Consider the following 57671-nt stretch of genomic DNA (forward strand, 5'->3'; position numbering starts at 1 on the left):
TGGTCCCGCCCTCACCCCCGCCCAGGGCGGGGCCACATTTTCTCCCACGGATAACGACACTGGAATGAACATGGAAATCGGCATCGACAGTTTTGCAGCAACCATTCCCAATCCGGCCACCGGTCATACCGTCCCGGCTGCCGACCGCATGGAGACGTTGCTGGCGGAAGTTGAAACCGCCGATCGCGTCGGTCTCGACGTGTTCGGCATCGGCGAGCATCACCGCAAGGAGTTTCTCGATTCCGCGCCCGCCATCATTCTGGCAGCCGCCGCGGCCCGCACGAGCCGGATCCGTCTGACCAGTGCCGTGACCGTACTGAGCGCCGCGGACCCCGTCCGCGTGTTTCAGGATTTCGCGACCGTCGACCTCATTTCGAAAGGGCGCGCCGAACTCGTCGTTGGACGCGGCTCCTTTGGTGAAGCCTATCCCCTCTATGGCTTTGCCATGAACGACTACGACGCGCTCTTTGTCGAGAAGCTCGGTCTGCTCCTCAAATTGCGCGAAGAGACACACGTGGAGTGGCAGGGCCGCTTCCGGCCGGCGCTTACCGGCCAGGGCGTCTATCCGCGGCCGGTTCAGGCCAGACTTCCGATCTGGCTCGGCGTCGGCGGCACGCCGCAATCCTTCGCCCGCGCAGGAGCCCTTGGCCTTCCCCTCATGGTGGCTATCATCGGAGGCAGTTTTGACCGGTTCCGGCCGCTCGTGGACCTGTACCGCGAAGCGGGCCGGTATGCTGGCCATACGCCGGACACGCTGAAAGTCGGCATTCATGCGATGGGCTTTGTCGGTGACACGGACGAGGCCGCCGCAAACGCCTTCTTTCCCGGATGGGCCTATATGGCGACTGAAATCGGCCGCGAGCGCGGCTGGTCGACTGCGACGCGCGCCCAGTTCGATGCGATGCGCGGTCCGCACGGCGCCTTCCTGATCGGGAACCCGCAGACGGTGCGCGACAAGATCCTCGCCGCCAACGAAGCGCTTGGCGGCATTTCGCGCCTGACCTTCCAGATGAGTTCCGCCATGCTGGAAACCGCGGCTATGCAGCGATCGATCGAACTGCTCGGCACCGAGGTCGCGCCCGCGGTCAAGGCGGCGCTCGGCAAGGCGCCCCATCATGGGTGAGCTGATCGCCGGAACCTGGCATCGCAGCGGCCTCGAGAGCGTGATAGCCGAAGGTGAATTGCGCCGTCCGCCCTCGGTGTTTCGCGAGTGGATCACCGCCGAGGGCGACGGCCCGTTCAAGGCCGAGCCGGGCCGCTATCACCTCTATGTCTCGCTCGCCTGTCCCTGGGCGCACCGCACGCTGATCATGCGCGACCTTAAGGGCCTTACCGATCTAATCGACGTCTCGGTTGTTCACTGGCTGATGGGCGAGGATGGCTGGACATTCGATCCCGGTCCGGGTGTCATTCCCGACACAGTGAACGGCGCGAAATTCCTGCATGAGATCTATACGATGTCCGATCCGGCGGCGACGTCGCGCGTCACTGTGCCCGTTCTTTGGGACAAGCGTCATCGTCGCATCGTCTCAAACGAGTCCTCCGAGATCCTGCGCATGTTCAACACCGCCTTCGACGGCTGCGGTGCGGCTGCCGGCGACTATTATCCCTTCGACCATCGCGACGAGATCGACGCTGTCAACGCGCGCATTTACGCCACCCTAAACAATGGTGTCTATCGGTCCGGGTTCGCCACCACACAAGCCGCCTACGAGGCGGCCGTCAGCGAGGTCTTCGAGACGCTCGACTGGCTCGAGCAACGCCTGGGGCGGCAACGCTATCTTGTCGGTGGCAGGTTGACGGAGGCAGACATTCGACTGTTCACCACGCTCGTGCGTTTCGATTCCGTCTATCACGGGCACTTCAAATGCAATCTGCGGGCACTCGTGGATTATCCGGCGCTTTGGGCCTACACGCGCGATCTCTTCCGGCATCCGGCGATCCGGCCGAGCGTGGATTTCAGCCATATCAAGGGGCACTACTACGGCAGCCATCCCGGCCTCAACCCGAGCGGCATCGTTCCCATCGGCCCCGATTTGGATTTCGAGTTTCCGTCCGGACGCGAGGGGCTCGTATAAAGCCTGATATTCGGTACGGCGACGCGCTCCTGCGATTTGAAACGTTGCTGTTGACCATGGGTCAACTCGGCCCCGCCGGCTGTGATTCCAGACGGGACAAACGTAACCTTCTGCGCAATACACTGTAACAATCTAGAATGGATTGCCCATGAAACCCTTGCTCGTCCCGCTCTTCTGCCTGATCGTCTTCCAGCCGGCACTTGCCGCGGACAGCGCGATCTCACCCCAGGCCCTGGCTGAGCAGGGCCTGAAAGCCGGAGCCCGTTTTCCTGGTCTTGCCGATATCTGCGACCTGTCGCGACCCTTGGCATTGCCCGCCACTCCCCCTGCGTCAGCCACCGAAAGTACCCAGGGGCGACCTGCGCGCCCGGAAACTTCGGCAGACTTGGAACCGCAGAAAGTCTTCGACAATCTGTATTTTCTGGGCACGGGTGGGGTGGCGAGCTGGGCGATTAAGACGTCCGAGGGCATCATTCTCATTGATGCCTTGGACAACAACGAGGAAGCCAAGCAGAACATCGAGGGAGGACTCGAAAAACTGGGGCTCAATCCGCACGACATTCGCTATCTGATCATCACCCATGCGCACGGCGATCACTATGGCGGCCAGGAATTTCTGGTGAACACCTACAAGCCCAAGGTGCTGATGAGCGAAGCGGACTGGAAGGAACTCGAAAAACCGGAACTGGAATTTTCCAACCCGGACTGGGGGATTCCACCAAAGCGTGACGTTTCGGTCAAAGATGGCGAGACGATCACGCTCGGCGATACGGTCGTCCAGCTCTACGTGACGCCGGGCCATACGCCCGGCACCCTTTCCCTCATCTTTCCCGTCTCCGACGGCGCTGAAGGGCATGTCGTCGGCCTGTGGGGCGGCACGGGTATGAGGTTTGGCCCGGACGAGCAGCGTATCCGCACATACTCCGCCTCGGCGGGCCGTTTCCGCGATATCGCGGAGCAGCAATCAGTCGATGTCTTCATGTCCAACCATCCCGCGCGCGACGGCGCCCTGGAGGCAATCGCCAAGTTCAAAATTCGTTCTCCCGGAGAGCCGAATCCCTTCGTTGCGGGACACGCGGCATTGGGGGCATTCGAATTGCTGCGCGACTGCAGCCTGGCTCAAGCGGAACGGATCCAGCAGGGGAACTGATGCCGAGCATCGAAACGCTCCGGAGGCTAGTCGCACGAGCTCATTGCTCGTGTTTGATAGATTTGCAAGTTTCAGACGGTGAACCGGTGGGCCGCGCCATCCTGGGGGCTGGCCCAAACTATGTCGCCGGATGTCAGCTGCGTATCCCCGGATAACCGCACCATCATAGAGCCGGCCTCCTCGACATCGAGATGAAGAATGGCATCGGCGCCGAGGCGCTCGACATGACGCACACGCCCGCGCCAATCGCCGTCGTCTGATGTGATGCTGATATGTTCGGGCCGAATGCCATAAGTCTTGCTGCCGAGGCGTTCGGCAAAGAGACCGGTATAGAGGTTCATATTCGGACTGCCGATGAAGCCGGCGACAAACGGTGTGGCTGGATGATTGTAGAGCTCCATCGGCGTGCCGACCTGTTCGATCCTGCCGCCGTTGAGCACAACAATCCTGTCGGCCATCGTCATGGCCTCCACCTGATCGTGCGTGACATAGATCATTGTGGTCTTGAGGCGCTTGTGCAGGTCTGAAAGCTCCAACCGCATCTGCGCGCGCAGCGAGGCGTCGAGATTGGACAACGGCTCGTCGAATAGGAACACCTTCGGGTCGCGCACGATTGCCCGGCCGATCGCCACCCGCTGACGTTGGCCTCCCGACAGTGCCTTGGGCTTGCGGTCGAGAAGGTGCGTAAGTTGTAACGCCTCGGCAGCGCCCTTTACCTTTTGCTCGATCTCCGCCTTTGGGCGTTTCGCCAGCGACAGGCCGAAGCCAATGTTTTCCGCCACCGTCATGTGGGGATAAAGGGCATAGCTTTGAAACACCATCGCAATACCCCGTTCGGAAGGCTCGGCATGGGTGACATCCTTACTGCCGATGGTCAGCGCTCCCGAGGAGACGTCTTCCAAACCGGCAATAATGCGCAGCAGCGTAGACTTGCCACATCCCGATGGCCCGACGAAGACGATGAATTCGCCGGATTGGATATCGAGATCAATACCCTTGATAATCTCCAGTGCCCCGAAACTCTTATGGACTTGGTGGAGGTTCAGACCAGCCATGGCTTTAGCCTTTCACCGCGCCGGCAGTCATGCCGGTCACGATCTGACGATTGAAGAAGATGAACACGATGAGCGGCGGAATGGTCACCAGCAGGATGTTCATGAACAGGAGATTGTACTGGCTCGTATACATGCTCTGGAAATTATAGAGCGTCAGCTGGACGGTGATGTTCTCGCGTCCGGGCAGGTAATAGAGCGGATTGGTGAAGTCGTTGAAAACGAAGATCGACTGCACGACGATGTTGGTGACAGTCACGGGTTTGAGCAAAGGAAGAATAACCCGGATGAAGATCTGCCAAGGTTTTGCGCCGTCGATTCGCGCCGCCTCGTCGAGATCGCGCGGAATGGTGGCGATGAACGAGCGATAGAGCAGCGTCGAAAACGAGATATTGTAGGCGACCTGGATCAGGATCATGCCGCTTATAGTCTTAAACAGGCCGATTGATTGCAAAAGCCCGATTGTCGGCACCACTGCCGGCGGCATCATCAGCCCCATCAGCAAGGCCACCTGCGCCACGCCGTTCCAGCGCGACTGGCGCCGTTGCATGACATAACCGACCATGGCCGACAGGATAACCAGAATCGACACAGAGAAGACGGTGATGACAGTTGAATTGAAATAGGCAAGCAGCAACTGGTAATTGCGTGCCTCCACGACCGCGACGAGGTTTTCCCAGAACAGCCATTCCTTTGGCAAGGCGAAGTTCAGGCGCGAGGCTTCGGACTTCGATTTCACGGCCTGGAGAGCCACGAACAGGAACGGCAGGATGAAGATCACACTGGCAAAAAACAGCGAAACGACACCGGCGATCAAGGGGCGATACTGTCTCATTGCTCGACCTCGCGACGGTTGAACCAGAACGTCAGCGGCAGGATGATGGCGCCGACAAGGATGAAGAGGATCACGTTACCGGCGGTCGACAGGCCGTAGAAACCCGCCTGGTATTGTTTGTAGATGACCGAGGCGACGACGTCGGAGGAGAAGCCCGGCCCGCCTTGGGTCATCGACCATATCAGGTCGAAGGAGCGAAGACCGCCGATCAGCGACAGCGTGATGACGGTAACGGTCGCCGGGCGCACCAAGGGAAGCGTGATGCGCCAGAACTGCTGCCACCGCGTGGCGCCATCGATGCGAGAGGCTTCGTAGTAATCAGGGCTTATGGTCGCTAGACCGGCAATGAAGATCAACGTGGCGAGACCGACCCCTTTCCACAGATCGACCAGCGCCACGGAGAAAAGCGCAAGCGAGGGATTGGTGAGCCATCCGGGTCCTGGAATACCGACAACGCCCAGCGCTTCGTTGATGATGCCGCGTGTCGGATGCATCATGACGGTGAAGGTGATGCCGATGCCGATCGCCGAGACGAGGACCGGGAAGAACACCACCGTGCGCAGAAAGCCACGTGCAAAGATCGGCCCGGACAAAAGCACGGCAAGCAATAGGCCGAACACAGTCTTGAGGCCAGACGTCACGACCGCGTAGATCAACGTGTTGATGAGGCCGCGCACGAGAAATGGCTCGGAAAAGAACTGCCGAAAATTCTCTAGCCCGATGAACTGAGCGGTCACCAGGTCCCATCGCGTCAGGCTGTACCAAAGCGAGGTAAGGGTCGGGACGAGAAAAAACACGCCATAGATCACCGCCGCCGGCAGAAAAAACCAGAACGGATAGGGCGACTTGCGTGAATGGACATGTGACTGGATCATGGCTCTCCTCCCTGTTCCAACTCTGCTCCGCCCGACTGCCGGGCAGAGCCGTTCGGACGTCTTGTTCACCAGTTGGGAAGCCCGAGCTGTTGCGCCTGTTTGCGCACGTCATCATCATACAAGGCGGCCGCGTCCGCCGGCTGGCGCATGCCGGAGCCGACTTCGACGGTGATCTGCTGCAGGTTCGGACCCTTGATCGGCGACAGATATTCAAGCGCAGGCACGGTCTTGCCAGCGTCGAAATAGGGAAGCATGTCAGTGACCGCAGCCGGCACGTCGGCGGGCAGGTCGCAGCCCTTGATCAGCGACGGCCCCTGCACGGTGTTGACGCTCATCAGCACCTTGCAACCCTCGACGCTGGCGACAAAATCCAAAAACTTTTTGGCTTCCTCAATATGCTTGCTGCTGGCTGGAATATAGAGTCCAGGCGGCATCCAGACCGTCAGACCGTTGGTCGCCGCATCATCGCTCGGCTGGGCGAAGAAGCCGATATCGGCAAGGCTTTCGGGACGGTTCTGCTTGAGGGCGCCGATGGCCAGAGACAGCATTGGATAGTGGGCCGCCTCCCCATCGGCGAGCATATTCAACCCGTCGTCGTAGCTCGCGGCCCCGAAATCTTCGTTGAGCACCCCGGCGTCATGAATGTCCTTTAGTCGCTCGAAACCCTTAAGAGCCGCAGGGGTTGTTGCGTATTTCGCTTTGTTGGCCGTGTACTCCACTGCGAAATTCGGAACGCTCGCTTGGAGGTTATAAAAGTCTGAAAGTAGCAGGATCTGCGACGACCAGCTGTCCTTGTAGGTTTGGACCACGGCCACTTTTCCGGCGGCCTTGATCTTCTCGTTGTTTGCCATGAACTCAGCCCATGTCTTGGGCACCGAGAGGCCGAGCTCCTGGTAGATTTTCTTGTTGTAGAAGATGCCGCCGACCATCGTCGTACCGAACGGAACGCCGTACGGTTTTCCGTCGGCACTGGAAACCGATTTAAATGTCTCGGAAACATTCGCCAATGACGGCAACCCGGTGATCGCGGTAAGCGTTTGGGTCGGTTTCAGAACCTGGAACAGGGATCCGGCATTGTAGAGGAAAATATCGGCCATCTCGCCTGTCGCCAGACGGGTTTTGATGGTGTTGTCGCCTTCCCCTCCACCCGGCCGCTGGTCGATCTCGATCGTGACGTCAGGTTGCTTTTTGGCATAGGCCGCGACCAGCGCTTCAGCGGAGACCAGCGTGTCCGGACCATTGTCGATCAGGAACGAGACTGTCGTTTCGGCGTGCGATGGGCCTGCAGCGAGCAGGGCAATCAAGGCGCAGGCGGATGCAAGGCGGTATTTCAGATGTCGTGTCATGATGTTCCTCCCGAACAATGAGACTATAAACGTGGCGTCACCTTCCCGACGCCGGTGGAAGATCGAATGTCAGAACATGCGTGCCCGATGCCAATGGCATCTCGCCGGTCACCGTGGCGCCGTTCAATGCGGGATTGATGTGGCGGTGCGTGGGTCGGAATAGTCCGGAGCACCCTTCAGGCAGTGTCAGTCGATAGGTCACGCGTCCGTTTTCGACCCTCCACTTTGCCTCGATGCGACCATATCCGGTATCGTGGAACGCGGAGACGGGGCTGAGTGAAGCGATCGGCGCGGGTGCGAGGAGAACACGGGCAAAGCCGGGCAGCTCCGGATCGGGTGCTATTCCCGCCACGCTCTCGAACAACCACTGGCACACGGCGCCATAAGAGTAGTGGTTGTAGCTGTTCATGTCGGGCTGGTAGATCGAGCCGTCAGGTGCCATCGCGTCCCATCGTTCCCAGATTGTCGTCGCGCCGTGTTTCACCTGATACAGCCAACCCGGCACGTCTTCTTGCAGGAAAACTTTCTCCGCGAGATCATCCATTCCAAGCTTCGTCAGCGCCGGCAGCAGTGCCGGCGTTCCGATGAAGCCTGTGCCGATCTTGTAGTCGGCATCGACGATGATCTTGCGAAAATGAAACTTTGCCGTCTCCATATGCTGCGCCGGGATCAGGTCGTGGAGAAACGCCAGCGCGTAGGACGTCTGGTCATTGTGTGCCAGACGGCCGGATGGTGCGATAAATTCGAAGGCGAAAGCTCGGCGGATCTCATCGGCGCGTGCTATCATTCGCGCCTTCAGCTCGTCCTCTCCGAGAACACCTGCGATCCGCGCAAGAAGATCGGTCGAAATGAAGTGATAGAGCGTGGCCGCACAATCGTCTGAGATTGTTGGGCGCGGTTTGACGCTGTCTCCGGTCGGTTGCAGCCAATCCCCGAAGGTGAAACCGCGCTCGCCCCATTTTGCCGGGGGACGAACGATGGGACCGTCCGAGATCGACCATACGAAATCGACCCAGCCTACCATGGATCCCAGACATTCGCGCAGAACGTCGCGATCGGCATAATGCGTGTAAAGAACCCAGGGGATGATGACGATGGCATCGCCCCAGCCCGTCGAACCGGCAAAGCCTGGAAAATGCTCCGGATGAAGGCGCGTCGGATCCGGGGAAACATGTGCTATCGCGCCATCGGCGCGCTGATCGGCCATCACATCCCGCAGATACTTTCGAAGGAACATCTGGCTGTCGGCCAGCCAGCAGGCCGTCGCGGCAAAGACCTGAGCATCACCGGTCCAGCCCAGGCGCTCGTCGCGTTGCGGGCAGTCGGTTGGGATTTCGACGAAATTCCCGCGCTGCGACCAGATCGTGTTTTGCACCAGGCGGTTGACCTGCCCATTGGCGCACTCGAAACCGCCCTTGAGCTCCGGGACTGACGAAATCGGCACCGACTCGATTGAGAGGATTTCCGCTTTTCCGCTGATGGTCAAACGCGCGTAACGAAAGCCGTGAAAGGAGAAATGTGGTGCATACGTTTCCTCACCGTCGCCATTGAGTGTGTAGACGTTGTGCGAGACGGCCGTGCGATAATTGCGATTGTCGAAGAAGCGGCCAAGTCCAAGAACCTCGGAATATTCCGTACGCACCTCGGTGCCCGGCTCACCGCGAATCCTATAACGGACATAGCCTGCAACATTTTGCCCAAAATCGAAGACGCTGCGTCCTTCATCATCGATCCAACGATCGATCGGCTCGAGCGGCGTCATTTCCCTGACCGGCGTTGTTTCCTGAGCGAGCAGGAGATTCTTGTCGAAAGAGAGTTCTTCAGATCCGGCGGTCGGGGCCATCGCAGTTTCGCGCGCATCGTAGATTTCGCCGAAATAGATTCCAGATTTTCGGACAGGCAGCGTCCCGCTGCTCCAATTTGCATCGGTCGCAATTAAAGTACCCGATCCTCCGACGATCTCAGCGATGGCGGCAATACGGTCACCCCAGCAGTTGAAGATCGGGTTCTTTCCCCACATCAGTTGGGAGCGATACCAGCCATCGGCCAGCCAGATCTCGATCCTGTTTTCACCCGCATGGAGAAGCGGAGCGACATCGTAAGACTGGTAGGCAAGTCTTTTGTCGTAGTTGGTAAAGCCCGGCGTAAGCAGGTCGCGGCCGACACGCTGTCCGTTGATGAAGCAGCGATAGAGGCCGAATGCCGAGATGAAGAGGTCGGCTTTGGCGGGAACGTCCTCCAGGGCGAATTCCGTCGCGACGAAGCTGGCGGCTTGGCCCTCCCCTTCGTCGGCAAGCGGAGCGATCATCTGCGCGTTCCAGTCGCGCGATGCCGTCGTTGGAGCCTTGGCGCTCGCCTGCATATCCATTGCCGTCCTCCCGGTCGTTTCTGGGTAACGTTATTCGTATAACGTTACCCATATAACGTTTTACATTTTTCGGTGAAATGCAATAGAAATCTTTTTACCCCTCTGGCATGGTGCTTAACGGCACCGCGACAGGAGTTATTCGGTTCGACATGGAGAGGCTGGCGTGACAAACAGAAGAGCTGAGGAGCCCGAGCGCGAACGGGTCACCATCCGCACCGTCGCAGCGCATGCGGGCGTCTCCGTTACCGCGGTGTCCAAGGTCACCCGCAATGCTTATGGAGTAAGCGAAGCCCTGCGCAAAAAGGTCGAGGATTCAATCGCTATTCTTGGCTATCGTCCGTCGCGCGCCGCACAAGGATTGCGCGGCAAGACCCATACGATCGGCGTGCTGCTGATCGATATTCGCAACCCCTTCCTGCCCGATGTCATCGGCGGCATCAACGACGTCATGGCGCCTGCCAACTATCGTGCCATGATCGGTGTCGGCGAATCACGCTCGCAACTCGAGACATCCCTGATCGAGTCGATGATCGACTATAAGATGGATGGCCTCGTTCTTGTCGCGCCCAGTCTTCCCGCGGACGTCATCTCCGACTATGCCCGGCAGATCCCGATCGTCGCCGTCGGCTATCACGACAGTGGCGTGAAGACATTCGACACGGTCAACTGCAATGACCAGAAGGGTGCCGCACTGGCCGTGGAGGCATTTCAGGCGCAGGGATATCTCGACATTGGCATGCTGAGCCTCGTTGCGGGTCATGCTCACAAAGTCTCGGTCGTCCGGCAGCGTGAGGTGGGCTTTCGAAAAGCGATCAAGCGTGCCGGGCTGGAAGAGCGGCCGATTGCGAAGATCGCCCTTGAAGCTCCCGATCGCGAAAACATCATGCGCGACTACATCAACAACCCGTCCAGACCACGAGCCTTGTTTTGTTGGAGCGATCTGGATGCGATCAAACTCTACGACATGGCAACCGACATGGGCGTGAAAGTGCCGGATGAGCTTGCCATCATCGGCTATGATAATTCGCCGACGACGGCGCTTCGCCGCATCGATCTTGCAAGCATCGATCAGGGCGGTGCACGGCTAGGCGAACTTGCCGCGCAAACACTGTTATCTCGCATTTCCGGCCGGAAGGATGCAGTCAAGCTGCTGATCGAGCCCACGCTCGTTCCCCGTAACAGCCTGGGGCGTGTCGACGCTGCGTCGCAAATCTGCAGAATGTGGGAAAGTCATGAGGTAGCGTATGAGCGGTGAGCCTGGCCCGATCGCGAATGCGAACGCTAACATCGCCGCACCTGCCGCACAAGCCACTCCACCGCCCATGCCCGGCTGGAAGATGCTGCTCTATATCGCGGCATCCGTCATGTTCTTCCTCACGCAGGGCCTCGGTCTCAATCTCGCTCTGGCCAACCTCACGCAGATCCAGGGTACGATCGCCGCCACCACCACCGAATCGGCATGGTTGTCGGCAGCCTACATGGCGCCGAACGTCAGTCTCGCCATCGCGCTGGTGAAGATCCGCATGCAGTATGGCGTGCGCAATTTCGCCGAGGTCAGCATTATCGGCTTTGTCGTCGCCTCGCTGCTCAATCTCTTCGTTTCCGACCTGCAATCGGCCGTCGTCGTCCGCTTCTTGAGCGGTATTGCCGCGGCACCTCTCTCGACGCTCGGCTTCCTCTATATGCTCGAGGCTTTCGAGCCGGCCAGGAAGATGACGATCGGCGTCAGCCTGGCGATGATGAATACGCTGCTGGCCGCGCCCATTACCCGTCTCGTCTCACCGTCACTGCTCGATTACGGCGAATGGCGCGGGCTCTATACGCTGGAGATGGCCTTGGCGCTGCTGGTGATGCCGATTATCTATCTGCTGCCGCTGACGCCGCCGCCGCGCGTGAAGGTCATCGTCTTCGGGGATATCATCAGCTATCTGTTGATCGCCATCGGCTTCGGCTGTCTGGCCATCGTTCTCTCAGTCGGGCGGCTTTACTGGTGGCTGGAAGTGCCCTGGCTTGGCGTACTGCTGGCACTCAGCATCGCCAGCCTGACGCTCGCCGCTGTCATCGAACTGCGCCGGGCGACGCCGCTGATCGACGTCCGCTGGCTGCTCAGTCCAGCAATCCTGCATCTGACCGGCATTCTTCTGCTGTTTCGCATCATCTTCGGTGAGCAAAGTGCGATCATCATGACGTTCTATCAGAACGCCGTCGGCCTGCTCTATGATCAGCTCTCAATGCTCTATTGGATCATCCTGGTTTTTTCGATTGTCGGCGGCCTCGTCTGCACGGTGCTGATGCGCTATGGGTTGAGCTGGCAGATCCAGTTTGCAGGGCTTGTCATGATGGCGGCGGGCGCCTTCATGGATGCGCAGGTCACAACCCTGACACGGCCCGAGCAGATGTATCTCAGCCAGGCGCTAGTGGCGGCGGGAGCGGCTCTTTTCCTGCCGCCATCCATGTCCGAGGGCTTCAAGGCCGCCTTTTCGAAAGGTCCGCCTTACCTGGTGACCTTCTTCGTGGTCTTCACCTTCACGCAGAGTATCGGCGGCCTGATCGCCTCGGCTTTCTACGGGACGTTGATCGTCATCCGCGAAAAGTTCCATTCTGCCGTGCTGACCGAGCGCGTGCTGCTGACCGATCCGCATGTCGCCCAGCGTGTCAGTCAGCTTTCATCGTCCTACGGCAAGGTGATCGGCGACAGCGCGCTGTTGAAAGGCGAGGGATTGGCGCTGCTTGGTGCGCAGGTCACCCGCGAGGCCAACACGCTCGCCTATGCCGATGCTTTCCTGGTTGCCGGCGTAATCGCCGTCGTATCGCTCGCCGGACTTTCGCTGCATGTATTCTATCGCTTCATCAAGGCACGGCTTGCCGACGATCGGCCGCAGACCGTGGCATCCAACCCCTGAGGATATGAAATAGCTCCATGTCGAGGCTCGTTCGCTCCCCCATCGAAGTCATTGCTGTTCTCGCCGGCGTCGGCGGTGTCATGCTGGTGCTTTATGCCTGGCACCTGCCGCCCTTCAAAAGTTCCGTCGAGACGACCGACGATGCTTATGTCAAGGGTTATGTCACCACCATCAGCCCGCAGGTCAGCGGCTATATCACCGAGGTGCCGATCAAGGACTACAAGCTCGTCAAGCAGGGCGAAGTGCTGACCAAGATCGACGACCGCATCTATCAGCAGAAGGTGGCACAGGCGCGCGCGACGCTGGACGGCCAGAAGGCGGCGCTTGCCAATTCGCAGCAGCAGGAGCAGGCCGCCAAGGCAGGCATCGCCTCCAGCCAGGCGCAGATCGACAGCGCCAATGCCGCGCTGAAGCGTGCGCAGCTCTCCTGGGAGCGCGTAACGACGCTGGTTGCCAAGGGCGTGTCCACCACCAGCGATTCCGAGCAAGCGCAGGCGACGCTGCAACAGGCGCAGGCCGCCGTGAACCAGGCGAAGGCAGCTCTGGACGTATCGCAGCAGAACCTGACGACGATCATCGTCAACCGCGCCTCGCTGGAGGCTGGTGTCAGCGGCGCGGAAGCGGCCGTGCAGCTCGCCAATATCGATCTTCAGAACGCGACCATTGTCGCGCCGCAGGATGGCCGCGTCGGAGAAGTCGGCGTTCGCCTCGGCCAGTACGTGACCGCTGGAACGCAGCTCATGGGTCTTGTACCCAGGGATATCTGGGTGATTGCCAATTTCAAGGAAACCCAGCTCGACGGCATGAAGATCGATCAGCCGGCAACGATTTCCGTCGACGCGCTCGGTCATCGCAGGCTTAAGGGCCATATCCAGCGCTTCTCGCCGGCGGCGGGCTCGGAATTCGCCGTCATCAAGCCGGACAACGCCACGGGCAATTTCACCAAGGTCGCGCAGCGCATCGGTGTCAGGATCAAGATCGATAAGGATCAGCCGCTGGCGGATGAGCTGGCCCCAGGCATGTCGGTTGTCGTCTCGATTGACAAGGACTCGCAGCCGGAAGTGGGCGTCAACGACGACTGAAGCAGGTCCGGGAAACGTATGTTTGCATTCACGGGGTGGCTTTCCCGAAGGACCAATCCAAACGAGCATCGGTTAACCCGCGATGCTGCCCTTCAGGACACGGAACCAGTTCAAGGCCAGCCGATCGACAGCAAGCTCGAACAATCAAAAGAGTTTTATCAACATACCCCGGATAGCCGCTGCCTATGATGAATTGACCGACTGCTTCGGCCAGACACACCTATGATGTGGACTTCGGCTGTGGGGACGATGCAGGCGCCGCAGGCAAGTGCACGAACCGATAAACCAGCAAGGCAGCACCCCCATAGGCCAGCGCGATCGCACCAAAGGCTGCGGGAAGACGGCCGCTCCACTGGGGCAGGACATGCAGAATGGTGCCGACGACCGCCACGCCCACGAGTGCGCCGATCTGCCTGTTCGCATTGAGTGCGGCGGCGGCGCTGTTGGCGTAGCTTTTGCCCGATAGTTGCATGACGGTCGTCGTCATCGCCGGTATCGCCACGCCGGCCGCGAAGTTCATGAGGCCGGCCACCAGCACCAGCATGAGGTAGGGCGAAGACTCTCTGAAATTCAGCATAACCAGCCCTGCCAACGCCGCAACGGTCAGTCCGCACACCATCGTCGCACGCGTACCCCGTCGGGAAGACAGCCGACCCGACAGGAGGTTGCCCACCGTGATCGCCGCCATCATCGGCAGCAACTGCACGCCCGCCTCGAATGCGTCGGAGGCGCGGGCCTGCTGGAGGTAGAGCCCTATGAGGAAAAACTGGCCGAACGCGGCGAAATTGATCAGAAAGCCGGTCAGGTTGACGGCGACGAAGCCTCCGATTTCGAACAGCGCGTGCGGCACCAATGGATGCGCACCCGAGCGCTCGCGCCAGACCAAGGCCGTGACGCTGGCAATTCCAATGAGCAACGCCGAGACAACCGCAGCCGAGAACCAGCCGCGGGCCGGTCCCTCGATGAGGAAGAACGTCAACGCGCTCAGCATGAGCACGCCAAGCGCGTGACTGGTAAGCGATAGCGCGCGCGGCTGCTTGGGCGGTGGGGCAAGCAGCGCCTGCGCGAGCATGATGCCCGCAATGCCGATTGGTACGTTGATCCAGAACACGCTTCGCCACCCGAACTCATGAATCAGGAAGCCGCCGATCAGCGGACCGATCGCGGAGGAGGCGCCGACCAACGCCGACCAGATGCCCAGCATCCTCACGCGGGTGCCGGCATCCTGATAGGCGAACGCCAGCAGGCTCAGAGAACTGGGCATGAACAGCGCTGCACCCGCCCCTTGCAGAAACCGGGCGGCGATCAGGCTGTCACCGTCCCAGGCGATGCCGCACAGGACCGAGGCGCCGATGAAGACGGCGAGACCTGCCTGATAGATCGGCTTTGGACCGAAGCGGTCGGCGAGAGCACCTCCCGCGAGCAGCAGCGCCGCGAAGGTCAATGTGTAGCCGTCGACGACCCACACCAAGCCGGTCAGGGGAACCGACAGGCTGGCGGAGATGTCTGGCAATGCGACATTGACCGCTGTGAGATCGATCATCGCCATGACGAAACCGATCGCCAGTGCCATCAGCACCAGCAGATTGCCTCGGACCGGGGCCTTCATGGCGTCCTTCGAGCTCCCGCGACATGGCGGTTCGCGGGCGCCTTGAGTTCGGGGATGCCGCCAGAGGCAATCCAGCCGGAGGCGTAGCTGACGAGACGTTGCATGATGACGCTTTCGATGGCATTGAGTGACATCACTATAGCGCAGTGATGTCACTCTGTGTCAACACCGACGGAGAAATCTTATGAGCCGCTGGAAGCCCAATGCCGAGGGCCGCTTTCGTGCCGCTGCGATGGAATTGTTCATCGAGCGCAGCTACGAGCAGACGACTGTCGCGGACATCGCGGAGCGTGCGGGGCTCACCCCCCGGACATTCTTTCGTCACTTCGCGGACAAGCGTGAGGTGCTCTTCAACGGGTCCGCTCGTCTCCAGGAGGCGATGCTCAACGCGGTCAGGATCGCCCCGGCGCACGCGGTGGCCATCGATGCGATAGTTGCGGCATTGGAAGCGATGGTCGCCTTCTTCGGCGACGACCGCGCGTCGGCGCGCCTGCGGCGCTCAATCGTCGCCTCCACCCCGGAACTGCGCGAGCGCGAGCTGATAAAGCTCGCGACCCTATCCGCTACGCTCGCCGAGGCATTGCACGCGCGTGGGATCAACGAACCGGATGCCAGTCTTGCGGCCGAGGCTGCCATCGCCGTGTTCCGCGTCGCCTTCGCGCAGTGGCTTGACGAATCCGAGATGCGGAGCTTGGACGAGATCGTCAGCGCGTCGTTGGACCGGCTAAGGGCTATCGTTGGCAACAACCGTTGGGACACCCATAGACGCATAAAACCTGACGATAAATGATAGTGTTGCGATCAATTGTCACGATGAGCACTCATAAGTTCAGCCTCGTCCTTCTTGGGTGCACATTGTGACCGGCGGGGGTGTCCGAAACGTTTGACTGGATTTGCCAGTCTGCAAAGCAGGCACGACCTGAAAGGCAGTTGCGAGCTGTGATTTCCATATCTGTCACGCAATCCCTTCTCGGGATCTGGATGAGCTCAGCCTTGCTCATCACCGCGCAGATTTACGCCTAGTGGCGCGGCTCGCCTTTGTCCACCCATTCGGGAGGTGCTCCCAGTGCGCCAGCGACAAAGTTTGCGACACCCGCCTTTCCAAACTTCTCGCAGGCGGCGTATTTTGGGTTACCGCCGAGAGAGGATTTCAATTTCTGAGTGGTCGGGAGCGATATCCCGGCACTGTACGGATTCTTTCCGGTGACGAGGAATTTGCTGAAGTCGTTGCCATACATGCTCGCAAGATCATATGCATCACCTGCCGCCGAAACTCGTGCTTTACCAGTCAGAACGTCAGTCCCACGCGCCCACAGCAAGGCGGCCTTCTGCTGACCTTCCCGGTTCAGTGCTTCGGCCTCGATGGAAAGGGTTCCCATCCCGATGGGGATGCGCGGCACCGGCACAGGTGCGCCGAAGCTCAGAAACGTCGGTACCGCCGATGCCACCTTCGATGCCGCTGCTATCTTGGCATTTGTAACTGTTACATGTGTGATCGTAGTGTGGATCGTCAGATCGGCGGACTGCTCCGGCGCGACAATCTGAAACCGGTCACTCAGGCCAATGCAAACCGATCGGTCGACGGCGTTGGCGATGACACGCCGCTGTTGTTCACTCAGTTTTTCACCGGACGCCGTGGCAGAAAAGGTGGTGGGGACGATTACAACCGTCCGGGCCGCCATCACGTCGGCCCTCTCCATGCGCTGCTTGGATTTCGCGACGACGCCATTTTCCGGCGTCATGCCCTGATAAGCCGTTAATGTGCCGCCTGTTTCCAACTTCGCCGATACACAACCCGAGAGGCCTACCGCCAACGCTATGCATTGCAGCGCCTGGGTGCCATTAGGAACGATGAACATTTGTGGCATAGGCGCTCCTAGGTTGGCCTCGACGCTGAGAACCTGATGATCCGAAAGTTTCGATGATAAACGTGGCACTTGCCACGTCTCCGAATTTAAGTAAACTATACGGGATAGTTTTATTTAGGGCATCGCGGGTTGTCAACCGACGCTCCAGTAGGCAGTTCAACTGATGGGCAAAAATGAAAAGCGGATTATCTCAGGGCAAGGCGGACGCCCCACCCGCGTGGTTTCAGAGCAGATCGCGCGGCGCATCCTCGATGCCGCTGGTCTTTTGTTGCTTCGGGACGGTTACGAGGTGACGAGTATGGATGCGGTCGCCATGCAAGCCGGCGTCTCAAAGCGAACCCTCTATACTCGGTTCCCCGCCAAATCGCAGCTCTTTGAGGCGGTTGTAAGCGATGTGCTCGACCACAAACTCCAGCTACTGGAGGCAAACCAGGAGGTGCACGGTGATCTCTATGATCAGTTGCTCACCTTCGCTGACCAACTGCATCGGATAGTGCTAGCTCCCGAAATTATCGGTCTTGAACGCGTCGTCATTTCGGAAGCAAAACAGTTCCCCGAGCTTGCTGACCGCGTGCTACGTCGCCTTGGAGAGATAGCAGTTCGACGTCTCTACGAGCTGATCTACCCATTCCTACCCAGTGACGGACGCGGCGAGCGGCTTATGTACAAGGATGCCGAGATTTTCCTTGTCATGGTCGTTCTCCCTCCGCTTAGAAACGCTCTCTTGGGACGATCCGAGGCAGGATTAGGTGGCGTGAACCGTGATTTCATCGAGCGAGCGATTGACCTGTTCGTGAGAGGCGTTCAATCGGATTACTCGCTATCACCTTCTACCAAGAAGGAGCGCGTTGGGTCTCATAGCCGAAGCGAGAATGAAGAGTGACTGGGCTCGCCAAGCCGCACCCGTTCTCCCGTTCGCGCCCTTGGTGAAGCATATTCGCCATCGGCCATAGGGTTGTTCGCCTCCAGTTCGAACTCGAAAGGACTCATTTTCAAGGCACATATCGGAACGTGAGCGCCGCTTGCCAGTGCCGCGGCGGACTGCCACTGCTTGCGACGGCGGCGTGAATTTTCCTATCGCTCACACGCAATCTCGCTCATACTTTGGCTCTGGGTTGAAATTTCCCCGAGCTACGACCGACATCTGATCGAGCCCAATTGACACTCTTATTGCAATGAAACCCTTCATGCGTCCCTCCGGCGCTTCAACTGCCCCGTATTACTAAGCGAGGTTGAAGAACGATGTTGCATGGTGCCTGAACGCGGCCCTTTACCTGATCGAGTGCCAGTTGCATGGCTGTCGCACCCACCGTCTCACTTAGGAGATCGACGGAAGTGAGGGTAACATCTCCTCTCCATGCGAAGGCATTGTAGTCGCAACCGACAACTGCAACGTCCTCCGGCACTTTCAGGCCGATCTCCTTCAGCCCGAAGATGACGCCCATTCCAATTATATCGGTTGCGGCAATCACCCCGTCGATGAGACCATCGCGCGCTAAGCTGGCGATCTCCCTGCCTTGCGCGGTTGCAGCTTCTCTTGAGAGGCCCTGTACGGTAGAAACGCTCATCCCGGCGAAGCCGACCGCTTCAGTCACTCCCCTGCAGCGGTCCCGGATGACCACACGGTCGCCATCCGGCCCCACAAAATGCAGGCGCGATTTTCCACTTTCAAGAAGATATGTTGCTGCCAGGCGGCCGGTAGCGATATTGTCGATGCGTACGCTTGAACAGTTCAGGGGTTCGCCATCATAATCGATCAGGATTAGTCGCGTACCACGGCCGATGGCCCGACTGATAGAGGCATCGGAATTGGGCATCGGTACGAGAATGACGGCTGCGACGCCCTCGCCGTGCAGGTAGCGCAGGTGGTCATCCTGTAAGGCGATATCATGGTTGCTACAGGTAATGACCACGTGCATTCCAGCCTCTATGGCCTTGTCTTGCGCGCTGACAATTATCTCTGATGAATAGGAATGGTCGAACCCGGAGACAATGATACCGATATTGTTGGCATGTCCGGCGGCTAGCGTTCTTGCCAGTCCGTTGCGGACAAACTTCAATTGGTGAATCGCAGCATTTACCGCCGCAACGGTATCGGGATGAACGCGATCAGGATGATTGAGAACGTTCGATACTGTGGCACGCGACACCCCTGCAACTCGCGCGACCATAGCCATATTGGCAGTTGGTACCCGTTCACCGCTCATCGATCTCCTCTCTGACACAATCGTCCCTGCCGAAGCCCACGACAGATCTAGTCGACTTGCATGTCAAATACAGAAAATGGTTAAATCCACAAAGTAGGCGAGCCATGGGTATCTCTCAATTCACGAGCAGAGCTCCTGAATTTCCTCAAGCATCCGCCGCAATGCAGTTTCCTCCGCGGTGGGAATAGACAGGCCGACACAACGGGACAAATCGGCAAGCGGCAGATCAAGATAAGGCCACGCGGAACGCGCAAGTACTTTGGCGCTCCAGTCGGGGCGGAACCGGCCGACCGCATTGCCAACTCGCCTCCACACATCCTCACGGTCGATTGCCTGCCGCGTCGTGACAGGCAAGGTTCCACCGGCTTCCTCAACGGGTGGCGCCATAATGCGCGAAAAGCTATGCCTGCCTGCAGATAAGTTAATCGTTTCGCCCGGCAGACATATGTCGGCGGTGGCACCATCGGGGACCCCGACGCTAACATCAAGACGATTGTCGTGATATTTCCATCGCGTAACGATTGAACCGGCAGGACTCTCGAACCTTGCTTCCGCAAAGCTTAGCCCGCTCCAAAGGGCAGGCGTAACCGAAAAGCTGTACCAGCCTGGGGATTCCATCCGTAATCCGGCGAGATAGCGATGCATCCAGTCGGCGACGGCGCCGAACGCATAGTGATTGAAACTGGTCATCTCCCCCGGATTGACGCTGCCATCAGGGAGCATGCTATCCCACCGCTCCCACATGGTCGTCGCACCCATCGTAACGGGAAAAAGCCATGAAGGGCATTCGGTCTGGTTTAGAAGCCGCATGGCAACATTCTGATGGCCCGTGACCGCCAATGCGTCGAGAATGACGGGTGTGCCGAGGAAACCCGTACCGATCGTGAAAGCCGCTCTTCTGACCAGGTCTGCGAGGCGATTGCCCGCGGTTTGCAACTGGTGTTCGCGTAAAAGCCCATAGGAGATCGCTATGGCGTATGACGCCTGGCTTTCCGATGTAAGGCGACCGTCGGGCGTGACGAAAGTCGCCTGGAAGCGTTCAAACACATCATTGCCCAACCTGGCAAGCCGGCCGGCCTCGTCACGCAGCGTCAACACGGCAGCAACATCTGCGGCGATGCTGATCGACCTGTAGAGGCAGGCGGTGGCGACTAGATCGCGGTCGGTCATTGCAGCTGCGGGATCGTCCGGCGGAGCCGTCGGATCGAGCCAGTCTCCATACTGATGCCCACCGCTCCAGATCAGCTTTGGCCCGGCGGCTTTCAATGCCCGGTCTATCCAGCGTTTCATGCTGTTAAACTGGCGAAGCAGAATGTCAGGTCGCCCGGAATGCCGGTAAAGAACCCACGGAACGATGGTCGCCGCATCTCCCCATCCTGCTGTCGCAACGGACGTGCGCCGGTAGATATCCGGGATGACGACCGGTACGGAGCCATCAGGCAACTGGCTTGCCATCAGGTCGCAAAGCCATGAATCGAGCAGCTCCGTGCAATCGAACAGAAAAGATGCCGTGGGCGCAAAAACCTGGATATCGGCCGTCCAGCCAAGCCGTTCATCACGCTGCGGGCAATCGGTCGGTATGCCCAGAAAATTACCCCGCATGCTCCACACCACGTTCTCATGAAGCCTGTTGAGCATCGGGTCGGAACATGAAAACCACCCGGTCCGGCGCATCGCCGAGCCGACGACAATTGCCTGAACCTCTTCCAGCTCGTCCTCTTGCAATCCCTCCACGCCGATGTATCGAAATCCATGAAATGTAAAAGCAGGTTCGAGTGTCGTGTTTTCTGGGCCGGACAAGTAGTAGCTATCCGTGGCCTTTGCCGCCCTGAGAGGCCGCGTGGAAAGGGCCCCATGTTCGAGCACTTCGGCATGCCGGACGGTGATATTCCGGTCGCGGCTAGGGTTTCTGATTTGCAGCTTGACCCACCCGACAATGTTTTGGCCAAAATCAATGATGATCGAACCATCCTGCTGCCGGATGATCTCAACCGGAGCCAGCGTCTCAGTAACCGCAATACCCGCAAAGGACTGCATTTTGAGAATGGTCCTGTCTATGTCGATGGTGTCCGTGCCGAGCAGACGTTCATGTCGCCTATAGTCGATCACGCAGCCATCGTAGAGATCATCGGCTGCAATCGCGGTACTTGATGCCTGCCACGTGTCATCGCTGCCGATTGCGATGGTTTGCCCGTCTGCGAATGTGACCTCCAGGGCGGCAAGGAGACCGAGACGCGGCCCGTAAAGATCACGGCGCGCTGGTCGGCCCAGTTGCCCCCGGTACCAGCCATTACCAAGCAAAACGTCGATATAGTTGCGCCCCTGCTTCAGCAATGACGCGACGTCATATTGCGAATATAGCAGCCGATAACGATAGTCAGTCCATCCCGGCGCGATCACATCCTCGCTGACAGGTGTGCCATTGATGTTTGCCCTGAAAAGGCCAAGCGCTGTAATCGACAGAACTGCCGACCGGACTTCCCTGTCGAGCGTGAATTCTTTGCGAAACCGCGGGGCGCCTGACGAAAGATCGTGCTCCAGACGGGGAGATATGACGTGACAGCCGTCGAAGGGATCTGGTTTTGCAGCCGTCGCGGTATCTGCTTGACGACAGGCATCATGCTTGTCGGCTACCGCGGCCTGTCCGTTGCTGGGATCAGGATTGCCCGCGAAAATTGGCATGTCATGATCGCTTGTATTCTTCATTCCGGTCGCATTCCCTCGCCGCCTGGGTGACTAAACGGCTTTCCAGAGAGTGAGGTGCACGGACGTTGCAACGTCCGTGCACCTCATATCGCTATCTGCCAATCCGCAAATTCTGCTCATGCCGGCTGTTGCTTACCCATCGGCGTCAGCGAAGCGGTGATGCCCGCATTGGCACGAATGAGCAGAGAACCGATGACGGCGGACACGATTGCGAGGCCCACGAGCATCCAGAAAAGACCCGAAGGACTCCATGCAATGATGGCCGGTGTCACAAGCGCAAAGCCAGCAAACACGAAGCGGGCGATTGCATAGGTGATGCCCTGTGCCGTTGCCCGCGCGTTGACAGGAAAAATCTCCTGGGTCCAGACCTTGTAGATTGCCTCTCCGGCAAACGGGTTGCTCAGGTTATACATGATCAGCACGATGAGCATGATCCACAGGATCTTTCCTCCCGAGAGTGCCGCGACAGAAAGACCGAGGACCAGTAAAATAGCCCCAAAATAGAATAACCGGTTGCGCCATTTGGTATCCGCAGCTCTGGTAAAGAGGGAAGCACAAGCAAGGCCGACCAACGTCGCGCAGAATGAAAAGCCGGTCGCGGTGGCTTGGCTGGCATCTCCTACGGTTACAAGGAAGTACGTCTTGAACTGCCCAAAAGTGTTGGCCACAAGCCCATAGAAAATATAGAACGCCGCTGTCATGACAATTCCGTTGAGATATTTCCGGGTCGTCAGAATCGTCTTCAAAGGAACGGCAATATCGGTGTCGTCCGCACTGTTCCGGTCTTTGGCCTCTTCCTCCATCTCACGGAATGACCGGCTGAAAATACGGATCAGCAGAGTTGGCACTGCCACGACGATCAGATGCAGAAACAGGATTTTCACGCCCAACATGCCGAGATGCGCTACCATAAAGCCGATCAACGTCGCGACGACGATGCCGATCGTCCACATGACCTGCGTGAACGCGACCATTCGGCCCTGACCGCCTTTCGGGGCACGTTCGGAAATGACAGCAATCGATGTCGGCAAGTCTGCGCCTGCCGCCAGACCGGTGATAATGACGCCGGCAATCAGCATGTTCTGGCTTGAGGCCATCAAGATCGTCGCGACACCGATGACATAAAGTGCAAGATCGGTGTTGAAAACCGGCCTACGCCCGAGAACGTCAGCTATACGTCCACCGACAAGCGCTCCGATAGCGATACTGAAGGTGAGGGACGCGCTCAGGAAGCCGACCGCCCAAGGATCCATACCGAACGCCTTCTGCCAGATGGCAAGGCTGATACCGACCGAAATGATGGCGGCGGAGTCTAGATATGATGCCATTCCACCAGCGATCGCCAATTTCCAGTAGCGTCCATCAAGCTTTGTCGAAATTGCATTTGCTGACATGTGCCGTACCTCCTCTTACGAATTTCTTCCGCCTACTCCCTTAGGCTCCCCACCTTCATGGCTAAATTGACGCGCGTCAATCGTTATTTTCTCCAGATTGACGCGCGTCAATTCACAAAATCTGGGTTGCGAGGGTGTTTTGATGGGCCAAGTTGCGGCCGCAAAACAGGCGGTAGCGCCGGTCGTCGCGTCGATGCTTGCGCCCATCGCCGCTAGTATCCGAAGAGTGGTTAGGGAACGCCGCCGACTGGCGAAGGTTCGTCAGTCGGCTGGCTCGCTGGGAGTGCAGTCTTTAACGGATGAGCGCGAATCGCCGAAAGGCGATCGACCGTGTTCCTGCAGATGGTTGCGATCTTGATGTCAAGAATAGCATGTTGAAATGATAGCTGCCGGAGCTGAAGGCAATCGATGACAAAGTGCCGATCCGGGCAGCCGTTGGCGTCAGAAGGAACGTGATCTTGGCAAAGCCTGACTACGGCTACGCGACAATCCATAAAATTCAGGGGACGATTATCGAACGCCTTCGCGCCGCGCTCACCTCGAGCGTCTCACGTTCATCAATGCGCTACCGTTTTCGGAATGACAACGTCTGACCCGACCACTTCTGCGAAGTCAATTCCCATGTCCTGCATCATTTTGGCGGCCGTGGCGCGTCCCGCGCCCGTCAACCCGGAGCCGGGATGCATGAACGGACCGACCAGATAGAATCCTTCGATCCCCGGCACCGTGTATTGGGCCAGATCAGGTGTCGGCCGATGACCGTTCATCTGATAGAAGAACGGTGCGGCGCCGTGGATATCGCCGCGCACAAAGCTCGGGGACGACCGTTCGAGATCAAGCGGCGAGTAGTCGAGGCTGGCAATGATGTTGTCACGGTCGAGGTTCAACAGCCATTTCTGGGAATCGTTGAGGGCCTTCTTGGGCCAGACGTCCCGCAGGTCATCCCAGTTGTCCTTGCCCGCGTGACGAATATCGTAGGGCGCGAACGTCATCATCGAGAAGATCGCACCGCCGGCAGGCGCGCGGCTCGGATCATGGTCGCTGTGCTGCGTCAGGCTGTAATGCGGGATCGGATCAGGGAGACGATCGTATCGATATTCGTCAAAGGCCCTTTGAAGCGTTTCCAGGCTGGACGGAAGCAGTTCGATGATCAACCCCCGGCCCTCGTCACCACTGTCGCCGCGAATCTTGATGGGCTCCCGGAGCGCGAAGTGCGAGTACATCGCGGAATAGGTCGCCATCTGCACCCGTTCAGCCCGGTGCAGCACGCCTTCATCGATGTCGCCGAAGTAGCGGCGCAAATGGTGCGGGTGAATCGCCCCGATAACGCCGTCATTCGCCCCATAGGTTTCACCGCTATCCGTCTCGACGCCGGTCACACGATCGCCTGAACGGACGAGCCGGGTGACGGTCTTGCCGGTGAGCACGACGCCGCCGTGATGCTCGACACATTTGACCAGAGCCTCCGTCAACTTGCCCGAACCGCCCTTGGGTAGGGCGAGGCCGGTGACGTGCGCGGCGCCCAACATCGCCAGGGCGCCGATGCCGGTGCCTTTTTCGTAAGGCGCCTGCAGATTCTCGGACATCAGTTTCACGAAATGCATCCGCACCTTCTCGTGCGTGAACCATTCGCTGACGATGTCGAGGCCGCTCTTGAGCATCATCATCAGCAGTTCATTTCCGTCCGGGCTCTGGCTCAAACCGGCCACCACACCGGCCATCGGGGCCGCGGGCATGAACATGCCTTCGCCAAGCATCGGGAACAGCTTGAACGCCATCTCCGAGAACCGGCGATAGGATTCCGCGTCGGTCTTGGAAAACTGGGCGATCGACTCGACCGACTTGTCGACGCTGCGGTACGACGTGAGCACCGAACCGTCGTCGAAGTACGAGGAGAAGACAGCCTCGGGGAAGATATATTCGAGACCGAACTGGGAGAGCAGGCCAAGCTCATCGTTCTTGATCATCGGGTTCGACAGGATCACCTGATGGATTGTCGAGTGTTCGTCGTAGCGATATCCCGGTGCGAGTTCTTTCGTGACGCAACCGCCTCCGGGGTGGTCATTGCGCTCCAGGACCAGCACACTTTTCCCGGCCTTCGCCAAATAGGCGGCGGCGATCAGGCCATGATGACCAGCCCCGACTGCAATGACATCATAATTTTGCGACACGAAACGTTCTCCGGAATTGCGGGCGGTCAAAGCCCCGTTTTGGCTCGACGATGATTTCCCGCGCAGCCATGCTGCGCGACGAGTTTGCTATCCGACCCGATATTGCCCGCCATCGGCGACGAGGGCCTGGCCGGTCATGAAGGCGGCATCATCCGTGGTGAGGAAGAGAACCGGCCCGACGATGTCCTCGGGCTCGGCAAAGCGCTGGATCGCCTGCGCCTGCCAGACGGCGCGTCGTTGCTCTTCGCCCTGCGCTTCGGTGGCGACCGTGTGGGTCAGCCCGGGCAGCACCGCGTTGCAAGTGATGCCGTCATCGGCGACATCGTTCGCCAGGCCGCGCATGAAGCCGATGATGCCCATCTTGGAGGCGATGTAGTGGCTCATGCCTTTGACCGGCAGGCCGATCGAATTGGACGAGATGCCGACGAAGCGGCCCCATTTCCGGCGCCGCATCGCGGGAACGAATTGCTTGGCGGACAGAAACTGCGCGTCGAGATTGACCGACATCGTTTTCTTCCACGTGTCGAAATCAAGGTCGTCGATCGGGTGATTGGGATAGTAGGCCGCGTTGTTGACCACGATGTCGACGTCACCGAACGCGGCCTCGGCCGCCCGCGCGATAGCAGCCCAGCCAGCAGGATCGGAGACGTCGGCGTCGACGCCGACGGCGGAAGCACCGATGGCGCTTACCGTATCGGAAGGTTGCTGGAGATCGGCACAGACGACGCTCGCACCGCGCCGTGCCAATTCGAGCGCGATGGCTGCGCCGATCCCGCGACCGGAACCTGTTACGACAGCTACGCGGCCCTGATGAGTCAACAATTCGGTCATCCCGGCTCCTAGGCGTTAAACATCAATGTGCTCATGCCACGGATGCATAGACAGGAGTAGCCGGTATTCCTTGATGGGAGCTATCGGCTTAGCCGATATTGGGCGTCGGCTGAACGCTGACAATGTTTATTAACGCGAGGCGAGAGAGATCGGATGCCCTGATCCGTTTGGGCAGTTATTGCGGAAATTCAGCTCGCGCGGCTGGGAAGCCTGGCCGCGTTCTCGCGCTAGATTGCCCGGGCCGACGTGCCTCGGCCGTCGAGTGCCTCCGGCGCCTTGCAGCACCTCCTGATGCCGAGGTCAGGCGCCATCGGAAAATCTGTTCCGAAGATGTTATCGGCGACTTTTGCAAGGGCGGCAAGCGTGGCGGGGCCGACCGCTACGCTGATGGGGCGGCACCCGCGGAAGTTAGATCCTCCTCGATCCTAGCCCTGAACGCTGAAATTTAGCTGGGCCGCAGTCAAAGGGCGATAAAATCAAGTACGTGAAAAGGGTAAGGATTTGCCATGCCTGATAACGTCAGCGTCTTGGCTGCCGCCCGCGCCGGGTCGTCCTGGTGGCCTCATTAAAACTTATAGTCCGCGACTGCCGACAGATACTGGACGTTGCGTCCGGGCGTTGCGCTATGGGTCAGGAAGGGGCCAGCGGCGAAATATGCATAGGCGAGCGAAAGGTCGAGATGACGCGCGGCATGCCATCTGAGCGACGCTGACGGCTGGCTCCCAATGTATCGCTCCCGACTTTCGTGGCCCGTTCGGAGCAAATTGACTCCCAACCCATAGACGCCATCGTCGATGGCTGTTCCTCCAGAACCAGTCATAGTCAATTCCGACTTGAACGGACGGCGTCAGGTGTGCCTGCAGCGCGGTGCCAAGTCGCAGCATATTGGATGGACCGTTTAAGCCGATGGCAGCTTGACCAAAGTAGATGCCACTCGGAAAGAGCGGGCTGAAAGTTGCAAAGTGCCGCTTCCGGGCCCGCCATCACCGCTTGTTGCGCCCGCCTTGACGCTCAACCGCGGTGAGAAGCGCGCAGACTCGAAGTTGTACCCCGTGTCCGTGCCCACCGCATAGGCGCTCAAGGGCACCCCCGCAAAGCTGCCAACCTGATATGTCGCCTCCCAGTCGTAGTCCCAATTTCCCTTGCCTCCGAAAACCCGTGCGCCGATGGTGTGCCGTAGCTCGCGACCGGTGCCGCGATCGAAGGTCGCCCCGCGATTATCGATTCCCAGATAGTAGAGGTCGAGGCCGCCATCGATCGAAGGTATCGTCGTCGTCGAATAGATCCCCCAAAACGTCGTGCGAGTGTCGGTCGAATCGTCAAACACTTGGCGGCGGTTCAGCACCGGCTGCGTGACGAAAGCCGTAGTGTGCCAAGGGCCATCGTCGAGGATCGCCGAGATGCCATCGAACGCAAGCCGGACATTCGGCCCCTCGCGCACATCCACAAATCTTCCAGAACCGAACTGGAACTGCTGCCGGCCGAGGCGGAACGCAACGTCCGCATGGGAGAGCACGGGGACTTTGATTTCGGCGAACGCCTCTTCCACCCACAACCTGTCCTCATCCGTCGGACGCGGACCGCCATTGCGGCCGCTTTCGATTGCGCTTGAGACCTAGCCGAACAGACGGATCCCGTTGCCAACATGCCAGTCTGCGTAACTCGAAAGGCGCTGAAGCAGATAGCCATCGGAATCCTGCGGCCCGGCTCCCCAATTGGCATTGTGCAGTCCCTCGTACCATTCACGCGCCTCGCCACCGAAGGTCAGGTACTGATCTCCCTCGGCGTCCAAGGGGATGAACTTGATGTCGTCCAACGGGTCGCGTCTGCAGGCGGCATCTGCAAGGTAGCTGTAGTCTTCATCCTGACGCAGCAATGCATAGTGCGGAGGTGCAGGACATGGCGTTTCGGCCAATGCAGGGATCGAGACCGTGCTCAGGATGAACACCCACAGCGACAAGCGCATGTACCCCCTTCATTCTCTTTCAGGAGACAGATCGCGTGAGTGAAGCATCGAGCCCGAAACACCTCTCGCCCACGCGCCAGGATCGTTGAGCTGAAGCGACGCCATTCACTCACTCGTCACTCGCCCGAGCAGTAGGGCAACAGTCTGGCGATAGATTGCCAGGCGCGACAAACCATCAACGTCCAGCGCTTCCGGTGCCGCGCTGAACGTCCTGATGCCGAAGTTCCGCCGTGAGGACCAAAGGAGGTTCGTGGCGTCCCCCGCTTCGTACGACTGCGGTGAGCAGTGCTCATTGCGCTCGAGGCAGTCTCACCCCCCAAAAACGGGGGTCGGACCCGAAGCCTGCTGCGTCGGTAAACGGGTGCGCAGCTCCGCGATGCGCCCTTCGCCTTCGGCCAGCGCCGCGCGATTGGTGTGCACCGAATAATTGCCCGTCACCAGATCGAACGGATGCGCGATCGCGGAAGCGATGACGAACGTCGCCCCGTCCGACGATGCCTGCAGCGCCACGCCGCCGGCGCCCTCAAAGATCGCCATCTCGCCACGCCGCACGCTATTGTCGCCTTCGAGCGCGCCCTGGCTGACGGCCAGCCAGGCCACATCCTGCTCGGCCGGCGGCGCGTAGGTCCAGCCCTGCCCTGGCGTCAAGGTCACCATCAGATAGGTGATCCCCGCAGGCGACCGTACGGGGCTGGCCTTGCCCTCATATTCGCCGAGGATTACGGTCGCCGGCCCTGTCACCGGCATCGCCGACGCTTCCAGATACTGGCTGTCGACCGGGCCATTCTCCAGCTCAGGCGGCAACGCCAGCCAGAGCTGGAAGCCCGTCACGTGCGAGGCCTCTCCAATCGACATTTCCTTGCCGTGCCAGACGCCGCCGCCCGCGCGCATCCACTCGACCCCGCCATAGCCGAGCGTTCCCGACCCTGAGACAGGATCGTCGAACCGGAAATCGCCCTCGGTTAACACGGTGACGGTCGCGATCCCCGAATGCGGATGCACTGGCATCTGTCCGGCGAAGGCGGCAGGCGCCGAAAATAGGTCGAGGAAAACGAATGGCTTCACGAGCTGCCCAAGATTGCCCGGACTCATCAGACGCGTGATCGGGCCATGTTCTTGCCCGGAGGTCTTATGCCGGATGCGGCGTGATCCCGGAAGCGTGATCTGTGTGCTCATGGTGCATGTCCTTGGTAAAAAACCGCCTCCCGGTCCCCAATGGAGCCGGAAAGCGGTAGTGATCAATAATCGAGAATGTGGATCAGCTTGGTTCCGTTCGGGCTGGTCCAGTCGATCGCCAGTTCCGCGATGATCTGGTCGACGGTGGTGATGATCGCGCCGGCCTGCTCCATGCGGCGCAGGGCGATGGTGTCGCCGTAGAGGGTGTGCGAAGCCGAGGTGTCCGCCGACACCTGAACCTCATAGCCTTCCTCCAGAAGCTGGAGCACCGGGAAGAGGACGCAGACCTCGGTGGCGATGCCGGAGACGAACAGCTTCTTGCGCCCCGTCGCCCGGACGGCGTTGGCGAAATTGACGTCGTGCATGGCATTGACGATGCCGCGGCGCTTGATCCGGGCTTCGTACTGCGCCGGCAGGATTTCCCGCAGGGCGGGGATCAGAAGCCCCTGGAAATTCTCTTCCTGACTGGATGTCAGCACCGTCGGCAGATCGATGGCCGCGGCGATCTTGGCGATCTTCGTGGTGTTCTGGATGAGCAGGTTCACGTCGTGCGAATGGGTAAAGCCGATCGTGCCGACTTGATGATCGATCAACAGCAGCGCGGCGTTCTCGGGAGTGAAGGCGGTCGAGTGCATAACGTTCTCTCTTTAGATGGGTGAGTGATTTTGCGGTAAGTGCCACGCTTGCATAAATGAAAGTAGCCTGTATTATTTGATGGAAACCATCGGTGTGTCCGATAGGAGGAATAGACGTGCTTGATGGTGTCTCTCTTGACCAACTCCGAACCTTTGTTGCCGCGGCCGATGAAGGAAGCTTCTCCGCGGCGGCCCGACGACTGAAGCGGACCCAGTCCGCTATTAGCGAAATCATTGCCAATCTTGAAACACAGCTTGCGGTGAAGCTCTTCGACCGGAGCGCTCGCTATCCGCGGCTGACGACAGAGGGTCGGGTCCTTCTTACCGACGCGCGATCCGTCGTTTTCGGCGTCGATTGCATGAAGGCACGTGCCAAGGGAATTTCAGGCGGACTGGAGGCGGAACTTGCCGCGGTGATCGACGTTTTTGTGCCCATCACCGCGATTGCCGACGCGGCTCACGCCTTTCACGGACAATTCCCGAACACGCCATTGCGACTCTATGTGGAAGCGCTCGGCAGTACGGTGCAGCCGGTGATCGATGGGCGCGCGAGTTTCGGGCTCGTCGGATCCTTGCCCACCCTCCCCGCAGGCCTTCTGGCCGAGCACGTCACAGATGTCGACTTCGTGATGGTCGCGTCGGCGAGACATCCGCTTGCGGCAACGAGCGGCCTCATTCCGAACGACGAGCTGGCGCGGTACGTGCAACTGGTGCTCACCGATCGCTCCGACCTCTCGGCCGGGCGCGAGTTCGGCGTCATGTCGCCTTTGACCTGGCGGTTGGCGGATCTTTTTGCCAAACATGCCTTTCTCCTCAACGGTCTCGGTTGGGGCGGCATGCCGCTCCATGCCGTCGAGAAGGACATCGCCGAGGGACGGCTGGTCGAACTTTCGATCCAGAACATCCCGCCGGGCGGTCTCCAGCTTCCGATTTCCGCAGTCTACCGGACCGACGCCCCTCCGGGTCCTGCGGGGCGTTGGATGATCGAGCGCCTTAAACAGTGTTCGAGCGAGACAATGAGCAATTCGCCTATTGGAAGGACCGAAGAGGCGTAATAATAGCGATCGCACATCAATGGAGATCCGCGGCCAAAACAATCCGCTTGCAGATCACGGCATCAGGGGGTCAATCTTGCTGGAAGGTGCTTGAGCAAGCTGTTCAGACGGTCCGCCCCATGTGCACGGATGGTGAAGGTGTTCAACGACGTCGACCCCCAACGTCTTGAAAGTGGCGGGCGGCCAGCGCCTATTGTCTATTCGGGGGAAGAGGCCATTGCTAGGCCAACGGCTGCATCATTGATCTCGGGCTATTTGGTGCTTTGCCGACGCGCAACTTATGCAAAATTTAGCTCGCGCGCCAGCGAGACTTAAGGAACCCGGGCATGCGTTCCGCCCGACATGGTTGTGGGTGCCCCCATAGGGCCGCGGCGCCCTAGGCACCATCGCGGTGCCCAAGTGCAGGGTCAGCCAGTACGACCTGGCCCTGCTTTCAGTTGGCGGGACAATCCCGCCGACGATCGGAAGCGGAGTGGCGGTGCCCGGTTCTCGCTGACGGCCGAACAACGCCGGGAAATTGGCTGCGTCTCATCATCGCCGCCCAGCCATCGGTTCGAACGCCCCCTCTCGGCTCCTTAATGAATGGTGCCGTTGATGACCATCTTAGATATAAACGCTTTCAGAAGGTCGCGATCGAAATGACCCTGAGAACGCTCCATAGTCTCGATAGTCTCCGCCTGCGACCAGGCGCGCTTATATGGCCGGACCGTCGTCAGGGCGTCGTAGACGTCGCAGATCGCGGCAATGCGCGCGACCTGTGGTATTGCAGCTCCCATTAGCCCATTGGGATAGCCAGTGCCATCGAATTTCTCGTGATGGTAGAGGCAAATGTCGAGAACGGCCTCCGGCATGCCCTCGAGCTGTTTCACCATTTCGTATCCCCGTACGGGATGGCTCCGTATGAGCTCGAGTTCGTCGGTTGTCAGCTTCCCAGGCTTACGCAACAGTTCGATAGGCAACACCATTTTTCCAAGATCGTGAACCAGCCCGCCTAAGCCAAGAAGCCGCGCCGCCGCCTCATTCATTCCGAGGTTTCGCCCGAAGGTGACCATAAGCGCACTGACGGCCAGCGAGTGAAGGAAGGTTCCCTCGTCTCTTTCCTTGAGCTTTGCCACGGCGATCATCGCGCCGGCATTGGTCATAGCCTCCAACATAATCCGTTCTACGGCTTTGTAAGCGGCGTCCAGGTGAAAGATACCTCGAACCCTTGCCTCGGCGAAGAGGTCTCGCACAGAGGGTCGCGTGTCCTGGATAGCCTCTCGTGCTCGCTGAATTTGCTCCGCACTGAACTTCGAACCGAGATCGGACGAGAACCTGACAAGATCAAACTCACGACCTTCCGGGGGATCTTGATCGACATCCAACCCCTTTTGTGTATCGATAACGACGCTAATCGCATGAGTACTCATCATACGGTCGATGTCGCCATGAGACAAAATCGGCCCGACATGGGAGGGCAAGGAGCCTGCACCCTCAAGTTCGTCAACGTACATGCCCATGCGCACCTGATGCAGCCGTATTCTTTTCCTCATTCTGGTCTCCCAGTGTTTTCGGAGAGAGATGAGAAAATACTTTCGCGCAAAAGTATTACTATTAAACGAAAGATAAAAACTCGAGACTTCCCAATTTCGGCCCGGGAAAGAGGCGCCGCGAAGCTCGTTCATGAGCTCTGCTGTCGGCGGTGGACCAAACGCGAATAGCAGCTGCGGCCTATCGGCGGCTTGCGTAAAATCTTACCATTCGTGTTCAGGCGTCATTCGGCCTACTCAGGTAGGGTACCACACGATAATCAGGAGCCGGAAAGCGAAAGTAAGGTCGCAATAGGGGAAAGAATGAATCCGTCCCAGTCGACAGTTGCGATGTCCTTGATTGCCCCAGGGATGTTTCTTGTATTTTCTCTAGTTTTTTGCTGCGCCTGGCTGGTTGAGAGAAGACGGCACTACCTGTTGCTTCTTTCCCTCTCCTGCACGCTATTCTGCGCTGGTGCCACGGTACAAATCTTCCATCTTCCGGACGCAGTGTACCTCAACGCGGTGGTATCAAGCGTGTTTTACACATCGGCGGTCATCGCGGCCACCGAAGGGATCCTCGGTCGATCGCGAAAACAATTCGGTCTGCGCGCTGATGTCGCGCTGCTGCTGGGCATCACGGGCATGATCTTGTTTTTCTGTTATGTCACCCCGTATTTGCTTGCACGCATTTATATCCAGAATTTCGGGTATGGCGCGATCTTGCTGATCGCATCGTTCCGCCTTGTTCCCCAGCGACGAACAAGGCCGGTCGACCGTGTCCTTTTCTGGGTCATGTTCGTATTCGCGGTTCAATTCTTCCCGAGGACCGCCCTCACGGCCGGGCCGAATGCCGTATTCTCGGCGCGGAACTTCGGTCAGTCACCGTTCTGGCAGGCGTTACAGGTGTCAATCGCGCTGCTCGGCGCGGCGCTCGCATTTGCGATCCTTGCCGCTGCGTTATCGGACCTTCTTGATGATCTTCGTCGCGAGCGCGACAGCGACCCTCTCACAGGCGTGCTCAATCGGCGGGGATTCCAGGAGCGCTCCAATGAATTGGGTTTGTCTGCCAGCAGTGCCTCCGTTTCTCTTGTCCTCTGTGACCTCGATCATTTCAAGGTGATCAACGACACCTATGGTCATCCCGCCGGCGACGATGTCCTTCGGAGTTTCGGAGCGATCTTGGTCAGCGAACTCCGATCATCCGATCTCGTCTGCCGCGTCGGTGGCGAAGAGTTCGCTATCCTGATGCCTGACACGAAGGAGGAGTCCGCAGCTGCCGTCGCCGAACGGATTCGAAAGCGGATAGAGCGCCAGACCTTCGATCGAATACCCGTTTCGCACCGCGTCACCTCAAGTTTCGGGGTCGCGGAGCGTCGATCCGGAGAGAGTCTCCATGACTTGATGGAGAGAGCCGACCAACTACTTTACAAAGCCAAGTCTGGAGGCCGGAACCGGCTGGCACGAGCGGTCGAAGAGGACACGCCAGCCGCCAATAGCTCGTTGCTGACCGCACCACCGTCTGCGAGATTCCAGGAAGGGTCGCCCGCGTCGTCCCACATTGAGTGGGCCGCGGTTTCACAATGGGGTCAGGAGAAGAACCGTTCACAATCCTGAACTCCAAGCTTTCGACGGCTTTTTGCGGCCGGACATTTTGCTCATTCCATCGAGCCCCTGGGGGCAACGGGCCGGCGCACTGAATGCCAGGGCCGCTGCGGCAGACGGTATCGACCGCGAGAGCGAGGCATCATCGCTAATGCATTGGTCTCAGTCTGTCGAAAGCAAGGCGGCAATGGCCTCGGCCTCAATCGGGCGACTGAAGTGATAACCCTGAATCTCGTCACAATGGCTTTCGCGCAAGAACGTCAGTTGCTCGTCCGTCTCCACCCCCTCGGCGATCACCTTCATCTTCAGCCTTTGTCCGAGCGAGATCACGGCGGCAGTAATGGTTCTATCGTCCTCGTCTTCCGCAAGGTTGCGAACGAAGGATTGATCGATCTTGAGCCTCGATACCGGCAAGCTTTTTAAGGCGCTGAGGCTCGAATAACCGGTTCCGAAATCGTCAATGGCAAAATGAACACCGAGGGCCTGCAGTTCCTTCATCGTCGCGATTGCTTGCTCTACGTCCCGCATCACCAGGCTTTCGGTCAGTTCCAACTCGAGATATTCGGCCCCCAGTCCACTTTCTGCTAAGGCGCTGGTGACGTGCTTTATCAAATTCTTGTCCTGGAATTGACGGGCCGAGACATTGACACACACGCTGAACGGCGGAAGGCCCGCGTCCTGCCACGCCTTGTTTTGGCGACAGGCTTCGTTCAATATCCAATCACCAAGGGGAACGATCATTCCGGTTTCTTCGGCCAGCGGGATGAACTGTGCGGGGGAAATCATCCCAAGTTCTGGATGTTTCCAGCGAACCAGAGCCTCCACTGCAAACATCTGCCCCGACTTCAGGTCAACCTGAGGCTGGTAAAGCAGACAAAATTCGGATCGAGCGATGCCATCGCGCATGGCATCCTGCAATGCCAGACGCTGGTGAACCTTGCTATTCATTTCGGCGGTAAAGAACTGGAAGCCGTCGCCTCCGGCTTCCTTGACCTTGTACATCGCGGCATCGGCGTTCACGAGAAGCGTCTCTGCGTCGGTACCGTCATGCGGAAAGGTCGCAACGCCCATACTGCAGGTGATATGGAAAACCCGGCCATCGATTGATATTGGCTCTGCAATTGCGACCCGGATCTTGTCGAGAATGGCCGAAATGACGTCGGATCCTTCGGGCTGGTCGACGAGAAGGATCACGAATTCGTCGCCGCCGAGCCGCACCACGGCATCGATTGGCCTGACGCAACCCACCATCCGGTGTGCCACGATTTTCAAGAGAGCGTCGCCGGCAGAGTGCCCCAGGCTGTCATTGACCGATTTGAAGGTATCAAGGTCAATGAAAACGACGGATACACAAGGATTGTGGCGTTCCGTCTGCAGCATCGCCTGGGTAAGTCGATCTTTCAGAAGGCTGCGATTGGGAAGGCCCGTTAAGGCATCATGATGCGCCAGAAAGCTTATCTGATCTTCGGCAAGCTTGCGCTCGATGGCGATTGCGGCGATGCGGGTTGCCATCCCGGTGAGTTGCGTTTCAAGGGCGCCCGGTTCACGGATCGCGCGCGAATACATCGCAAATGTGCCGAGCACCGCGCCCTGATGCGAAAGGATCGGAGCTGACCAGCAGGAACGCAGCCCGTGCTGTGCCGCCAGCTCGCGATAGTCGGCCCATAACGGATCGCGCGCGATGTCGGTGACGATGACGCTCTCCCGCCGATAGACAGCGGTACCACAGGAACCTACCTCTGGGCCGACGGCAACACCGTCGATAGCGCGACAATAGGCCGGTGGCAGGTTTGGAGCCGCACCATGCTTGAGATGGCTTCCACTTTCATCAAGCAACAGGATGGAACCAAACACACCCTCGAGCTGGGTCTCTATCAGCCGCACGATGCGATCAAGCACCTCATCCAGGGGCGAGTTCATCGCGATCATTTCAAGGACGAGAGCTTGCTCGTCGCGCAAAAGATCAGCCCGTTTTCGGACGCTTACATCGCGCGATATGCCCACCAATCCAACGACCTCGTTTTGATCGTTGCGCATGGCGACCTTGGAAGTCGAGAGCCATTTTCTATTGCCTGTTCCGGCATCAATAACGACCTCCTCCATGTCGATCATCGGGCTTCCGGTTTCGATTACCGCGCGCTCAATTTCACAGAACCTTGAAGCTAAGTCCAACGTGTGAAGGTCAAAATCGGTCTTGCCGATGATCTCGTCGGGACTCGCGAAGCCATGAATGCGCGCCACCGCTTTGTTGACGACGAGAAAACGGCACTCAAGATCCTTGACGAATAGATAATCCGGGGCATGGTCGACCATGGCCCGCAGCAGTGTGCGCTCGGCCCCCCACTCAGCTTCAGCCGTCAAGCGGTGTTGGAATTCCGCCTGCAGCCGTTCCACTGTCAGAAGCGATTGGTGGATCCTCGGCTCATCAGTCGGTAAAATAACCCCGGAATGCGGGGATCTTGTTCCTGGCATCCGATTCCCTTTGTTTGGCTACTCGGGATTTTTGGCCAACGATGAATGCTAAGTTATTCTAAGAACCTTTCCATTACATGAAAGACACTACTTAAAATTGGCTGGCGCTCTTGTCGCACGCCGAGCTGGTGAGCATGCGGCCCCGAACTCCCAACACCTGCCCTGCGATGGCAGCGGCCTGGGTCATTGTGCTCCCGGTGTGCCGGAAAGCTGTTCGTAGGATTTCGTGGGTCATCTGGTTCCCCGCCGCAACACCTTCGAAAAAATTTCCTGAAACGGCTGCTCAAAAACAGCATTTGCTATCGGCAGACGGCTGCAAAGCAGCCATCGTTACTCGGGCCTTAAAACCTAAGCCCAGGAGACGCAATGAAGCGAGATCATCTCATTGTGAAGGAAACACGCCGGAAAGTTTCTGATCCCTATGATGTAACCTACTTCGCTAAGAAGCACGGGATAAGCTTCGAGGATGCTGCGCGCATTATCAATCTGCATCGGTCAGACCGAGATTCGGCGGACCGCGCGGCATATCATTTAAAAAATACCCTTTGATTCAATCATCGGACCGTGTCGCATGTCGGCAACGCGATCACCGATTTGCCGGACGATGTGCTGCTCCGCGCCAGCAGCATGACTATCGCCCATCCGGCGACCTCATCGCCGGTCCGGATTACGACGGCGAAATACCGCTGCGATCCGACGGTCCATCAATGCGGCAATTTTTGATTTCGGTTGATTGCGACGAAGCAGCTACCAAACTGGCCGCCATCCCTGGAAACGCGATCGACCAGCTAACGCTGGCGAACGCGCCACCGCTCGGCTTGTTCCATGTCTAAACCTTCGGTCGTGTGCCGCAGGCTATCGGTCATCATCATCTCCTGGAAATTGTCCGTCGAACTCATGGGCCAGACAGGTAGACGAATGTTGTGGCCGCGCGAACGGGCCACAGGTCTCGTGAGATAAACGTCTCGGTCTCGATGGATCAGGCGGCGCAGCAGAATGTGGCAATGGCGGAGAAACCAATGCCGTAGGTCGAGCTTACAGCATGCATCTGCTGAACTTAGACAGGTTCTCTCCCAGTTGGACGCGGGACCGGCGTCGATCTCATGAGGTTGGCGACCAAAGCGCTTCCGCCTCGCCCGCCTCGTCAAGCGCTTTTTGCTTGGAAAACGCCGCCTTTTGCTCTGGTATCCGCGGTCAGGGAAACAAGCATGGTGTTCGCTGTGCTGTTTGGTGTTTTCTTCCTCAAGGAGCGCCTCGACCTGGCAAAGCTGGCCTCGATCGGCGCTACGTTGATCGGGACCGCGATGCTCAAGATATCCAAGTGATCGCAGTTTCAATTCGATCAAATCTGCGCCGTGCCTTGCCATAAGAGAGATAGCCGTTGCCGCGCTCGCGGAAGTAGGAAGCTCCCATTTTGGTGCCATGCACCTATCCCAAGTTAATCACCGGGGTTGGTTTGTCGGTATAATGCTTGTAGATAAGATTGACGTTATATTCATGCAGCCACCGGTAGGGCTCGTGGATCTCCAGGACGTTTCGTTCCACCCAGGCCCCGATGAAGCTCTCGAGAGGCGCTGTTAAATAATCCGCATCGCGCATTCGGCTGATGAGTTGAGATTTGTAGTCCATCATAGCGGCAACAAATTCCTTGCCGTAGCCGCCCGATTTGATGATGTCGAAGCGACCATGGCTGGGATAGATACGGTCGATGTCGAATTTGTTCAACTTGCCATACGTCGTGATCTGAACCGGGACCAGCGCCTCCGTCCCTGGCGGTATGAACAACACGCTATCCTCGCAAGCGTCTGCCGCGAGAAGAATCCGATCTTTCGGAAAATACGCCACGAGACTGCCGAGTTGATGCAGGAAGACCTCGTGAAGTTCGACCTTCACATCCCCCACAAATAGCGTCATCTGATCCCGGAACGTACGATTGGGCAGAACGACCTCGGACATTCCAGGGTAACTCGGATCACCGTACAATTGCCATATCTCGCCCGATTGAAGCGCCTGTGCATAGGTCTCGATATTGACCCTCGTATATTCCGTGCTGATGATATCTCTGTCCTTGTAAAGGAAGTTTCCAGCGATATGGTCAGGATCCCAGTGACTGTTGATCACCGAGATGTTTCTTATCCCCATGCCCTTCAAATATGCGTCAATCCAAAGGATTTGTTCCTTGTACAGCATGGTGTCGAATAGAACCGCAGTGTCGCCGCTGTGGATGGCGTAACAGGACAGGCCGAGTTGCATATCGATGTTTTGATGAAGCCATTTCGGATAGGTCGACAGGTCTCTCCCGTCGTAAAAGCAAATCAGATAATCCGTTATGACAGCCACTTGAATTTTTGGATCGAATGCTTCCCGATCGTCATCGGTTTTCCGTTCGACATGCCCAATGCTGACACGCTCGCTTCTCATTTTCTGTCTCCTCTATCCGGACTGAATATTTTCCATCGTTTCGTTCGATACTCGCAGCATCGAGGTATAGAGCCACTGTTCCGTTTCCACAGAGCGCCCTTTGCGGACGCACGTGCGAACACACCGTCCTTGAGACAGGACAGGAGACGTTGAGCAAATATTGAAGATTGCGTACTCATATCCGTCATCCTGATCGGAGTGTTTGGATGTAGGAACGCCATCCACCTAACGCGGTCATCTCCTGAGCTCCATCCACAACGTAAGGTTCACAGAGGAAGCCGGAAACCGGGCCGTCCCGGTCGGGTCGAATGAGAGAAGCCTCCCCAGCCTTGCGGGGCGGCCAGATGGCGATATCCTTAGTAATTTTTGCGCCATAGCGCAGCTTTTCTTCTGGCCGGTCGCGCGGTCTCTCGAAGGCAACGACGCGGGTGGCGAGCGTGAAGGCCTCGCGCATGTCGTGGGTCACCATGACCACGGTCATCGGTGCGTCGTGCCAGAGGCGTTTCATCACCACATGGATTTCGGCGCGGATGCCAGGATCGAGCGCGCCAAAGGGCTCGTCAAGCAGCAGGACTTTCGGCTTCATGATCAGCGCCTGCGCCAGCGCCAGCCGCTGCTGCATGCCGCCGGAAAGCTGAGCGGGGTATTTTCCTTGGGAACCTGACAGCCCGACGGAGGCGATCATTGCCCGCGCTTCCTCTATGGCGGCACGCCGGGAGGCGCCGAACAGCTTGCCGCTCAGCCGCGACACCTGCATCTCTTTGCCGAGCAACACATTTCCAAGCACTGTCAGATGAGGAAGCACGGAATAGCGCTGGAAGACGACGCCGCGATCCCGGCCCGGTTCCGCCGGCAAAGGCGCACCATCGAGAAGGATGGTGCCCCGGGTTGCCCGCTCCTGCCCCAACAGCATGCGCAGAAACGTCGTTTTGCCACAGCCGGAAGGCCCGACCAGCGCCAAGAATGCTCGGGATTCGATGTCGATCGTCACGTCTTCGAGGACGATCTGATCGCCGTATTCCTTCCACACATTCTCGATCTTTAACGTACTCATCACTGCGTCTCCAAATCCGACCAGGGGAAGACGACAACGCGAAGCCGGTCGAGCAGGTAGTCGGTCAAGACAGCCAGCAGCGTGATCCAGAGAACGTATGGGAAGATCACATCCATCGCCAAATAGCGACGGACCAGAAAGATCCGGTAGCCAAGTCCGCTATCCGACGAGATCGCTTCGGCAGCGATCAGGAACAGCCAGGCCGGACCAAGCTGAAGCCGCAGGCAGGTGATAAGTCGCGGCAGGATTTGCGGCAACACGACGCGCAACGCGATCTGCCAGGAATTGCCACCGAGCGTCTCGGCTTTGATGATCTGCTCACGCGGCAGTTCCAGTGCCCTTAGCGCCAGATCCCGGATCATGATCGGCGCGACACCGATGAAGATCAGCGTCACCTTGGATGCTTCGCCAAGCCCCATGACGATGAACAGGATCGGCAGCAGCGCCAGCGGCGGTATCATGGAGACCGCGCCGACGAACGGCGACAGCAGCGATCGGATATAGGGCAGCATACCGATCAACATGCCGATCACCAGAGCAATCACCGTCGAGAGGCCAAGCCCGGCGAACAGGCGCAGGAGGCTCGCGACCGTGTCCGTCCAAAGAATATAGTCTCCGGTGCGCGGATCGGCGACAAAGACTAGTCGGTCGATTGCCGCGGCAAAGCCGGCAAAGCTTGGCAGCAGCTTGTCGTTGGCATTGTCTGCCAGCCGCGATGCAGAACCCAGCGCATAGGCGACAAGCACCAGTACAAAGGGCGTCAGCGTCAGTGCCAGACGCGCACCATTGCTCGGTCGCGCATTGATCCAGCGCATCGGTAAACCTCCATCGAAGACAGACAGACGGTCGGGCGCGAACGTGGCCGACCGCGCTGAACTCAGAGCGCACCGTTGGCGGCGGCATCCATATAGGTGGAGCTGAAGCGGAACTTGACGTTCTCCTTGTCTCCGAGCACCGAGTTGTCGGGCATCTCGATGCCGATGACATCGGCGGAAGCGGCGCCACTTCCAAGCAATCCCTTCTTGAAAAGGAAATTTCGAACGCGGTCCATCGTCTTGACTAGATCGCCGGATTTCAGGAAAGCCGCTGCTTCGGCTGGCTTGTCGAAAGCCCGCGTGGCCCTAAGTTGCATCTCGAACCCTTTGAGATCGGTCCCCGAAGCTGCAGCCATTTCCTCTCGTGCGGCCTTTCCCTCCGCAGTATCGGCTGTCAACAGCGCCGCTGCCTCGTACCAAATACCGGCAAGTGCCTTGCCAAGGTCGGGATTGTCTTTCAGCACCTGAGTGTTGGCGACGGCCAGATCGATGATCTCGCCGGGAATTTGCGAACTATCGAACACCGATCTGGCGGACGGATCTTCGAGGATCGTCGCAACCAGTGGATTCCAGGAGACAACTGCCGTGACGTCCGGCGTCTGATAGGCCGCGATGAGATCTGCATCCGACGTGTTGACGACCTTCACGTCACGTTCGCTCATGCCGACGCTTTCGAGCGCGCGGGCCAGCAGGTAATGCGACACGGAATATTCCACCAGATTGACGTTTTGGCCCCTGATGTCTTCAAGCTTGGACTTGTCCTTGAGTATCACCGCGTCGTTGCCGTTCGAAAAGTCACCCACGATGAATGCGGTCGTATCAACGCCGCCGGCGGCCGGAATGGATAGCCCGTCCATGTTCGCAAGCATGACGCCGTCAAACGCGCCTGCCGTGTACTGATTGATGGACTCGACGTAGTCGTTAAATTGCGTAACCTCGATGTTGATGCCGTATTTGGCGGCCCACTTCTTGACGATCCCGTGGTTGACGGCATAGCCCCAAGGCATCCAGCCGACATAGAGCGACCAGGCGATCTTGAAGTCCTTCTTGACTTCGGCTTTCGCGTAGCCGGCGCCGCCGACCGCAATCGATGCGGCCAATACCGAAACGGACAGAAAATTCTTCAAACGCTGCATCGGCATTCCCCTTTTTTGATAGTTGTAGAGGGGATCGGCAGAAACCAGCGCTGCCAATCCCTTGGCTAACGAGGTCTCCCGGGCTTTTGTCCCGCCGTGCATCCGGCAAGGATGTCTCCCTTGCCGGTAGTAGCTCTCGGACCAGCCTGCCATCGGCAGCGGAACCCTAGCCACAAACTCATGAGGAATTATTGCAAGTTACTTTCCAAATTGTCAAGCTTATGATTTAAAAGAATTTACTGGATAAAAAATGGGCTGAGCGCTTTAAAATGTTGCATTCTGTATCGATTGTCGTCAATTTCTTTTTCGAAATTGACCCGGTGGAATGGAGATACCGATTTCAGACGGCTTTCCCAGCTGCCGGTTGACCGCCGCTTGTGCAGAATGGGCTTCGCTTTTGGCAACGCAATTGGATTTGTCAAATTGGTTTCATTCGTATAGTCCGGCTTGGTTTCTAGAAACATACCCGCAGCGGTGTAGCCACACTGCTTCAACACACGCACCATGGAGTCGAACGATGCCTCGCAAGAAAGGCGTTAAGCCCAGCCATCCCAAGCTCGGCGCCAAACTTCGTCATGCGAGACGCATGAAAGGATTGAAGCTTTCAGAAGTGGCCACCGAGGTGGGATGCTCTGAAAGCCTTCTCTCCAAGATTGAAAATGATTTGAGCACGCCTTCGGTGGCGCTGCTTCATCAGCTTGCGCAGGCTTTAGGCAGCAACATTGCATGGCTTTTCACCGAAAACGAACACGGCGACGACATCATTGTCCGCAAGGCAGATAGACATGCCATCGACTTCGGGCTGCATCACGGCACCGAAGGGACGAAGGTGGAGAGCGTTGCCCCTTACGTCACCGACAATCTGCTGCAGGCCATGATCTTCACGATTGCGCCCGACGGAAAAACGGCAAGTGCACTCAAACATCAAGGGGAGGATTTCGGGTATGTGCTGGAGGGCAGCCTGACGCTTCTCGTGGATGGGAAGGAGTATGAGATATTCGAGGGGGACACTTTTCAATTTCGGTCCGATCGTCCCCACGGGTATCACAACAAGACATCGGCAATCGCCAAAGTTCTCTGGATCAACACGCCGCCGACATTTTGAGATAGGGCCTGGACGTCTTTGCCTCTTTGAGGCAAAATCTTGAAGTCAGTCCTACGGCAGATTATGAAGATGCCAAGCGGCGTTCGATCAGGCGGGCAAGGATGCTTGCACCCACCGGCAGGATGCCGTCATCCAACACGAATCCGGGATTGTGCACCGGCACATCTCCCGAATGGCCGATAGTGCAATAAACGCCGGGAACCTTAAACAGCATATCGGCGAAATCCTCGCTCGCCATGATTGGCGCGCTGGTGATAGAAACCATCTCCGCCCCGACGACGTCGCGCGCTGCATCCGCAAAACCTTCCACTAATGTCTCGGTATTGATCAGTACGTCGAAGACATTGCGGATTTCAACATCGATCTGAACGTCGAATGACGTCGCAACGCCCTTAGCGATGGCCCGCATCCGGTCACGGATTTTCTCGTTGACATCGCGGTCAAGGAACCGAACGGTGCCAGATATTACGGCCTGATCGGGGATCACGTTATACGTGCTGCCCGAATGGATTTGGGTCACGGAAAGTACGGAGGGCTGCATCGGACTGATGTTCCGGCTGACAATTGTCTGCAACAATTGGATGAGCGCGGTCGCGGCAACGATGGGGTCTTTGGACTCTTCAGGCTGTGCTCCATGACTTCCCTGGGCGCGAATTCTAATATCGAAGAAATCGGCCCCCGCCATAGCCACTCCCGGCTTGATCCCTACCTTGTAGGGATCGTCGTGCGGGGCATTGTGAAAACCGTAGATTTCATCGCAGGGAAACCGTTCGAACAAGCCATCGGCGATCATGGCCCGCGCACCGCCCAGCCCTTCCTCGGCCGGCTGGAATATCAGCACCACAGATCCAGCAAAATTGCGGGTTTCAGCCAGGTAGCGCGCAGCCCCAAGTAGGATCGTGGTATGGCCGTCATGGCCACAGCCATGAAAACGGCCTGGCGCTTTCGAGGCATAGGCAAGATTGGTTTTCTCCTCCATCGGAAGAGCATCCATATCGGCGCGTAGCCCGATAGAGCGCCCCTCGCCTTTCGCTCCCCTGATGATACCAACAACTCCGGTCCTGCCGATCCCGCGGTGAACCTCTACCCCATAACGTTCCAACGCATCGGCTACGAGTGCCGAGGTGCGGACCTCCTCGAAGCCGAGCTCCGGGTGCTGGTGAATATCCCGGCGGATGGCAACGAGATCCTCCAGATAGGCAGCAATTTTCTCTAGAACGGGCATTGCAATCCTCTACAGCGGTTTCCTCAATTCCCGACGCTAGGCTTTAGTCATCGGTGCTCAGTCGGTTCAAGAAGCGCTTCGTGCGCTCTTTCTTCGGCATGTCCAGAACCTCTGTCGGGGGACCGTGCTCGACGATTTCTCCTTCATCGAAGAATATGATGCGGTCGGCGACGTCGCGGGCAAATTTCATTTCGTGGGTGACGATAATCATCGTCATCCCCGCCTCGGCAAGCGCGCGCATGACCCCCAGAACTTCGCCAACGAGTTCGGGATCGAGTGCCGAGGTCGGCTCGTCGAACAGCATCAATCGCGGTTTGACGGCAAGGGCGCGCGCGATAGCGACGCGTTGCTGTTGGCCGCCGGAAAGATGATGCGGCAGGTGATCGGCATGTTGGGCAAGTCCGACTGTGTGAAGAAGCTGCCGGGCGGTTTTCTCAGCCTCGACACGGGGTACGCCTTGCACGCGCTGGGGTGCCTCCATGATGTTCTCGAGCGCCGTCAGGTTCGCAAACAGATTGAACCCCTGGAAGACCATCGATATGCCGAGTTCGGTGCGCGCCCTGGTTCGGTCGGACGTCGGATGAAGACGGCCGTTGAGCATCGTGTAGCCTACATGACGACCGGCAACGAGAATCTCGCCCTCATCCAGGGATTCCAGGTGATTGATCAACCGCAGCAAGGTGCTTTTTCCCGAACCGCTGGGACCGAGGACTGCCACGACTTCACCGCGCTTTACCTCAAGATCGATTCCTTTCAAGATGTCGCGTTCCCCGTAGGACTTCCATATCCTCCTGCCGACGACAAAAGGCGTCTCGCCTTCCAGAGCCCGTTCCGACCCTTGAGTATTGCCGAGCAGGCTGCGCAATAAAGCCACCCGCGATCCATTCGCATGCAACGGCAACGGCGCTTCGCTTAAGGCCTCAGCGTCCAGACTGCGTCCAAGAAGACGCGAAAAAAATGGTTGAACAAATGATTTACCGCGTCGCCTCTCGGGGTCCATGGAGAACTCCAGATAAGCCTGAACACCGGATATCACGCTCGTTAAAAGTAGGTATATCATCGCAGCGGCAGCGAAAACTGTGAAGAATTCGAACGTCTGCCCAACGATTTGCTGGGAGCGGAAGGTCAGTTCGCTGACGAAAATGACAGATGCAACGGAAGTCATCTTCAGCATTGCGATGGTGTTTCCCGCAAGGGCTGGGAGGATCGTGCGCAGCGCCTGCGGCAGGATGATGCGCCGCAGCGTTGTCATCCGTCCCATGCCTAACGACGATGCAGCAATACCCTGCTGTGGATTGACGGAAAGAATCCCGCCGCGAATGATTTCGGCGGCAAAGGCCGCCTCGCTCAGCGAAAAGGCGATGACGGCTGTCGAAAAGCTGCCGAACTTCAAGCCAATGATCGGTAACGCGTCAAATATGAAAACAAGCTGCAACAATTGCGGGGTGCCGCGCATGATCCAGATGTAGAACCAGCTTGCCCAGCGCAGGATGGCAATGTGCGAGATCCTGCAAAGCGCGACACCGAGACCGAGAACGAAGCCGATGACAATCGCACACACTGTTATCTGCACGGCCAGAATGGCGCCTTCCCAAAGAAATTTTGACGTAAAATACGCAAGGACATTTGCAAGCCAATCCAAAATCGTTCTCCAGAACGGACGTGGACTGCGACTGGCGGGCCCACGTCTGATGTCGCAGCGTCGTGACGTTGAAATTGTCGGCGGACTATTCGGTCTTTAGTTGAGCGGGAATCTCAAGCGCCGTATCGATCCCGTATTTCTCCAAAATAGCACGCTGCCCACCGGCTGCCTGGACTGCGGCCAGCCCTTCCACAAGTGCTGTTGAGAGGCTGACGTTGCCCTTCTTGACAGCTATGCCGATTTGCAGGCCGCTGAGAACACGATAGGCTCGCTCGTAGGTCTGCGGCTTTTCCGCAACCGTACGATCAACGAGGGCAAGATCCGTGAGCATGATGTCCGCGCGATCGGCTGCCACCAGCCTGAAGCCTGCGGCGTTATCGGGATAGGTCATGACCGTCAGAGGCTCTTTGCCAGAGGCGATGCATTTGCCCGCAACGTCCTTCATCTGCGCTTCCTCGACGGAGCCGAGACCAACGGCGACCGTGTTTCCGCACAGATCCTCCTGCGAGCGGATGCCTTTCGGATTTCCTTTTTGAGTAATGGCACCGGTCCCGGCCTTCATATAAAGGATGAAATCGCCTTCCTTGGCCCGAACCTCATTGTAGTAGAGGTAGAACATGAGATCGATCTGACCGGAAATGACCGCCGGGAAGAGCCCCGACCAAGCGGCGGACTTGATTTCATACTTGACCCCGATGCAGTCGAAGACCGCTTTGGCGAGATCGATGTCGGATCCTTGCAAGGTGCTCGTCGCAACATCAAGACTCACATAGGGCGGCGTCTGTGCATCGACGCCCATCACCAATGTTTTCCCGGACAGGGCGGGATATTTTTCTGCAACTTTTTCAGGTTCGCATTTGGCATCCAATGCCCTTGACGATGTGGCGCCGATGAGCAACGCGGCGCAGGCGCTGGCGAAAAATAGAGGTAGACGCATGGCGTTCTCCGTCTGAACACGGGTTAAAATGACCGGATGTTTCCCTGCTATTTTTTTGTCTGTTAAAGCTGTTTCGACGCCAATTTCGAAAAGCCATCCGATATTCGCGTCCTCTCATGCCCGGGCTTTTTGTCGGACGACTCGAAGGCTCAGGTCATTTGTCCAGCTGCCGCCGGAACGTCGCCGTAGCCGTAGCCGTCGAGCATGGTATCAACCAATGCCCGCATCTCATGCCAGGGCGCTTCACGGCTGCTATGGCCGCGCGCGATGAAGATAGGTCCCAGGTAAAAGCGCTCATACAGCATGTGCCGGCCGGCAAACTCCGTACCCACGGCATCCCAGGCGAGTTTGTAGAGCTTGAAGCGATCGAGTGCCGCATGGTCGGTCGTCGACCAATACGATTCAAATTTCTGCCTGAGATGCGGATCATCCATGACGCTGATATCCGCGGGCATCTGCATGACGCCGCCGCCCATCAACTCGCGGAGCCTGGCGCACACGTCGTCGTAATGAAGATAGCACCAGTAGATCGCCGCATACATGGCGCGCCGATTGATATTGACGAAGCCGTTCGCCAGCGTTTCGTAATCGTGGATCTGTCCCTGAATCATGGCGGAAATCATTCCGTCGAGCGCGGCCATATGAGCAAGCGTTTCCTGAACCGCAGGGAACTTCGAGGTGCCGGATGTCACGGCAATACGCTCGGCTAGCCCCGTCAGAAACATCAGTTTCGATCGGAAGCGAATGGTTGCCTGATGATTTCCCAGGCTATGCGCCGCCGTCTTATAGTAAAGCGAGCTGGAAAGTTCGATGTCGCCATGGACGAAGACCCGTTCCCACGGAACTTCGACATCTTCGCAGACGATGACGCAGTCCGTTTCATCGAAGTGCGTTGAGAGAGGATTGTCGATTTCGCTGACGGCGCTCTTTTCGAAACTCTTGCGAGACCAAAGCGTCAGGCCGGGGCTGTTCATCGGAATAGCACAGGTAATCGCTTCCTTCTCCATGCCCGGGGCCAGCGGCTGAATATTGCCGAGAAAAAGCTCGTGTGCGAACGGGGCGCTGGTTGCGAGCAGTTTCATTCCGCTGATCACCACGCCACTGTCCGTCTCGCGTACGACGCGCAGCGCCGGAAACACCTTGCCGCGCTGAACGAAAGTTTCCCGTTCGCGGGTGCCCGCCGGGGGAGTTACGGCATTGGACACGAAAATATCTCGATCGCGGCAATATTCGCGATAGGCGAGGATGTTTTGCGAAAAATCCGCCGTCTCGGTTTTGAATATCTCCGGCGTCATGGCAAGGCCGACGACGAAGCCGGAAAAATAGTCCGGTGAACGACCAAGCATTCCGTAACTCATATCGGATAAATGCCGGTGGCCCGCTGCACGGAAGACCAGATCTTCACGCGAGCGCGGCATGAGCCAGTAGAACGCATGTCGTTCACCGCCTTCCTCATAGGTCAGAACATCACGGTTCCGCGGATCGCGCTTGGCGTCGTACAATCTGGCAAACGAATGCGCCGCATTGCGAAAGGCCGGATGCGTCGTCACGTCCCGAACAGTCTCGCCGCCAAGATAAATGGTCCTGCCGTCGCGCAAGGACGCCAGATATTCGCTACCGGTCAACTGCATGGATACCCTCATATTCATGATTTCTTCAAGAAATGAATGTCGGATAAATCTTTGTCAAGTTGTTTAATAGAATTCATTCCGATAGGCGATTTCATTATGGTTTCAGTTTGGATCGCAGGCAGAAGGGCTCGAAACCCACAGCCGTTAAAATACGATCAGGACAGTCGAGCTATCTCACCATGCGCGGCCAGACGTGACGTCGCCGAGGTCTTTGCTGCCGAAAGACATATATCTATCTGTAATTTCGACATTTTACCACGAGGGAGTTGCCTTTCTTAGGAAAGCGTCATGTGGCTGACCTAGTCCGAATGCCAATTCGGCAGCGCGACGAACGAACCGACAATGGGAAGTACCCTCCGCTTCGATTTCTGGAAAGTAACTTGACAATATTGTAAGTCCGAGCTTGATTGCCTCGTGAACAATGCGCCGGCTCTCCCCACTTTCGGCCCGGCGCCAACCTATGGCGAGACTGCGCTATGCAAAGCTACCCACGTGATTTGATCGGCTATGGGCGACGTCCGCCGGATCCGCAATGGCCCGGCGGAGCATATCTCGCCGTGGAGTTTGTCCTGGCCTACGAGACCGGCGCTGAAATGTCGGTGCTTCATGGCGATGCTGAATCGGAAAGCGTACTTACCGATCTTGCCGGAGCGCCCGCTGTCCCCGGCGCACGCAGCATGCTGGTCGAATCGACTTTCGAGTTCGGCAGCCGTGTCGGTATCTGGCGCCTGCTGGATCTCTTCGAGGCGCGCGGTATAAAAATCAGCGCCCTGCCCGTGGCGATGGCCCTGCAACGCAATCCCGCAGTTGCGGACGCCTTGATTGCCGGCGGACATGAAATCATCTCGCACGGATGGCGATGGATTGACTACCAAACTGTTGCCGAGGCGGTCGAGAAGGAACACATCCGTCTTTCGGTCGACACCATAGCCACACTCACGGGGCAACGGCCGCTTGGCTGGATTACCGGGCGGCCATCGCCCAACACCCGGCGTCTTCTCACGGAAGAGGGCGGATTTCTTTATGATCAGGATTGTCTGAACGATGAGCTGCCCCACTGGGCGCGCGTCGGAGACCGGCACAGCCTCGTTCTTCCCTATTCCTTCGAGACCAACGACAATGCCTTCTCCGGACGCCAGGGCTTTGCTACCGGCGAAGAATTTTTCGTCTATCTTCGCGACGCCTTCGATGTCCTTTACCGGGAAGGCCGGAAGTCGCCACGCATGATGACGGTTGTGGTTCATGACCGTCTGACCGGCCGACCAGGCCGGGCTGCAGGCTTCGAACGATTTCTGGATCATGTTCTCCGCCATCCCGGCGTGTGGATATGTCGAGGCATCGACGTCGCCCGGCACTGGATGGCGGTGCATCCCAATCCCGATGGAGAATAAAATGACGATAACATCTGATGTGCGCAGCAGCCGGGCCTTTCGCAATCGGGAAACCGCATCGTCGCCGTTTACCACGGTTGTTCGGGGGCGCCAGCTTGCGGTGGCCGCGCATAATCATCTGTCGGCGCAAGTGGGTCTTGCGATGCTGCGCGAGGGAGGCAACGCCATCGATGCCGCCGTCGCGGCCGTTCTTGTCGAAGGGATCGTTGACCCGCATATGCACACGATGGGTGGAGAATGCCCGATCCTGATCCATAAGGCGGATGGCAATGTGATCGCGATCAATGGCAACACCGCAGCGCCCCGGCGCGCCACAGTCGCGGCCTTCCGCGAGCGTGGCCTGTCGGATGTACCCGACGAAGGCGTACTCGCTTCCGGGGTTCCGGCAACCCTCGGGTCGCTTCTGGCGGCACTGACGCAAGCCGGCCGCCTTCCCTTCTCGGCCGTTGCTGCACCTGCCATCGATATCGCCCGGAACGGTTTCGCAGCTCATCGCGGCCTCCTCCAGCAGGAAGGTTTCGGCATCGATGCGCTTGCTCCCAAATTCAATGACCAGTGGCCCGGCAGCGCAGCAATCTATTGCCCCAACGGCCGGCCGCCGCAGGAGGGGCAAATTCTGCGCAATCCGGCGTTCGCGGACTTGCTTGAATATCTGTGCAAATCCGAACAGTCAGTTACACAAAGCCGAATTGCCGGATTGGAAGCCGTTCGTGCCGCTTTCTATCAGGGTGATGCCGCTCAGGCGATCGGGGATTTCGTCCGGGAACGAAACGGATTGCTGGAGGCGTTGGACCTTGCCGCCTATACGACCAATCTGGAGCGCCCCGTTCATCTGGATCTCGGACGGCACAGAATTTTCAAATGCGGCCCCTGGAATCAGGGACCGGCGATGCTGCATGCGCTACAGCTCTATCCGGGGCCTGAACTTGCCCGGCTCGCCGCCAACGGGATAGACGCTCACCGGATGGTCGAGGCCGTCAAACTCGCTTATTCCGACCGGGATCAGTTCTATGGCGATCCAAACATGATAGATGTTCCCATCGACACACTCCTATCAGAAGAATATGCCGATCTGCGCCGCACGCTGATCGATGATCGCCGCGCAAATCCGGATATGCGGCCAGGCGATCCCCTGCGGATGAGGGCCCTGCTCGATCCCGAGGCGGTTCTGGCGACCAGAAACTGGGGACCGGGAACCGTCCATGTCGCGGCGACCGACAGTGAGGGCAACATGATAGCCGCAACGCCGAGCGGTGGTTGGCTCAAGTCCAACGAGGTGGTGCCCCGATTGGGCTTCCCGCTCGGCAACAGGTTGATGACCTTCTACCTTGCGCCGGATCATCATCCCAACGTAATTGCACCGGAAAAGCGGCCGCGAACGACCATCAGCCCGACAATGGTCCTCAAGGATGGCCGGCCGTTTATGGCTTTCGGCAGCATGGGCGGCGATCAGCAGGACCAGTGGCAGATGCAGTTCCTCGTTAACCGCTTGCTGCTCGGCATGGGTCTCGCTGAAGCCATCGATGCTCCGCGTTGGAGCAGTGAGAGCTTTCCGGGCTTCTTTGCTCCGCACAATAGGTTTCCCAATCGCCTGCGGTTGGAGGAAAGGCTTGCCGTGACTCATGGCACAGATCTAACCGCGCGCGGTCATGAGGTCATTGTGGGGCCGGACTGGACCGAAGGCTTTATCGTCGCAGCGGAATTTCACTCCGAGACAAGCAGTGTTTCCGCGGCGGTCGATCCACGCGGGACCAAGAGCGGTATCTTCTCGTCTTCGGCGCTGGCTTGTTGACTTCTGCCGGACGTTCGTAGCTCTGGCCGTTTGTCGCTCACCATCTGACAGGTGCACGAGAAGGAACACTGTCTTCCCGTTTTCATACATACCCCGTTTCGAGCTTTCCATTGCACGAGAGGCAGATCGCATAGGAACGAAGACTTGAACTAGGTGTCAATCAGGTACATTTGGCCGTGAGTGGACGTCGAGCGCCGTGAACCTTCCTCCGGCGTAAACCAAGGCGCTGCCGTCCCCCAAACTGTAGTCCAGCACACGTCCAATCAGAATGACATGATCGCCCCCATCGTGCTGCGCGTGATGTTCGCATTCGAAATGAGCGACTGCCCGATCCAGCACTGGCAGGCCGTTCGCGGTCAATCGGTAATCGACGCCGTCGAACGGCGTCTCCAGCCACCGCGAGAAGCGGTTTGCGATGTCAAGTTGGTTGCCCGCGAGCACGTTGACGGCAAACCCTTTGGCGCGCATCAGATCCTGCCCCCGCCGCGAGTTTCGCCCAACGCTCCAGAGTATCAGAGGGGGATCCATGGAGACGGAGTTGAACGAGTTCACCGTCAACCCGATCATTGTTCCTTCCGGAGAAACGGCCGTCACGACTGTTACCCCCGTCGCGAAACGGCCGAGTGCCTTGCGAAATTGTCCGGTATCAATCGCCACCACTCGTCGATTTTGCATTTCCATTAACACGCACTCCTTTGAACGAAACATCACGGCCGTTGCGGCCAGATGCAGACCGGGTTCAAAGCGAAACTTGACATCGTCGTTATTTATAGTCAAGAACTTGATAAATAATTGGAGATCACTTGCGAAGAATCAGCTTTCGCCAAAGTATCTGGATTTCCATCGGCGAAAACGCTTTCTCAAACGAAGCCGGTGGGCCTTATGAGAGAACCTATAGGTGACGCAAAAATCCTATTAATACAAAAATTTGGCTCTTCTGCATCCGTCGCCGAGCATGAACGGGCCGACTTTTATCAAATCATTCAGCTGCTTCTCAGCTTGCTAAATCGGCCTCGCTAACCTCGTGCGACGACGACCGTTTGTCGTGAGAGACCGGTGTAATTTGCCGAACGAAACCATAGGAATGTCCAGAATAACATTCTATATGAATTTGTATTGAACGTTATTCAAGTGCTTGACGAAAGCTCGACGAAGCTTAGAAAGCATGGCTCTTGCGATTGGCGACGCCTATGCCTTTCTCTGGCACCAGAGATCGCAGACTGCAAAGCGGGAAAAAATAAGCGGCAAGCGCGCAAGGGGTCGTCCAATCCCGCCTTGGCAGCCAACCGAGCCGTCATCAGTGCACTTGCCAGATCAATGACAAATCCGAATCGCAGAAGCAGTTCTGCCAAAGTAGCTCTAGTCAGCGTCGACAAGCGGCGGCGCGCGCCGAACCTGGTCAACAGTTTTGATGTCACGCGAGATCGCCCGATTGTACATGGTGTCGAGGTAAGGCCGCACGATGGCCGCCCCTTCGCTCATGCGCGAGCAGTCCTCGTGGCGAAAGCGTTCGGCCGCCTGGGATATGCGTTGGCGCAGGTCCTCTGCATCGACCAGCACCAGCTCCCGGTCGCGCATGACGATACGCCCACGGATGAGCGAGGTCTTCACGGCATCGGAGTTAACGCTGAAGGCGATCTGCTGGATCGGATCGTGAAGTGGCAGGAAACCCCAGTCGTAGCGGTCAAGAAGAATGATATCGGCATCCATGCCGACTTTCAGCGCGCCGACGCGGTCAGAAATCATCGCGGAGCGAGCACCGCCATGGGTCGCCATCTCGTAGGCCTCATGAGCGGAAACCCAGGTCGTATAATCGTGCGAGCCGATTTTGTGGAGCATGGCGGCGGCCTTGACCGCATGGAAGATATCCGCCGTGTCAGCCGAGGCGACGCCGTCGCAACCGAGTGCCACATTGACGCCGGCCGACTTTAGAGCCCGGATCGGTGAGACGCCGGAGCCGAGCTTGAGGTTTGCCAGCGGATTATGGGTTGTCGAGCAGCCGGCGGCACCCATGATCTCGATGTCTTTTTCAGTCAGCCAGATCGCGTGATTCATCGTCAGGCGATGCGTCATAACGCCTACGTCCTTCAGATGCTGGACCAACGTCGTGCCGTAGAATTCCCGGCCGGTGACGGCCTGCGTCTTGGTCTCCAGCACATGGCAATGGATCGGCAGGTCCCGTTCTTCGGAGAGCGCTGCCACTTCCTGCATCAGCCTATCCGAGCAGCGCTGCGGTCCACAGGGGCCGAGAATGATGCGGATGCCGTCTTTCCCGTGCCATTTTGTCGAATGGTGTTTGTAAAGCGCGATCTGATCCTGCCAAGGCACCTGCGGCAATGCGTTGAGACGCGCTTTCAGATCATCGGGCATGATTTCGTTGAGAAATGGCAGCCCACCCAGAAACGAGTGGTCCCACATGGACGAGGTGATGGAGGCACGCAGGCCGAGATCCCGGTAGGCTGCGGCGGTGGCATCGAGCGCATTCTCGTCGAAGAACATATTGATGCAATCGTCCTGCAGCGTCGTCACGCCCGATTTCACCGAGACGATCGCCACCAGCATGGCGCGCAGATAGTGTTCCTCCCAGCTCAACTGGCGGGCGTAGAACGGCGGATAGACTTCCGACAGCCAGATCTCCAGCGGCAGATTATCGTACCGCCCCATCTCGAAACCTTCGTTGGAATGCATATGCGCATCGACGAAACCGGGCATGACCAGCGATTTAGAAGCATCGACGATTTCGATGTCGGTAAAACGGCTGACGTCGATGTCCTGTCCGATCGCCGTAATCTTTTCGCCTTCGACCAGAATGTCGGCACGGTCGTGAACGGTGCGCGCCGCATCATTGGTCAGAACCCGGCCGTTTTGGATGAGGATGGGCATGTCAGGTCTCCGGGGCTTCGATGTTGATTGACCTCAAGCGTGGGGCATGGAAGCCGAACCCGTCAAGCATCTCTCTCAGCACCCTTCCCTCAAGCTAGGAATGTTTTCCGCACACTTGCGCGATGCCGTCTTATGGGGTGAAGTGTTGAAGGAGTGCCAGACCGGGACGCGCCATGTCAGAGAATATCACCGCCGACAATCTGGATATGCGGCAGCTGAAAGTGCTGCAAATGCTATTGGCCGAGCGCAGCGTCTCGCGCGTGGCCGCGATTTTGCGACAGAGCCAGCCGGCCGTCAGCGCCCATCTCAAGCGCCTCCGCGAGATTTTCAACGACCCGCTTCTGGTGCGTAGCGGCCAGATCATGGTGCTGACGGAACGCGCAGAGCAGATCCGCCTGATGGTCGACCAGTTGCTGGACAACATGCATCAGCTGCTGGATGCCGACGAGATTTTTGATCCCGGGCGGGCGCGGCGGCAGATCCGCATCGCGGCGGCGAACTGTTTCGAGGTCTTTCTCGTGCCCCGACTGACACAAGCCATCCGCATGGAGGCACCGCACGCGACGATCGAGTTCACCCCGCATTCGATGCAGAGCGATTTTGCTCATGACCTCGAAACCGGTCAGCTGGATGCGGTGATCGGCAACTGGCCGGTGCCCCCGCAGAACCTGCGGCATATGGCGCTGATCAAATCAGACATCGCCTGCATCATGTGCGCAAGCCACCCCGCAGCCCGACAGGAGGCGATCACCCTCGATCAATATCTGACGCTCAACCACGTATCGCCAACAGCACGGCGACAGTTCTCGATCAGCCCGATCGACGCCAATCTGGCAGCCATGCAGCTGTCCCGGCGCGTGGTGGTTTCGGTGCCGGAATACGGGCTTGTGAAACAGGTCCTGCCAGGCTCCGACCTGGTCTTCACTACCGGCCGGCCCTATGCAGAATACATGACGCGGCACGGCAATTTCGGCATCGTCGATGCGCCGCCGGAGCTGGGCAGCATGACGTTTTATCTTTTGTGGCACGAGCGTAGTCAGTTCAGCAAATATCACCACTGGCTGCGCACGCTGGTGCGGCGCGTGGCCAAGAGCGCGGATCTGTTTCTGCCGCAACCGCCGACCTTCGTTATGCCGTTAACAGAGCTGGCAACGGCAAAGCGCGTCCAGGCCGACGCTGCTGCGGCATTTCGCCCGGTCATATGAAAATCCTGATAACCTCTATTCCTGCCAGCACGGTTCCAAGCCAAGCCAAAAGCGCCTCTAATTAAAGCATCGAAGGTTTCTGCATATTTTTCGTGCAGAAATCGTTGCTTGCGAGGTTCTTCACGATGCTGATGCATGGACTTCTTCTGGACGGCGCTGCACGGCATCCCGACCGCGACTGCTTCCACTGGGTCGACCGCAATCGCGGCCTGACTTATGGCGAAGCCGCGGAACTGATCGGCGATTTCGCCGGTCTACTGCATGAACTGGGTGTTCGCCACGGCGATCGGGTAACGATTTTCGCGCACAATGGCCTCGACTATCTGCTGGCCATGTTCGGCGCCTGGCAGATCGGGGCCATCGCGGCCCTTGTGAACGTCAAGTTTGCCGACGAGCTCGACTACTACTTCCAGGACCACACACCGACCGTGGTGATCTACACCCACGACATGGGCGAAAAGGTTATGGCGGCGGCGGCGAACACGCCTGGTATCCGCGCGCTGGTATGTATGGACGGTCCGCAGCAGGGAGCAGCCTCGCTGCCCGATATGCTTGCCGCCAAATTCAAGGCTCCGGGCGTGGCGAGCGACGAAGACGCCATCGCCCACCTCGCCTATACGTCCGGCACCACCGGCAAGCCGAAGGGGGCCGGGCTGAGGCACGAGCCGACGGTCCGCGCCACGCGCGTCATCGCCGAGCGGCTGCGCATCACCGGGAATGACATTTCCTTCGGGCCGACGGCACTGTCGAGTTCCTACCAGCTTGTCGGCAACCTTCTGCCGCAGCTTTCGAAGGGAGCCGCAATCAATATCATGGGCCGCTGGACGGCGGAAACCGGCTTTGCGGCGCTGAAGGCGCGCGGCGCGACGATGCTGATCGCCAATCCGACCGTGCTCACCGACTATCTCGATCAGAGCCGGGCATCCGGCGAGCGGGTGAACAGCCTGCGCATGGGCCTGTCCGGCGGCGGGCCGGTTCCCCCGACGCTGAAGGCGGCATGGGCGGAGGAACTTTCCCTGCCGCTCGTTGAAAGCTACGGGCAGAGCGAACTCGGCGGCTTCGTGGCGCTTGGCTATCCGAGCCTTGCCGAAAGCGACCCGATCTCGCGCCGTATCGGCCCGGCGCTGCCCGACAAGGACGTCCGCATCCTGTCGCCGGAAGGCACGGAGGTGCCGGTCGGCACCGTCGGGGAAATTGCCCTGACGGGCGGCTTCATGGCCGGTTATTGGGGCAAGCCGGAAAAGACCGCCGAGGTATTGCGCAACGGCTTCCTGTTGACCGGCGATATCGGCACGATGGCCGCCGACGGCGCAATCACCATACTCGGCCGTCGCTCCGAGCTCCTGCGGATTGGCAAGCAGTCCTGGTACCCGCGCGATATCGAGGAAGCACTCTGTACGATCGCGACGATCCGCGACGCCGCCCTGGTCGGTGTGCTCGGCGAAAACGGCCTGCGCCCGGTCGCCGCCGTCACGCTCTCGGGCACTGGGGCGCTGGATGCCGCTGCCTGCAAGACGCATCTATTGAACACCACCAATTACG

The 57671-nt window shown here is 58.4% G+C and carries 45 protein-coding genes and 1 riboswitch (1 of these 46 running past the window's edge); of the genes, 16 read left to right on the forward strand and 29 right to left on the reverse strand.

Going from position 1 to position 57671, the window contains the following annotated elements; all coding sequences use genetic code 11:
- Positions 1–70: 70 nt before the first annotated feature.
- The 3 genes from JTP94_RS29015 to JTP94_RS29025 all read left to right on the forward strand — a co-directional run bounded on the left by JTP94_RS29015 (position 71) and on the right by JTP94_RS29025 (position 3228).
- Positions 71–1123: an LLM class flavin-dependent oxidoreductase gene (locus JTP94_RS29015; RefSeq protein WP_204853936.1), complete on the forward strand. Its 1053-nt coding sequence runs from the start codon at positions 71–73 to the stop codon at positions 1121–1123.
- Positions 1116–2078, forward strand: coding sequence for a glutathione S-transferase family protein (locus JTP94_RS29020; protein ID WP_204853885.1), 963 nt, complete (start codon positions 1116–1118; stop codon positions 2076–2078). Before JTP94_RS29015 ends, JTP94_RS29020 begins: the two co-directional genes overlap by 8 nt.
- A gap of 148 nt (positions 2079–2226) precedes the next feature.
- The gene (locus JTP94_RS29025) at positions 2227–3228 is read left to right on the forward strand and encodes an MBL fold metallo-hydrolase (protein ID WP_204853886.1); all 1002 of its coding nucleotides are present in this window, start codon (positions 2227–2229) and stop codon (positions 3226–3228) included.
- A 71-nt stretch (positions 3229–3299) separates the two neighbouring features.
- On the opposite strand, the gene JTP94_RS29030 is transcribed toward JTP94_RS29025, so the two are convergent.
- From JTP94_RS29030 to JTP94_RS29050, 5 genes are all read right to left on the reverse strand, one after another.
- On the reverse strand, positions 3300–4283 hold the full coding sequence (locus JTP94_RS29030) for an ABC transporter ATP-binding protein (protein ID WP_204853887.1): 984 nt from the start codon (positions 4281–4283) through the stop codon (positions 3300–3302).
- A 4-nt stretch (positions 4284–4287) separates the two neighbouring features.
- The gene (locus tag JTP94_RS29035; protein ID WP_204853888.1) at positions 4288–5115 is read right to left on the reverse strand and encodes a carbohydrate ABC transporter permease; all 828 of its coding nucleotides are present in this window, start codon (positions 5113–5115) and stop codon (positions 4288–4290) included.
- The gene (locus JTP94_RS29040) at positions 5112–5990 is read right to left on the reverse strand and encodes a carbohydrate ABC transporter permease (protein WP_204853889.1); all 879 of its coding nucleotides are present in this window, start codon (positions 5988–5990) and stop codon (positions 5112–5114) included. The genes JTP94_RS29035 and JTP94_RS29040 overlap by 4 nt, the downstream gene beginning before the upstream one ends.
- Before the next feature lie 65 nt (positions 5991–6055).
- Positions 6056–7336, reverse strand: a complete 1281-nt coding sequence (locus JTP94_RS29045; RefSeq protein WP_204853890.1) for an ABC transporter substrate-binding protein — start codon at positions 7334–7336, stop codon at positions 6056–6058.
- Between the two features lie 37 nt (positions 7337–7373).
- Complete coding sequence (locus tag JTP94_RS29050) at positions 7374–9704, reverse strand: alpha-L-rhamnosidase (protein ID WP_204853891.1); 2331 nt, start codon at positions 9702–9704, stop codon at positions 7374–7376.
- Positions 9705–9867: 163 nt separating this feature from the next.
- Here JTP94_RS29050 and JTP94_RS29055 point away from each other — a divergent pair, with 163 nt between their 5' ends.
- From JTP94_RS29055 to JTP94_RS29065, 3 genes are read left to right on the forward strand one after another with little or no spacing between them, the layout of a single operon-like run.
- Complete coding sequence (locus JTP94_RS29055; protein ID WP_204853892.1) at positions 9868–10959, forward strand: substrate-binding domain-containing protein; 1092 nt, start codon at positions 9868–9870, stop codon at positions 10957–10959.
- Entirely contained in the window at positions 10949–12607 is a 1659-nt protein-coding gene (locus JTP94_RS29060) for an MFS transporter (RefSeq protein ID WP_204853893.1), read from the forward strand. The genes JTP94_RS29055 and JTP94_RS29060 overlap by 11 nt, the downstream gene beginning before the upstream one ends.
- Positions 12608–12624: 17 nt before the next feature.
- Positions 12625–13689, forward strand: a complete 1065-nt coding sequence (locus tag JTP94_RS29065) for an HlyD family secretion protein (protein WP_204853894.1) — start codon at positions 12625–12627, stop codon at positions 13687–13689.
- A 220-nt stretch (positions 13690–13909) separates the two neighbouring features.
- Here the strand turns inward: JTP94_RS29065 and JTP94_RS29070 are convergent, their stop codons facing one another.
- Entirely contained in the window at positions 13910–15298 is a 1389-nt protein-coding gene (locus JTP94_RS29070; RefSeq protein WP_204853895.1) for an MFS transporter, read from the reverse strand.
- 184 nt (positions 15299–15482) lie between these two features.
- On the opposite strand from JTP94_RS29070, the gene JTP94_RS29075 reads away from it, so the two are divergent.
- The gene (locus tag JTP94_RS29075; RefSeq protein ID WP_204853896.1) at positions 15483–16088 is read left to right on the forward strand and encodes a TetR/AcrR family transcriptional regulator; all 606 of its coding nucleotides are present in this window, start codon (positions 15483–15485) and stop codon (positions 16086–16088) included.
- A gap of 229 nt (positions 16089–16317) precedes the next feature.
- Here the strand turns inward: JTP94_RS29075 and JTP94_RS29080 are convergent, their stop codons facing one another.
- A complete protein-coding gene (locus tag JTP94_RS29080) occupies positions 16318–17166 on the reverse strand; it encodes a DUF3313 family protein (protein ID WP_204853897.1) in 849 nt (282 codons plus the stop codon).
- Between the two features lie 163 nt (positions 17167–17329).
- Between JTP94_RS29080 and JTP94_RS29085 the strand changes: the two genes are divergently transcribed.
- The gene (locus tag JTP94_RS29085) at positions 17330–18049 is read left to right on the forward strand and encodes a TetR/AcrR family transcriptional regulator (RefSeq protein ID WP_204853898.1); all 720 of its coding nucleotides are present in this window, start codon (positions 17330–17332) and stop codon (positions 18047–18049) included.
- Positions 18050–18371: 322 nt separating this feature from the next.
- On the opposite strand, the gene JTP94_RS29090 is transcribed toward JTP94_RS29085, so the two are convergent.
- The 9 genes from JTP94_RS29090 to JTP94_RS29130 form a co-directional block, all read right to left on the reverse strand.
- The gene (locus JTP94_RS29090; protein ID WP_204853899.1) at positions 18372–19373 is read right to left on the reverse strand and encodes a LacI family DNA-binding transcriptional regulator; all 1002 of its coding nucleotides are present in this window, start codon (positions 19371–19373) and stop codon (positions 18372–18374) included.
- Between the two features lie 120 nt (positions 19374–19493).
- Complete coding sequence (locus JTP94_RS29095) at positions 19494–22079, reverse strand: alpha-L-rhamnosidase (protein ID WP_204853900.1); 2586 nt, start codon at positions 22077–22079, stop codon at positions 19494–19496.
- 116 nt (positions 22080–22195) lie between these two features.
- Positions 22196–23473 (reverse strand): MFS transporter, encoded by a 1278-nt coding sequence (locus JTP94_RS29100; RefSeq protein WP_204853901.1) that lies wholly within the window; start codon positions 23471–23473, stop codon positions 22196–22198.
- A gap of 557 nt (positions 23474–24030) precedes the next feature.
- Positions 24031–25644 (reverse strand): NAD(P)/FAD-dependent oxidoreductase, encoded by a 1614-nt coding sequence (locus tag JTP94_RS29105; protein WP_204853902.1) that lies wholly within the window; start codon positions 25642–25644, stop codon positions 24031–24033.
- 87 nt (positions 25645–25731) lie between these two features.
- Complete coding sequence (locus JTP94_RS29110; RefSeq protein WP_204853903.1) at positions 25732–26475, reverse strand: SDR family NAD(P)-dependent oxidoreductase; 744 nt, start codon at positions 26473–26475, stop codon at positions 25732–25734.
- A gap of 898 nt (positions 26476–27373) precedes the next feature.
- Positions 27374–28078 (reverse strand): alginate export family protein, encoded by a 705-nt coding sequence (locus JTP94_RS29115; RefSeq protein WP_204853937.1) that lies wholly within the window; start codon positions 28076–28078, stop codon positions 27374–27376.
- Positions 28079–28090: 12 nt separating this feature from the next.
- Entirely contained in the window at positions 28091–28441 is a 351-nt protein-coding gene (locus JTP94_RS29120) for a hypothetical protein (protein WP_204853904.1), read from the reverse strand.
- Positions 28442–28750: 309 nt separating this feature from the next.
- Complete coding sequence (locus tag JTP94_RS29125) at positions 28751–29617, reverse strand: pirin family protein (RefSeq protein WP_204853905.1); 867 nt, start codon at positions 29615–29617, stop codon at positions 28751–28753.
- 62 nt (positions 29618–29679) lie between these two features.
- Positions 29680–30252: an isochorismatase family protein gene (locus JTP94_RS29130; RefSeq protein ID WP_204853906.1), complete on the reverse strand. Its 573-nt coding sequence runs from the start codon at positions 30250–30252 to the stop codon at positions 29680–29682.
- Between the two features lie 116 nt (positions 30253–30368).
- Here JTP94_RS29130 and JTP94_RS29135 point away from each other — a divergent pair, with 116 nt between their 5' ends.
- Entirely contained in the window at positions 30369–31307 is a 939-nt protein-coding gene (locus JTP94_RS29135) for a LysR family transcriptional regulator (RefSeq protein ID WP_204853907.1), read from the forward strand.
- 575 nt (positions 31308–31882) lie between these two features.
- Here JTP94_RS29135 and JTP94_RS29140 read toward each other — a convergent pair.
- Entirely contained in the window at positions 31883–32971 is a 1089-nt protein-coding gene (locus tag JTP94_RS29140) for an HD-GYP domain-containing protein (protein ID WP_312038199.1), read from the reverse strand.
- A 168-nt stretch (positions 32972–33139) separates the two neighbouring features.
- Here JTP94_RS29140 and JTP94_RS29145 point away from each other — a divergent pair, with 168 nt between their 5' ends.
- Positions 33140–34432, forward strand: coding sequence for a GGDEF domain-containing protein (locus JTP94_RS29145; protein WP_204853908.1), 1293 nt, complete (start codon positions 33140–33142; stop codon positions 34430–34432).
- 150 nt (positions 34433–34582) lie between these two features.
- Here the strand turns inward: JTP94_RS29145 and JTP94_RS29150 are convergent, their stop codons facing one another.
- On the reverse strand, positions 34583–36781 hold the full coding sequence (locus JTP94_RS29150) for an EAL domain-containing protein (RefSeq protein ID WP_246755404.1): 2199 nt from the start codon (positions 36779–36781) through the stop codon (positions 34583–34585).
- 1214 nt (positions 36782–37995) lie between these two features.
- Here JTP94_RS29150 and JTP94_RS36090 point away from each other — a divergent pair.
- Positions 37996–38217: an EamA family transporter gene (locus JTP94_RS36090; protein ID WP_409456643.1), complete on the forward strand. Its 222-nt coding sequence runs from the start codon at positions 37996–37998 to the stop codon at positions 38215–38217.
- A 103-nt stretch (positions 38218–38320) separates the two neighbouring features.
- On the opposite strand, the gene JTP94_RS29155 is transcribed toward JTP94_RS36090, so the two are convergent.
- The 5 genes from JTP94_RS29155 to JTP94_RS29175 form a co-directional block, all read right to left on the reverse strand.
- Positions 38321–39313 carry an MBL fold metallo-hydrolase gene (locus tag JTP94_RS29155; protein ID WP_204853910.1) on the reverse strand — a complete coding sequence of 331 codons (993 nt, stop codon included), beginning with the start codon at positions 39311–39313 and terminating at the stop codon, positions 38321–38323.
- Between the two features lie 184 nt (positions 39314–39497).
- Entirely contained in the window at positions 39498–40367 is an 870-nt protein-coding gene (locus JTP94_RS29160) for an ABC transporter ATP-binding protein (RefSeq protein WP_204853911.1), read from the reverse strand.
- Positions 40367–41182: an ABC transporter permease gene (locus JTP94_RS29165; RefSeq protein ID WP_204853912.1), complete on the reverse strand. Its 816-nt coding sequence runs from the start codon at positions 41180–41182 to the stop codon at positions 40367–40369. Before JTP94_RS29165 ends, JTP94_RS29160 begins: the two co-directional genes overlap by 1 nt.
- Positions 41183–41244: 62 nt before the next feature.
- Complete coding sequence (locus JTP94_RS29170; protein WP_204853913.1) at positions 41245–42318, reverse strand: putative urea ABC transporter substrate-binding protein; 1074 nt, start codon at positions 42316–42318, stop codon at positions 41245–41247.
- Positions 42319–42391: 73 nt separating this feature from the next.
- A riboswitch (guanidine-I (ykkC/yxkD leader) is annotated at positions 42392–42499 on the reverse strand.
- 55 nt (positions 42500–42554) lie between these two features.
- Entirely contained in the window at positions 42555–42824 is a 270-nt protein-coding gene (locus JTP94_RS29175; RefSeq protein ID WP_204853914.1) for a hypothetical protein, read from the reverse strand.
- A gap of 11 nt (positions 42825–42835) precedes the next feature.
- Between JTP94_RS29175 and JTP94_RS29180 the strand changes: the two genes are divergently transcribed.
- Entirely contained in the window at positions 42836–43423 is a 588-nt protein-coding gene (locus JTP94_RS29180) for a cupin domain-containing protein (protein ID WP_204853915.1), read from the forward strand.
- A 61-nt stretch (positions 43424–43484) separates the two neighbouring features.
- Here JTP94_RS29180 and JTP94_RS29185 read toward each other — a convergent pair whose 3' ends face one another.
- The 4 genes from JTP94_RS29185 to JTP94_RS29200 all read right to left on the reverse strand — a co-directional run bounded on the left by JTP94_RS29185 (position 43485) and on the right by JTP94_RS29200 (position 48876).
- Entirely contained in the window at positions 43485–44648 is a 1164-nt protein-coding gene (locus JTP94_RS29185; RefSeq protein WP_204853916.1) for a M20 aminoacylase family protein, read from the reverse strand.
- Between the two features lie 43 nt (positions 44649–44691).
- Complete coding sequence (locus JTP94_RS35850) at positions 44692–46290, reverse strand: amino acid ABC transporter permease/ATP-binding protein (protein WP_210384314.1); 1599 nt, start codon at positions 46288–46290, stop codon at positions 44692–44694.
- 85 nt (positions 46291–46375) lie between these two features.
- Positions 46376–47188, reverse strand: coding sequence for an ABC transporter substrate-binding protein (locus tag JTP94_RS29195; RefSeq protein ID WP_246755406.1), 813 nt, complete (start codon positions 47186–47188; stop codon positions 46376–46378).
- Positions 47189–47376: 188 nt separating this feature from the next.
- Complete coding sequence (locus JTP94_RS29200; protein WP_204853918.1) at positions 47377–48876, reverse strand: 4-hydroxyphenylacetate 3-hydroxylase family protein; 1500 nt, start codon at positions 48874–48876, stop codon at positions 47377–47379.
- 458 nt (positions 48877–49334) lie between these two features.
- On the opposite strand from JTP94_RS29200, the gene JTP94_RS29205 reads away from it, so the two are divergent.
- Positions 49335–50249, forward strand: coding sequence for a polysaccharide deacetylase family protein (locus JTP94_RS29205; RefSeq protein ID WP_204853919.1), 915 nt, complete (start codon positions 49335–49337; stop codon positions 50247–50249).
- Between the two features lies 1 nt (position 50250).
- Positions 50251–52041 (forward strand): gamma-glutamyltransferase family protein, encoded by a 1791-nt coding sequence (locus JTP94_RS29210; protein ID WP_204853920.1) that lies wholly within the window; start codon positions 50251–50253, stop codon positions 52039–52041.
- A gap of 156 nt (positions 52042–52197) precedes the next feature.
- On the opposite strand, the gene JTP94_RS29215 is transcribed toward JTP94_RS29210, so the two are convergent.
- Together JTP94_RS29215 and JTP94_RS29220 are read right to left on the reverse strand one after the other, a co-directional pair.
- Positions 52198–52722, reverse strand: a complete 525-nt coding sequence (locus tag JTP94_RS29215; protein ID WP_204853921.1) for a flavin reductase family protein — start codon at positions 52720–52722, stop codon at positions 52198–52200.
- Between the two features lie 678 nt (positions 52723–53400).
- Entirely contained in the window at positions 53401–54924 is a 1524-nt protein-coding gene (locus tag JTP94_RS29220) for an amidohydrolase family protein (RefSeq protein ID WP_204853922.1), read from the reverse strand.
- Positions 54925–55130: 206 nt separating this feature from the next.
- Here JTP94_RS29220 and JTP94_RS29225 point away from each other — a divergent pair, with 206 nt between their 5' ends.
- Complete coding sequence (locus tag JTP94_RS29225) at positions 55131–56129, forward strand: LysR family transcriptional regulator (RefSeq protein WP_204853923.1); 999 nt, start codon at positions 55131–55133, stop codon at positions 56127–56129.
- Between the two features lie 92 nt (positions 56130–56221).
- Positions 56222–57671: the 5' portion of a class I adenylate-forming enzyme family protein gene (locus tag JTP94_RS29230; protein WP_312038200.1), read on the forward strand. 116 nt of this gene lie beyond the right edge of the window; the window shows 1450 of its 1566 coding nt (coding positions 1–1450); its start codon is at positions 56222–56224; its stop codon lies beyond the right edge, outside the window.

The organism is Martinezella lusitana, from assembly GCF_016901135.1.
GTDB classification, from domain to species: Bacteria; Pseudomonadota; Alphaproteobacteria; order Rhizobiales; family Rhizobiaceae; genus Rhizobium; species Rhizobium lusitanum_D.

Excerpts from the sequence above, each read along its gene's own strand:
- JTP94_RS29155 (WP_204853910.1), bottom strand. The coding sequence starts at position 39,313 with ATGAGAAGCGAGCGTGTCAGCATTGGGCATGTCGAACGGAAAACCGAT.
- JTP94_RS29225 (WP_204853923.1), top strand. The coding sequence starts at position 55,131 with ATGCGGCAGCTGAAAGTGCTGCAAATGCTATTGGCCGAGCGCAGCGTC.
- JTP94_RS29215 (WP_204853921.1), bottom strand. The coding sequence starts at position 52,722 with ATGGAAATGCAAAATCGACGAGTGGTGGCGATTGATACCGGACAATTT.
- JTP94_RS29030 (WP_204853887.1), bottom strand. The coding sequence starts at position 4,283 with ATGGCTGGTCTGAACCTCCACCAAGTCCATAAGAGTTTCGGGGCACTG.
- JTP94_RS29180 (WP_204853915.1), top strand. The coding sequence starts at position 42,836 with ATGCCTCGCAAGAAAGGCGTTAAGCCCAGCCATCCCAAGCTCGGCGCC.
- JTP94_RS29015 (WP_204853936.1), top strand. The coding sequence starts at position 71 with ATGGAAATCGGCATCGACAGTTTTGCAGCAACCATTCCCAATCCGGCC.
- JTP94_RS29170 (WP_204853913.1), bottom strand. The coding sequence starts at position 42,318 with ATGCAGCGTTTGAAGAATTTTCTGTCCGTTTCGGTATTGGCCGCATCG.
- JTP94_RS29020 (WP_204853885.1), top strand. The coding sequence starts at position 1,116 with ATGGGTGAGCTGATCGCCGGAACCTGGCATCGCAGCGGCCTCGAGAGC.
- JTP94_RS29090 (WP_204853899.1), bottom strand. The coding sequence starts at position 19,373 with ATGAGCGGTGAACGGGTACCAACTGCCAATATGGCTATGGTCGCGCGA.
- JTP94_RS29080 (WP_204853897.1), bottom strand. The coding sequence starts at position 17,166 with ATGCCACAAATGTTCATCGTTCCTAATGGCACCCAGGCGCTGCAATGC.
- JTP94_RS29100 (WP_204853901.1), bottom strand. The coding sequence starts at position 23,473 with ATGTCAGCAAATGCAATTTCGACAAAGCTTGATGGACGCTACTGGAAA.
- JTP94_RS29140 (WP_312038199.1), bottom strand. The coding sequence starts at position 32,971 with ATGAACGAGCTTCGCGGCGCCTCTTTCCCGGGCCGAAATTGGGAAGTC.
- JTP94_RS29205 (WP_204853919.1), top strand. The coding sequence starts at position 49,335 with ATGCAAAGCTACCCACGTGATTTGATCGGCTATGGGCGACGTCCGCCG.
- JTP94_RS29125 (WP_204853905.1), bottom strand. The coding sequence starts at position 29,617 with ATGAGCACACAGATCACGCTTCCGGGATCACGCCGCATCCGGCATAAG.
- JTP94_RS29075 (WP_204853896.1), top strand. The coding sequence starts at position 15,483 with ATGAGCCGCTGGAAGCCCAATGCCGAGGGCCGCTTTCGTGCCGCTGCG.
- JTP94_RS29095 (WP_204853900.1), bottom strand. The coding sequence starts at position 22,079 with ATGAAGAATACAAGCGATCATGACATGCCAATTTTCGCGGGCAATCCT.
- JTP94_RS29060 (WP_204853893.1), top strand. The coding sequence starts at position 10,949 with ATGAGCGGTGAGCCTGGCCCGATCGCGAATGCGAACGCTAACATCGCC.
- JTP94_RS29220 (WP_204853922.1), bottom strand. The coding sequence starts at position 54,924 with ATGCCCATCCTCATCCAAAACGGCCGGGTTCTGACCAATGATGCGGCG.
- JTP94_RS29035 (WP_204853888.1), bottom strand. The coding sequence starts at position 5,115 with ATGAGACAGTATCGCCCCTTGATCGCCGGTGTCGTTTCGCTGTTTTTT.
- JTP94_RS36090 (WP_409456643.1), top strand. The coding sequence starts at position 37,996 with ATGAGGTTGGCGACCAAAGCGCTTCCGCCTCGCCCGCCTCGTCAAGCG.
- JTP94_RS29050 (WP_204853891.1), bottom strand. The coding sequence starts at position 9,704 with ATGGATATGCAGGCGAGCGCCAAGGCTCCAACGACGGCATCGCGCGAC.
- JTP94_RS29130 (WP_204853906.1), bottom strand. The coding sequence starts at position 30,252 with ATGCACTCGACCGCCTTCACTCCCGAGAACGCCGCGCTGCTGTTGATC.
- JTP94_RS29145 (WP_204853908.1), top strand. The coding sequence starts at position 33,140 with ATGAATCCGTCCCAGTCGACAGTTGCGATGTCCTTGATTGCCCCAGGG.
- JTP94_RS29070 (WP_204853895.1), bottom strand. The coding sequence starts at position 15,298 with ATGAAGGCCCCGGTCCGAGGCAATCTGCTGGTGCTGATGGCACTGGCG.
- JTP94_RS29120 (WP_204853904.1), bottom strand. The coding sequence starts at position 28,441 with ATGCGCTTGTCGCTGTGGGTGTTCATCCTGAGCACGGTCTCGATCCCT.
- JTP94_RS29025 (WP_204853886.1), top strand. The coding sequence starts at position 2,227 with ATGAAACCCTTGCTCGTCCCGCTCTTCTGCCTGATCGTCTTCCAGCCG.
- JTP94_RS29200 (WP_204853918.1), bottom strand. The coding sequence starts at position 48,876 with ATGAATATGAGGGTATCCATGCAGTTGACCGGTAGCGAATATCTGGCG.
- JTP94_RS29165 (WP_204853912.1), bottom strand. The coding sequence starts at position 41,182 with ATGCGCTGGATCAATGCGCGACCGAGCAATGGTGCGCGTCTGGCACTG.
- JTP94_RS29185 (WP_204853916.1), bottom strand. The coding sequence starts at position 44,648 with ATGCCCGTTCTAGAGAAAATTGCTGCCTATCTGGAGGATCTCGTTGCC.
- JTP94_RS29085 (WP_204853898.1), top strand. The coding sequence starts at position 17,330 with ATGGGCAAAAATGAAAAGCGGATTATCTCAGGGCAAGGCGGACGCCCC.
- JTP94_RS29175 (WP_204853914.1), bottom strand. The coding sequence starts at position 42,824 with ATGGTGCGTGTGTTGAAGCAGTGTGGCTACACCGCTGCGGGTATGTTT.
- JTP94_RS29045 (WP_204853890.1), bottom strand. The coding sequence starts at position 7,336 with ATGACACGACATCTGAAATACCGCCTTGCATCCGCCTGCGCCTTGATT.
- JTP94_RS29110 (WP_204853903.1), bottom strand. The coding sequence starts at position 26,475 with ATGACCGAATTGTTGACTCATCAGGGCCGCGTAGCTGTCGTAACAGGT.
- JTP94_RS29160 (WP_204853911.1), bottom strand. The coding sequence starts at position 40,367 with ATGAGTACGTTAAAGATCGAGAATGTGTGGAAGGAATACGGCGATCAG.
- JTP94_RS29065 (WP_204853894.1), top strand. The coding sequence starts at position 12,625 with ATGTCGAGGCTCGTTCGCTCCCCCATCGAAGTCATTGCTGTTCTCGCC.
- JTP94_RS29210 (WP_204853920.1), top strand. The coding sequence starts at position 50,251 with ATGACGATAACATCTGATGTGCGCAGCAGCCGGGCCTTTCGCAATCGG.
- JTP94_RS29040 (WP_204853889.1), bottom strand. The coding sequence starts at position 5,990 with ATGATCCAGTCACATGTCCATTCACGCAAGTCGCCCTATCCGTTCTGG.